This window comes from Flavobacterium sp. B330r (genome assembly GCF_056824325.1).
This window is the reverse complement of record NZ_CP124860.1, coordinates 4,498,373-4,556,043: the sequence shown is the minus strand read 5'-3', so window position 1 is coordinate 4,556,043 and position 57,671 is coordinate 4,498,373. Positions and strand designations below refer to the sequence as shown.

At 34.3% G+C, this 57,671-nt stretch carries 49 protein-coding genes; 21 read left to right on the top strand and 28 right to left on the bottom strand.

The window, feature by feature from the left end:
* Positions 1-113: 113 nt before the first annotated feature.
* On the top strand, positions 114-1,034 hold the full coding sequence (locus QLQ95_RS20220) for a hypothetical protein (protein WP_482501412.1): 921 nt from the start codon (positions 114-116) through the stop codon (positions 1,032-1,034).
* Between the two features lie 103 nt (positions 1,035-1,137).
* Here the strand turns inward: QLQ95_RS20220 and QLQ95_RS20215 are convergent, their stop codons facing one another.
* On the bottom strand, positions 1,138-1,698 hold the full coding sequence (locus QLQ95_RS20215) for a hypothetical protein (protein ID WP_482501410.1): 561 nt from the start codon (positions 1,696-1,698) through the stop codon (positions 1,138-1,140).
* A gap of 182 nt (positions 1,699-1,880) precedes the next feature.
* On the opposite strand from QLQ95_RS20215, the gene QLQ95_RS20210 reads away from it, so the two are divergent.
* A complete protein-coding gene (locus QLQ95_RS20210) occupies positions 1,881-2,300 on the top strand; it encodes a helix-turn-helix domain-containing protein (RefSeq protein WP_482501409.1) in 420 nt (139 codons plus the stop codon).
* Between the two features lie 42 nt (positions 2,301-2,342).
* Here QLQ95_RS20210 and QLQ95_RS20205 read toward each other — a convergent pair whose 3' ends face one another.
* The 5 genes from QLQ95_RS20205 to QLQ95_RS20185 all read right to left on the bottom strand — a co-directional run bounded on the left by QLQ95_RS20205 (position 2,343) and on the right by QLQ95_RS20185 (position 6,197).
* Positions 2,343-3,251, bottom strand: coding sequence for a hypothetical protein (locus QLQ95_RS20205; protein ID WP_482501407.1), 909 nt, complete (start codon positions 3,249-3,251; stop codon positions 2,343-2,345).
* A gap of 305 nt (positions 3,252-3,556) precedes the next feature.
* Complete coding sequence (locus QLQ95_RS20200; protein ID WP_482501406.1) at positions 3,557-3,943, bottom strand: hypothetical protein; 387 nt, start codon at positions 3,941-3,943, stop codon at positions 3,557-3,559.
* 333 nt (positions 3,944-4,276) lie between these two features.
* Entirely contained in the window at positions 4,277-5,077 is an 801-nt protein-coding gene (locus QLQ95_RS20195) for a DUF6602 domain-containing protein (RefSeq protein WP_482501405.1), read from the bottom strand.
* 51 nt (positions 5,078-5,128) lie between these two features.
* On the bottom strand, positions 5,129-5,584 hold the full coding sequence (locus QLQ95_RS20190) for a hypothetical protein (RefSeq protein WP_482501403.1): 456 nt from the start codon (positions 5,582-5,584) through the stop codon (positions 5,129-5,131).
* Between the two features lie 46 nt (positions 5,585-5,630).
* On the bottom strand, positions 5,631-6,197 hold the full coding sequence (locus QLQ95_RS20185; protein WP_482501401.1) for an SH3 domain-containing protein: 567 nt from the start codon (positions 6,195-6,197) through the stop codon (positions 5,631-5,633).
* A 319-nt stretch (positions 6,198-6,516) separates the two neighbouring features.
* Here QLQ95_RS20185 and QLQ95_RS20180 point away from each other — a divergent pair, with 319 nt between their 5' ends.
* From QLQ95_RS20180 to QLQ95_RS20160, 5 genes are all read left to right on the top strand, one after another.
* The gene (locus QLQ95_RS20180; RefSeq protein ID WP_482501399.1) at positions 6,517-7,674 is read left to right on the top strand and encodes a LysM peptidoglycan-binding domain-containing protein; all 1,158 of its coding nucleotides are present in this window, start codon (positions 6,517-6,519) and stop codon (positions 7,672-7,674) included.
* Between the two features lie 19 nt (positions 7,675-7,693).
* A complete protein-coding gene (locus QLQ95_RS20175) occupies positions 7,694-8,188 on the top strand; it encodes a DUF4280 domain-containing protein (RefSeq protein WP_482501397.1) in 495 nt (164 codons plus the stop codon).
* Between the two features lie 5 nt (positions 8,189-8,193).
* The gene (locus QLQ95_RS20170; RefSeq protein WP_482501396.1) at positions 8,194-10,287 is read left to right on the top strand and encodes a phospholipase effector Tle1 domain-containing protein; all 2,094 of its coding nucleotides are present in this window, start codon (positions 8,194-8,196) and stop codon (positions 10,285-10,287) included.
* Positions 10,288-10,594: 307 nt separating this feature from the next.
* On the top strand, positions 10,595-11,791 hold the full coding sequence (locus QLQ95_RS20165) for a DUF2931 family protein (protein ID WP_482501395.1): 1,197 nt from the start codon (positions 10,595-10,597) through the stop codon (positions 11,789-11,791).
* A 120-nt stretch (positions 11,792-11,911) separates the two neighbouring features.
* A complete protein-coding gene (locus QLQ95_RS20160) occupies positions 11,912-12,208 on the top strand; it encodes a hypothetical protein (RefSeq protein WP_482501393.1) in 297 nt (98 codons plus the stop codon).
* 219 nt (positions 12,209-12,427) lie between these two features.
* On the opposite strand, the gene QLQ95_RS20155 is transcribed toward QLQ95_RS20160, so the two are convergent.
* The 4 genes from QLQ95_RS20155 to QLQ95_RS20140 form a co-directional block, all read right to left on the bottom strand.
* The gene (locus QLQ95_RS20155; protein ID WP_482501391.1) at positions 12,428-13,450 is read right to left on the bottom strand and encodes an META domain-containing protein; all 1,023 of its coding nucleotides are present in this window, start codon (positions 13,448-13,450) and stop codon (positions 12,428-12,430) included.
* Between the two features lie 264 nt (positions 13,451-13,714).
* Positions 13,715-14,341 carry an MEDS domain-containing protein gene (locus QLQ95_RS20150; RefSeq protein WP_482501389.1) on the bottom strand — a complete coding sequence of 209 codons (627 nt, stop codon included), beginning with the start codon at positions 14,339-14,341 and terminating at the stop codon, positions 13,715-13,717.
* Between the two features lie 169 nt (positions 14,342-14,510).
* Entirely contained in the window at positions 14,511-15,935 is a 1,425-nt protein-coding gene (locus tag QLQ95_RS20145; protein ID WP_482501387.1) for an amino acid permease, read from the bottom strand.
* A gap of 136 nt (positions 15,936-16,071) precedes the next feature.
* A complete protein-coding gene (locus QLQ95_RS20140; protein ID WP_320493641.1) occupies positions 16,072-16,770 on the bottom strand; it encodes a DUF1826 domain-containing protein in 699 nt (232 codons plus the stop codon).
* Between the two features lie 199 nt (positions 16,771-16,969).
* On the opposite strand from QLQ95_RS20140, the gene QLQ95_RS20135 reads away from it, so the two are divergent.
* The gene (locus QLQ95_RS20135; RefSeq protein WP_482501385.1) at positions 16,970-17,572 is read left to right on the top strand and encodes a hypothetical protein; all 603 of its coding nucleotides are present in this window, start codon (positions 16,970-16,972) and stop codon (positions 17,570-17,572) included.
* A gap of 60 nt (positions 17,573-17,632) precedes the next feature.
* Here the strand turns inward: QLQ95_RS20135 and QLQ95_RS20130 are convergent, their stop codons facing one another.
* The 3 genes from QLQ95_RS20130 to QLQ95_RS20120 form a co-directional block, all read right to left on the bottom strand.
* Positions 17,633-18,991: an NAD-dependent succinate-semialdehyde dehydrogenase gene (locus QLQ95_RS20130; RefSeq protein WP_482501383.1), complete on the bottom strand. Its 1,359-nt coding sequence runs from the start codon at positions 18,989-18,991 to the stop codon at positions 17,633-17,635.
* A gap of 230 nt (positions 18,992-19,221) precedes the next feature.
* A complete protein-coding gene (locus QLQ95_RS20125; RefSeq protein WP_320493644.1) occupies positions 19,222-19,404 on the bottom strand; it encodes a hypothetical protein in 183 nt (60 codons plus the stop codon).
* Positions 19,405-19,507: 103 nt separating this feature from the next.
* Positions 19,508-21,058, bottom strand: a complete 1,551-nt coding sequence (locus tag QLQ95_RS20120) for a vitamin K epoxide reductase family protein (protein WP_482501381.1) — start codon at positions 21,056-21,058, stop codon at positions 19,508-19,510.
* Between the two features lie 653 nt (positions 21,059-21,711).
* Between QLQ95_RS20120 and QLQ95_RS20115 the strand changes: the two genes are divergently transcribed.
* Entirely contained in the window at positions 21,712-22,500 is a 789-nt protein-coding gene (locus tag QLQ95_RS20115) for a polysaccharide lyase (protein WP_320493646.1), read from the top strand.
* Positions 22,501-22,606: 106 nt separating this feature from the next.
* Here QLQ95_RS20115 and QLQ95_RS20110 read toward each other — a convergent pair whose 3' ends face one another.
* The 4 genes from QLQ95_RS20110 to QLQ95_RS20095 form a co-directional block, all read right to left on the bottom strand.
* Positions 22,607-23,581 carry a GNAT family N-acetyltransferase gene (locus tag QLQ95_RS20110; RefSeq protein ID WP_482501378.1) on the bottom strand — a complete coding sequence of 325 codons (975 nt, stop codon included), beginning with the start codon at positions 23,579-23,581 and terminating at the stop codon, positions 22,607-22,609.
* Between the two features lie 173 nt (positions 23,582-23,754).
* Positions 23,755-24,159: a putative quinol monooxygenase gene (locus tag QLQ95_RS20105; RefSeq protein WP_482501376.1), complete on the bottom strand. Its 405-nt coding sequence runs from the start codon at positions 24,157-24,159 to the stop codon at positions 23,755-23,757.
* Between the two features lie 132 nt (positions 24,160-24,291).
* Positions 24,292-24,987 (bottom strand): LytR/AlgR family response regulator transcription factor, encoded by a 696-nt coding sequence (locus QLQ95_RS20100; protein ID WP_320493649.1) that lies wholly within the window; start codon positions 24,985-24,987, stop codon positions 24,292-24,294.
* Position 24,988: 1 nt separating this feature from the next.
* Complete coding sequence (locus tag QLQ95_RS20095; RefSeq protein WP_482501374.1) at positions 24,989-26,590, bottom strand: histidine kinase; 1,602 nt, start codon at positions 26,588-26,590, stop codon at positions 24,989-24,991.
* Positions 26,591-26,753: 163 nt separating this feature from the next.
* Here QLQ95_RS20095 and QLQ95_RS20090 point away from each other — a divergent pair, with 163 nt between their 5' ends.
* Positions 26,754-29,132 carry a TonB-dependent receptor gene (locus tag QLQ95_RS20090; protein ID WP_482501372.1) on the top strand — a complete coding sequence of 793 codons (2,379 nt, stop codon included), beginning with the start codon at positions 26,754-26,756 and terminating at the stop codon, positions 29,130-29,132.
* Between the two features lie 59 nt (positions 29,133-29,191).
* A complete protein-coding gene (locus QLQ95_RS20085) occupies positions 29,192-29,659 on the top strand; it encodes a (R)-mandelonitrile lyase (protein ID WP_253251789.1) in 468 nt (155 codons plus the stop codon).
* 56 nt (positions 29,660-29,715) lie between these two features.
* Here QLQ95_RS20085 and QLQ95_RS20080 read toward each other — a convergent pair whose 3' ends face one another.
* Positions 29,716-30,738: an LLM class flavin-dependent oxidoreductase gene (locus tag QLQ95_RS20080; RefSeq protein WP_482501370.1), complete on the bottom strand. Its 1,023-nt coding sequence runs from the start codon at positions 30,736-30,738 to the stop codon at positions 29,716-29,718.
* A gap of 396 nt (positions 30,739-31,134) precedes the next feature.
* Between QLQ95_RS20080 and aspT the strand changes: the two genes are divergently transcribed.
* The 4 genes from aspT to QLQ95_RS20060 are packed head-to-tail and all read left to right on the top strand — an operon-like array spanning position 31,135 to position 36,802.
* Complete coding sequence (gene aspT, locus QLQ95_RS20075) at positions 31,135-32,829, top strand: aspartate-alanine antiporter (RefSeq protein ID WP_320493654.1); 1,695 nt, start codon at positions 31,135-31,137, stop codon at positions 32,827-32,829.
* 34 nt (positions 32,830-32,863) lie between these two features.
* Entirely contained in the window at positions 32,864-34,510 is a 1,647-nt protein-coding gene (aspD, locus tag QLQ95_RS20070) for an aspartate 4-decarboxylase (RefSeq protein WP_320493655.1), read from the top strand.
* A gap of 28 nt (positions 34,511-34,538) precedes the next feature.
* On the top strand, positions 34,539-35,588 hold the full coding sequence (locus QLQ95_RS20065; RefSeq protein WP_095929181.1) for a type II asparaginase: 1,050 nt from the start codon (positions 34,539-34,541) through the stop codon (positions 35,586-35,588).
* A 20-nt stretch (positions 35,589-35,608) separates the two neighbouring features.
* The gene (locus QLQ95_RS20060) at positions 35,609-36,802 is read left to right on the top strand and encodes a porin (protein WP_482501367.1); all 1,194 of its coding nucleotides are present in this window, start codon (positions 35,609-35,611) and stop codon (positions 36,800-36,802) included.
* Positions 36,803-37,017: 215 nt separating this feature from the next.
* Here QLQ95_RS20060 and QLQ95_RS20055 read toward each other — a convergent pair whose 3' ends face one another.
* Genes QLQ95_RS20055 through QLQ95_RS20040 form a run of 4 tightly spaced genes read right to left on the bottom strand, consistent with a single transcriptional unit; the run spans position 37,018 to position 41,772 of the window.
* Positions 37,018-38,175, bottom strand: a complete 1,158-nt coding sequence (locus QLQ95_RS20055; RefSeq protein ID WP_320493658.1) for an ABC transporter permease — start codon at positions 38,173-38,175, stop codon at positions 37,018-37,020.
* Positions 38,144-39,319 carry an ABC transporter permease gene (locus QLQ95_RS20050; RefSeq protein WP_428237401.1) on the bottom strand — a complete coding sequence of 392 codons (1,176 nt, stop codon included), beginning with the start codon at positions 39,317-39,319 and terminating at the stop codon, positions 38,144-38,146. The genes QLQ95_RS20055 and QLQ95_RS20050 overlap by 32 nt, the downstream gene beginning before the upstream one ends.
* Positions 39,320-39,324: 5 nt before the next feature.
* The gene (locus tag QLQ95_RS20045) at positions 39,325-40,317 is read right to left on the bottom strand and encodes an HlyD family secretion protein (RefSeq protein ID WP_320493660.1); all 993 of its coding nucleotides are present in this window, start codon (positions 40,315-40,317) and stop codon (positions 39,325-39,327) included.
* On the bottom strand, positions 40,318-41,772 hold the full coding sequence (locus QLQ95_RS20040; protein ID WP_482501364.1) for a TolC family protein: 1,455 nt from the start codon (positions 41,770-41,772) through the stop codon (positions 40,318-40,320).
* A 492-nt stretch (positions 41,773-42,264) separates the two neighbouring features.
* Between QLQ95_RS20040 and QLQ95_RS20035 the strand changes: the two genes are divergently transcribed.
* Positions 42,265-42,945, top strand: coding sequence for a metal-dependent hydrolase (locus tag QLQ95_RS20035; RefSeq protein WP_428237399.1), 681 nt, complete (start codon positions 42,265-42,267; stop codon positions 42,943-42,945).
* Positions 42,946-43,112: 167 nt separating this feature from the next.
* Here the strand turns inward: QLQ95_RS20035 and QLQ95_RS20030 are convergent, their stop codons facing one another.
* Complete coding sequence (locus QLQ95_RS20030; RefSeq protein ID WP_320493663.1) at positions 43,113-43,949, bottom strand: alpha/beta fold hydrolase; 837 nt, start codon at positions 43,947-43,949, stop codon at positions 43,113-43,115.
* A 316-nt stretch (positions 43,950-44,265) separates the two neighbouring features.
* Here QLQ95_RS20030 and QLQ95_RS20025 point away from each other — a divergent pair, with 316 nt between their 5' ends.
* The 5 genes from QLQ95_RS20025 to QLQ95_RS20005 all read left to right on the top strand — a co-directional run bounded on the left by QLQ95_RS20025 (position 44,266) and on the right by QLQ95_RS20005 (position 49,745).
* The gene (locus QLQ95_RS20025) at positions 44,266-46,167 is read left to right on the top strand and encodes a sensor histidine kinase (RefSeq protein ID WP_482501361.1); all 1,902 of its coding nucleotides are present in this window, start codon (positions 44,266-44,268) and stop codon (positions 46,165-46,167) included.
* A 349-nt stretch (positions 46,168-46,516) separates the two neighbouring features.
* Positions 46,517-47,260 (top strand): hypothetical protein, encoded by a 744-nt coding sequence (locus tag QLQ95_RS20020; RefSeq protein WP_427873626.1) that lies wholly within the window; start codon positions 46,517-46,519, stop codon positions 47,258-47,260.
* A gap of 49 nt (positions 47,261-47,309) precedes the next feature.
* The gene (locus tag QLQ95_RS20015) at positions 47,310-48,323 is read left to right on the top strand and encodes an alpha/beta hydrolase (RefSeq protein ID WP_482501359.1); all 1,014 of its coding nucleotides are present in this window, start codon (positions 47,310-47,312) and stop codon (positions 48,321-48,323) included.
* Positions 48,324-48,426: 103 nt separating this feature from the next.
* Positions 48,427-48,966, top strand: a complete 540-nt coding sequence (locus QLQ95_RS20010) for a hydrolase (RefSeq protein WP_482501357.1) — start codon at positions 48,427-48,429, stop codon at positions 48,964-48,966.
* Positions 48,967-48,974: 8 nt separating this feature from the next.
* A complete protein-coding gene (locus QLQ95_RS20005) occupies positions 48,975-49,745 on the top strand; it encodes an alpha/beta hydrolase (RefSeq protein ID WP_482501355.1) in 771 nt (256 codons plus the stop codon).
* Positions 49,746-49,835: 90 nt separating this feature from the next.
* Here QLQ95_RS20005 and QLQ95_RS20000 read toward each other — a convergent pair whose 3' ends face one another.
* The 5 genes from QLQ95_RS20000 to QLQ95_RS19980 form a co-directional block, all read right to left on the bottom strand.
* Positions 49,836-50,765 carry an NAD-dependent epimerase/dehydratase family protein gene (locus QLQ95_RS20000; protein WP_482501353.1) on the bottom strand — a complete coding sequence of 310 codons (930 nt, stop codon included), beginning with the start codon at positions 50,763-50,765 and terminating at the stop codon, positions 49,836-49,838.
* Positions 50,766-51,092: 327 nt separating this feature from the next.
* Positions 51,093-52,517 carry a SusD/RagB family nutrient-binding outer membrane lipoprotein gene (locus tag QLQ95_RS19995; protein ID WP_482501351.1) on the bottom strand — a complete coding sequence of 475 codons (1,425 nt, stop codon included), beginning with the start codon at positions 52,515-52,517 and terminating at the stop codon, positions 51,093-51,095.
* A 12-nt stretch (positions 52,518-52,529) separates the two neighbouring features.
* Positions 52,530-55,721 (bottom strand): SusC/RagA family TonB-linked outer membrane protein, encoded by a 3,192-nt coding sequence (locus QLQ95_RS19990; protein WP_482501349.1) that lies wholly within the window; start codon positions 55,719-55,721, stop codon positions 52,530-52,532.
* 658 nt (positions 55,722-56,379) lie between these two features.
* The gene (locus QLQ95_RS19985; RefSeq protein ID WP_095929165.1) at positions 56,380-56,823 is read right to left on the bottom strand and encodes a hypothetical protein; all 444 of its coding nucleotides are present in this window, start codon (positions 56,821-56,823) and stop codon (positions 56,380-56,382) included.
* Positions 56,824-56,985: 162 nt separating this feature from the next.
* Entirely contained in the window at positions 56,986-57,621 is a 636-nt protein-coding gene (locus tag QLQ95_RS19980) for a hypothetical protein (RefSeq protein WP_095929164.1), read from the bottom strand.
* Between the last annotated feature and the right edge of the window lie 50 nt (positions 57,622-57,671).

Sequence of the window (57,671 nt, the reverse complement as noted above, 5' to 3'; positions counted from 1 at the left end):
CGTTTTTTTATATTCGCTTTCTAAGTTAAGCCTTCACAAATTCTATTTCTAACGAAATGTTTTTTTTAACAGTAAAAAGTTAATTCGTATTTTTAATGTTAAACAAAATCAATATGAAGCAGCGTAAAATATTTATTTTATTCGTTATATCTATTTTTGTATCCTCGTGTTCAACCGTTTTGAATAGTCCAAAAATTGATTATCTCACCAGTAATTACTGCCAGCCTACCATTGAATATGATTATTCTAAACTCGAAGTTTTCCCGAATAAAACATCTAATAACGACAGTATTCTAAAAGCTAATTTATCGCAGCATGATATCCTGATAAGCAAGGCTATTGGTATTGAATCTTATCTAGCAGAATATCTTCAAACCAAAAAAGACACTTTAAAGAGACTAGTCTTAAAACAAAAAATTACCGATCGTTTAATTCTTACCAGCATAGAGATAAATGCACTGGCATCAGAATTAGATTGTAATGGCGAACGTATCGATAAACTAGCCAATTTTGTAAACGATATCAACAATAAAAAAACTAGAAATCTTACCGTCGCTTCTGTAACTATTGGCGCATTAACTACTGTAGCTACTGTTTTAATAAAAAACAATAATGCTAGTGATATTGTTGGTGTCAGCGGCGGATTAGTAAGTGCTGGATTAGGAGCGCTGACTATTGCTCCTAAAGGAAAAAAAGTCAACTTAAAACTGGAAAGAAATCTGCTGCGAAATATCTGGTTCAATGATAATTCTAACGGCGCATACCCCAACTCTATCTGGGCGATTCTAAACGAAAAACAATTTAGCAATTCGGGAAAAAATGATCTGCAGGAAAGTATTAAAAACAGATGGTTGCAATACAATTTTGATGGAAAAATAGATGCTCAAACCGAAAAACTCTTTTTTTATGATGGCGGAATTTACAGCGCAGATGATTTATCTTCAAGGGCTAATATGCTAAATGAATTGCAAGCTACTGTTCGGTCTCTAGAACAAGATTTAAAAAGTTTATCGGTAAGACTTAACAGTATTTAATATGCGCTAAAAATTAAAATTTGATTTTGTAAAATTCCTAAAAATCCATGAATAATTTTGGTTGTTAAATATACTAAATTATCGATATCAAATTGTTTTCGCTTTATTGGATTACAGCATCAATTGGAATCTTTTTCTTGATTTTCTCTACTCCCCTTTCTCTTATTAATTCTGCTGCATCGAGCATTTTGATTACATGAATATAAAGCGTCATCAAGTCAGGATCAGGATCTGCGGCATAAGGCGACAATGAAAACTCTAGAACTTGATATAGAAACAATTCAAACTCTTGGAGCGTTTTTTCATTAAATGCGTTCTGAAATACTATAAAAGGATTATTGTGCTCTTCTTTAGTTAGAGAAGAAAGATGAAAAGCTTTTTCTTGCGCCAAAGATTCTTTTACCTTCCATTTTTTACTTTTCTCTTTTAAACAAAAACAAACTCTGAGGAATGATTTGAGAACCGAGTACAAAATAAAAACATCTGAAGGATTGTCCTGTTTGTAGACTTTTGTTTTATAACAGTAAATAGTCGCTTCGCTTAAAGTCTGTTTATAATAATCGAGATCTGCATAGACAAAAAAGGCATTAATTACCTTAAATGGATTTCCTTCGATATTTCCTGCCCAAAAGCTGGTTTCGAACGGCATTTTATTCTTTTTCATAGTCAATAGATTTAATTTATGTAGCGAAATTCTCCTATTTCAAAAGAATAAACTATTCGAAAACTAGATATAATATTCTGACAAAAACAATTCTTCTTTAGGATATTTTTTTATCTTTGAAATGCATGATTTTTAGCCCAAATGGCTTTATCTTTGATCTTTTAGAAAAATTGATATTTAGTATGGAACAGAAAATACATCAGGGAAGAAACGTAAAACGTTTTAGAGAAATGCTTAACATAAAGCAGGAAGCTTTGGCTTATGATCTGGGCGAAGACTGGAACCAAAAGAAAATTTCTATGCTGGAGCAGAAAGATGTAATTGAAGAAAGTCTGCTGAAACAAATCTCAGCTGTATTAAAAATTCCTGTTGAGGCTTTTCAGAACTTTGATGAGGAGCAAGCGATAAATATTATTTCTAATACTTATTCATTCGAAGATTTTAAAGATAATGCCGTTGCTTCTGGATTTAACTACCAACCATCTTTCAATCCTGTTGACAAAATTGTTCAATTATATGATGAAAAAATTGCTTTGTATGAAAGGATGTTGAAGGAGAAAGATGAAATGATGACGAGGCTTGAGAAATTGATTGGGAAATAATCCGGTTTTTATTTGAAAAAGCTCCTCAATCATTTAAAATTTCTATTCTGTCACGAACTCTTCGAATCGATTTATATATTTTAATCGAAAATTATTATCCCAATATTCATCAGACAAATTGAGTTCATTTTTCCCTTTTTTAATAAGATAGTATTTATCATTACTTTTTACACCATAAATTCGATATGATTGCAAAAATTTATTCCCCTTACTTTTTCGAAAAACAGTAAATCTAATTACAGAAGATTTTTTTGCACCAATACTAATTGCTACATTAATATTTTTTATCGAGTATTCGTAAATCCCTTTAAGTTCAAATAAAGAATTCGGGTAAAGCATAACATGAGGATCATAACCAACTTGTGAACTTGTAAAACAATCCCTGCTACTAAAAACCGTATCGTTTTTGATTGTTGTTGCACAATCTATAAACTTATCATAATTACGATGTATGAAAGAACCATCAATGTAAGGGTATTTGCTTTTATTTTGAGCCATAATAACTGCATTTTTTCCATCAATTTTATACATTTCGAATTCTAATTCATTATAATCGGCTCCTTTTACATTATTTGATAGTTGATAAATAAGCCCAGTCAACTCATGCCTTAATTTATCATTTTCCCTTCTAAGAAGAGCATTTGACTCCTGAAGTTTCTCTGTATTATTATTTGCAGAATGAATTATAGAATCTTGTGTTCTCGTAAATTTACTATCCAATTTTGTATCAGATTCCGTTTGCAACTTGTTTGTAACAGCAAAATCTAATAATGTAGCTACTATAGAGATTATTACTAAACCTATAATTATCCATCCCATAGGCTTTAGTCCTCTTGAATCTTCTTTTTTAAAATCTGATATGGCATAAAATACAGCAATAAAAGCTGTAATTAAAAAGCATACTGATTTTATCAAATTCACAAGTCCGTGTTTAATTATAAAATCAACCATCTTTATACGTTTATCTGTTGCTTATGGATACAATTGTTTTACTTTTAATTTCTGTCTAAATATATTCATTTATATAACTCGATCTCGCAAATTTTCAATCCGTGCTCCCCGCTGGCGCGAGCGTCTCGCTCGTGAACACACAGAAGATCAATTAATGTGAATTTGTAAAAACATTTTCAGACAAGTACTAAAACTTTTTTAAGGACAGACAAAACTTTACGTTCACGAGCCAGACGCTCGCGGCTGCTGGGGGATCAAACCAATCTTTGAGGGCATGGATTGGAAATCCGCTCAATCGCATTTATTTATACATTAGTCCCATGTAAAGGAGTAGTTTGTAAAAATGCACGCCACAATATAAGTATTTCTTTAAAATCAATAAGTGGTACTTCTTGTAGTAAGATACCGTTTTGGGTTTTAAAAATCACTGTTTTATCATGATAAAAAACAAATAATCGATCTAAAAAAATATCTCTTTGATATTCATCATTATAATATCCATCGGTCAGGATAAAATCTATATCAGCTATTATATCATTAATACTTTCTACATCTTTAAAATAATGTAACAGATATCCAAAAAAATTATTTTTAATATTATGATTTGCATTTTTGTGATATACTTTTTGATTATCAGGGTAAATAAAAATATCATTACTAAAATTTAAATTATAGTTATCTAAAATAGCCATATTGTTATTTATTAAGGATTATATTTGGGTAACAACTAATTCCCTGCTAACGCGAGCACCTCGCTCGTGTACACACAGAAAAGTCAATTAATGTCAATTTGTAAAAACATTTTCAGACAAGTACTAAAACTTTTTCAAGGACAGACAAAACTTTACGTTCACAGCCAGACGCTCGCGGCGGCTGGGGGAGTTACTTTGCGGGCACGGATTACAAATCCGCGCTATCGTTGCGTAGCTAAATCTGCACGATCGGGTAGCTGTATAAGCATTTTTTTTCTAGTGGAAGCATCGCCCCCATTTAACGCACGACCAATACGATCGCAAGCGAGGGAGTTAGCGATTGCTTTTAAAATCTTTTTCAATAATGATATTTCCAAACTCCATGCTGGAGATTCCAGATTTTGAATAACCAATTCTCCCATGTTGCTCCATAGTATCTGCTCTTACGTGCCAAACATTATCAATTCCAACTTTTAAATCATTATTAATTCGGCTTTCGATTCTTGCATAAATGTTGTAAAAAAAATGTTCAAATAGAGCGCTTTGATTTTTTTCATTAAAATACTGTATACACGTAAAACCTACACCTTTTTTTTTCTTACTTACTATATTTTCTTTCGATAAACAATAATTATTAAATCCATAAACTTTATCTAGTACTTGAGTGTCTGAATAATCTAAGAATCTGAATTTATCTATATATTCTATTATTTTTTCCCATTTTGGTGGATAAAATATAAATACGCTTGTATCGGCATTTGGACAAATCGTTTTTATCGTTTTAAATTTAGGAAATTGTTCATGTAGCATTTTTTGGTTAATTTTTGTCTTTACTTCAATGACATGAATTACTGATTCTGGTGAAACTATTACCAAATCATTAACTCTGTATAAAGGCGCATAAAAATGAGAGTTATAAATTAAAATGTCACATTGCGTAGAAAAAGTCCCATCTTTCGAGAGAATGAAGCCTTGAGCTACTTCAACCCATTTTGGTAAATGGTCTTTTAAAAATTTACGTAAAATTTCTTCGTTAATTGCACCTAAACTTGGATTATGATTCTTAATGAACTCTTTTGCCTGTTTAATTCGAAGGTCAAATTCTTGACTTAATAAAAAGAAATAATTTTCCATTTTAATAACTAGGATTCGTTAAATAGCTAATATAGTTAATATTTTGGCTGATTATTTAAGATTAAGGTCTTTATACAAAATATCGATCACTTTCTTAATTTCAACTGCCATATCTATATAAGGGTTTATATTTTCAAAATCCTGCATTTGAGAACCGCAGAAGAAATTAATCTTTGTAACTAAATTCATTACTGCTTCTCTACTTTCTTTATTTAGATATATACTGTTACGCACAAGAGCATTATTTAATAAAGTAAGAGTTTCAACTGTGCCCTTTGCATCAGGGCTCCTTTCAAGAAATGGATTTTTGTAGATAATCTGCTCTAATTCAAATCTATACTCAATAAGTATTTTATGAAGCTCATTAAAGGCTCGAATTTTGTTTTGATATAGAATTTCTATACGCTTTGATCGATTTGAAAGTATATGAGTTACAACACCTACTATTATTCCACTAGCAATCGGCGAAAATATAGCAAGCCATTTAAAAATTTCTAAATTGTTCATTAGTTTGATTTTAACAAATCTAACAATAAAATTCTACACCGCTACTCTACATCTTATATACATATTTCACATTCACATATCCAAAATTACCTGATTGAATTACTTTCACCTGCAACCATTCCCCATCAATAGCAATAACCATTAAGATATCATACTTTTTAAGGTTTTCTATTACATCATATTCATTTCCTGGCCCTTCACGCAACTTAAGGGTTTCCACATTTACGGCCAGCATATCTTCAGGACTATAGATAATTACCGCTTTTTTTGTAATAGATTCTTTCTTTTCTTTGGATTTAACGGATGTCTCGGAAGTAAAAGAAGTTACCGCAGGTTTTGTAGACGGATTTGAAATCCTGCTCTTTGTAGTTTTAGGTGGTGCTGTGTACCTAACGGTTTGCGAACGAGAATTACATACCCCGCAACTCCCTCCGCTGGAACAATGTGCACATCTGCTGCAGTTCGAACAGGCACTGCAGTACGCGCTACCGGTACATCTGCCATCTTCTTTAGGTTTTGAATCACAACAACTGGCCACAAGTTTATCGTTCTGTGCACTCGAAGTTAGTACTGTAAAAAAGAAAAGCGTATAAGTAAATATTATTTTAATCATAATAAACCGTTTTATTTTAGACAAACCTAAAGAAAGCTTTTCACAAAAATATACGGTTTTCCGTAATTACGGATATTTCCCGATCGCTCCGATCGCACGGATTTGTAAAAGCATTTTTAAACCCGATCGCGCGGATTTGTAATCCGTGCCCACAAAGTATATCTCACCAGATTTAAAATAACAGTTTAACTATCTAATCTACGTCATACAAACAAAGAAAACCAAAATTTAACAAGAAATAATTTATTTTTAGTATATTTTTATTCTAAATGTAAGAAAAGTATGTATATTTAGCATCGAAATAAATCATACTATTTTCATGACTATTGGTAAAATTTTAGACAATTGGGGAGCAGTTAAACACTTTACTTACAAAATACAAGAAGGAGACACTCCTATTTTGGTAGCAGATAAACTTGAAATAACACTCGACGAACTTAGACATTATCATAACTTTAATTGCATAGAAGATCGCGATGTAATAAATGCTGATTTTCCAAGTCACTTAGAATTTCTTCTTTTAAAACCAACAAAACAGGAATCAGATAACGAGCAAGAGAATGTAAAGCCAACTAAAGTAATTTTCGATAATGGTTTCAAAATACCTTTCCATAACGTAAGAGGCAAAAATAGCTACATGGTGCTTCAGACAACTGAAAACGAAAAGCATTTGCAAACTATAAAATACAAAGTAAGTGTAGAGTATCTTAAAAAAGATAAAAATGGATATTCTTTATTTGAAATTGATAGAATATCTAAAATATATTTAAATAATGCTCAAGTTGACACCTTAACAGATGTTATAGCCGAAGAAGTTTCAAACGTTTTGTATCCGCTGCTAATTGTGATTGATCCAGAAGGTAAATGGATCGACCTCCATAATTTTAGTGCTATACGCGAACGATGGATAGCAAAAAGAAAAACGATCGTAGAAAAAAATGAAAGTGTCGCTATACACAAATATTTAACTACTATCGATTCTATATTAAATGAAGAAGAAAACTTGCTTCAAAATTTATCTGATGATTGGTTTTTAAAAGTTTTCTTTAACGGAATTCATACTACTTACACTTCCGATTTATCTTTTACAACAGCCGTAGATTTTGCCATTACTCTCAAAGATAATGCTCTAACATTTCAAGTAACTCAAAAAATTGATGAGTTCCTAAATGATAGCAATATGGTGGTAATTGAAAAAAAAGGCACATTGACCAATACATCACAAGAAAGTGCTTTTGAGAAGAATATTTTCTCTGGAAGTTATCATTCTATTTACCACTTAAATCCCAATACTTACTGCATAGAAAATGCAAGTTTAGAATGCGGTATTATTGGTGATATTACTAAAAAAGCGACAGTTAAAATCTACAACCTCAATGACAAAAAGATTACAGCATCTGAGCAAAATCATGACTTTTTTGTAGGTGAAACGATCAAAAAAGAAAGTTTTTTCAAGGATCTTTTTAAACTCCATTAATTAAGAATAAGATAAAATTATGAGCCAAAAACACATTGTTGTAAACGGTGCAACGCTAAAATGTAAGTTTAGTGTAGAGCCCAAACTTGATAAATTAAAAGTAAAAACGCAAAGTAAACATTATGCAAACGATAAAGATGGCAGTGCAAAACTTATAGCGACTGATAAAGAGATAGGTCAAACTCTAGAAAAGAATACTTTCGGCAAATGTAAAAAGCAACCTAACGGAAGCGGCGATTATTTACCATGCCAAGCTACAATTACCAAATGGAGTGGTTTTTATGAAAAAATAACCTTGTCTAATAATGGCAAAGCATTACTAGAAGACAGTAAAGCTACTTGTCCTGTTGGCGGACCTGATTGTATTGAAGTTACAAATCACGGGCAAATAGCGGAACCTAGTGAGCAAAATTTTATCAATGCAAATCCAGATGTTCATAATCTAATAAACCCGATGTTTAATATGGCGGAATTTCAGAACGACCTAAACGGAATACCTGAAGCTAAAAAATAATAGTGATGAAATTTTATATCAAAGGAGATTCAAGGCCTATAATTGGCAAAAATGTTTATTCGCTAATGTACACAAAAACGGCTAATGATCGAGAAAAAAAAGGAGTGCAATTTTATGTAAATGAAAAAGAGGATAGCAATAAAGAGGTAGATGGTTCTAAAATTATAAAACAGCATTGGACGCTTTTAAAAAACGGAAAACTGTTTTTAGATTTAGGCAACGATGGTAGAGTTACTTTTAATCAAGCAAGCTTAGGAATCAATTACACAATTGCCGTTACGTTTACCGATATTCATGGAGCAAAAGATACTGCCAAACTAAATGTTACGCCAGTTGCAGGAACACCAAGCATAGAAGAGCTTAAATGGCAAGACCAATATTATCGCGACCTAAACGGTAAAGCGATTGGTTATTCTGACAATGTCCGTTTGTTTATTCATACCCTAAATATTCCAGCTGGAGACAGGCTTCAAGTAACGATTTGGGAAGACGAAGGTGCAGATGGACACTCTAGCATTTCTAGAAATATGGGAACCTATACTACGTCTCCAGTTGATAAATATGGAAAAGCAGAGCTATACTTTAACAACATAAAAGTATATCAAAAAATACTAAACGATAAAGATTATAGAGACGAAAGCGAGCACGAATTTTATGCCCAAGTTAAGTATATAGGAAAAATTGATACCATACAAGACACCATACAGCTTAAGATTATAAATGATCTCAAAAAAACAATTGAACCTCCTAAAAATAATAGTGTTGCAAAAGTCGCTGTTCCTGATAAGCAAAAGAAACCTGATAATAAAGTAGGTGTCAAAGTAACAGTTAATGTGTTTTTTGATGGAACGAAAAATAATATGAAAAATACTGAAGCGAGATTAGCTTACGAAAAGAAGAAAAAGGGAATAAAAATAACTCCTGACGAAGAAATAGCAGCAAAAGCTTTTGAGGACAATGATGAGAATGAAAGCAGTTATGATAACTACTTTTCTAACATTGCTATTTTACACAACATAAACATTGCAGAAAACAGTGAAAATAAAGTAAAAGTTTACATTGAAGGAGAAGGTACAAGGGATAATGATAAAGATGATATAATGGGATATGCTTTTGGAAGCGGTGATAAATCAGGAATTCCCCTTAAAGTTAGTAAAGCTTTTATGGAGATAAAGAAAAAAATTGACAAACTCAAAGCTGATAAATTTATAAAAGAAAACCAATTTGTTAATGAAATAGATCTAACCGTTTTTGGTTTTAGCCGTGGTGCAGCGGCCGCAAGAAATTTTATATCGCAAAGACGAAAGCTACAGGATATGTATAATTTAGAATCTAACAAATTTGCCGTACAATTTGTTGGATTATTTGATACTGTTTCCTCATATGAAGTAGAAGGCAAATTTGGAAGATATGGCTCTGGTGTTTCACATAATTTTGATGATGTAGAAGAATTAAAATTAAAATTAGAAGGAAATATTAAAAAAGTGATACATATTACCGCATCTGATGAATATCGTGAAAACTTTTCTCTTACCAATATTAAAAGCTCTATTGATGCTGGTATTGGCTATGAGCTATCTATACCTGGTGTCCATAGTGACATTGGCGGAGGTTACGCCGAAATTGAAAAGGAAATAAGAAAACTGCATTTGGAAAAGGGTTTTGATAACATAAAAGAAACTTTAATAAAAGAAGGATGGTATTATAAAGAACAAATTGTAACCACAACAACTTCAAATGAAGGATTATCGTATACTACACATGTGGCTACTCGAACAATACCTCTATCCTATCAATTTATCCCACTTTCTATAATGGTTAAACTCGCGGAAAATTATAAAATGATGTTTGATAACTCGTTAATGCAAAAAGGTAAAAAGGAGACTTACAAAGTCCCAGATGACCTCGAAGAAGCAAAGAATTTGCTATTAAATTATGCCATTACAAATGATGGAGCACATAGTAAAGCCGTAACGTTTAAAAATGAAAAATTGCATTTTATACGCAACAAATACCTTCATCGATCAACTTGTGATAGTATGGGAAAAGAAGGCAGATATGAAGACGGAAAACCTTATAGAAAAAAGATTGATGGATAAATATAAACGAGATTTAAATAAAATGTCAGATCAAAATAAAAACAAAATACTATCATTATTTCTAATCTTGGTAATTTCTTTTTTATGCAGTTTTTTTTATTCAGATCATTCAAATGGAGAAAAATTAATAACAACAATTCCTGTTTTTACAATTTTGTTTTCTTTCTATGTATATGTGTATGGATTAAAAAAAATGCTTGCAAAAATTTTATTCATACTTCTTATAATATTAAGCATTATGCTATTATTATTAATCTGTTATACAAATGAATTTGTCAAAGGCATGGGGTCACATTAATCTAAAAACATGAAAATAAACAGTTTAAACAAAATTTACATTTTAATAGTTATAATTCTATTAGCAGTATTACTAAAAGCTGGATATGATATATGCAAGGAAAGAGGCATGCTAATATTTAATAAAGAAAAGAAAAAAGAAATGCTTACAAAAATAGAAAAATTTGAATGGTTGGCTGAAACAAGTGCCGATGAAACTTGTCCTGTAGAGGTTGTCTATGGTAGTTTTATTTTATCTGATAACACCACTGCATGGATACCAAGCGAACAATATCTAAACGATAGTTGGGGAGCTAGTAGCAGCGGTACTATGGTAGTTGGTGATGATAAAAAGAAAGTTCCAGAACGTATGCAAATCACTTGGTTTTCGTATGCTGAAAATAAGTTTTTTTCAGGTGATTTCGAATTGCCTCAAAAAAAAATGTACGATATCTTTAAAAAAGATTATGGAACTACAATGGGAATGGATGGTGTAGAATATAAAAATGAATATAATACACTAACCGTCGCCTTTGCTCCAGAAGGTTTGGTCACTTTATGGATTGGCGGGATTGGTAATAAAGAAATTGGAACATATCAAGGACATGAAACCTTTGACATTGAATGGGGTGATTTCAGTAAAAATTTAGATAGAAAGGAAGTCATAAAAAACTATCAAAAAGATATGCCTCTATTTGTTCAGGAAGAAATAGCCAATAATAAAATAAGCAATACATATTTCAAAAATCGTCTGAAACGATATCATTATAAAATTGGCACCAATAGAGCAGACTTTAAAATATACAATTACGATATCTTTTTTATGAATAACGAAGTTATTAGCAACACCAATACTGGCATTGAATTTCTTAACGATACTGTTGTTGGAAAAGCTGTACCTATAAGTTTTGTGATTTTTGTAAAAGATCAATTTTCAAGACAATTAGAAGTTCGCATTTGGGTTGATCTACTTGATGGTAAAACAACAAATGAAAATGACGCAATAAAAGATCCATTGGAGAAACGCAATTTCAACAATCAATTAATGGAGCGCTTTAAAACATTTTTCGATAAAAATGAAAATGTTGAGTTGCATATTAAATTCAATAAAGAAATTATAAAAAGTAGCATCAAAAAACCGGTCTATTCTGGTAAAGTCTATTTAAAATCCCCAACTTCAGAAGTTGAAATACCAAACTCAAAAGTGGAAGTTTATGATGCAGAATAAACAAAATTCTGTTCTGCTTCAACCTCTGTAGGCATGATGGAGAACCTGATGTAAAAATTATCGACGGGTAATCTTTTTAAAATAATTAATATTTACAACTATAATAAACCTATCTAAATAATGAAAAATAATATAGCTGGGCATTTAACAATAAGGTTAATTATTCCTTTTTTTATCTTATTTCTAATATGGGAAATAGGAGGCCTTGAAAATGGAACTTTTGAAGAATACCTTTTTTTTTCAATTTTTTCAAGTATTCTGATTTTTGCAATTATCATATTTCTACTAAAAGAAACCCTTACTTCTCATCAAGATAAAAATCGTATAATAAGAAACTTAAATATTGTTTTATTGTTACTCTTTATTCCTCTTTTTATATTTATGGTTATTGCAAGCGTTGCAATTATTAATTATTAATATTCGTGAATAATGAAGTATATAAATAATATAGAAGTTAAAAAAAACTCAAAGTCAGAGACATTTGCACAGCATTTTATGAACACTTTGGAAATATGAGTTCATAAAATTTCAGACTTTAAAACTAATACCCATAAAAAAACCAGTGAATTAACTTCACTGGTTTTACAATTATTTTTCATAAATCATCTTCTCTTTTAAGATGACTTCTAGAACGGTTTATTTTGTAATGCCAAACATCATGACCAATTTATCGTTAAGATAAAAATTAAGCGTTTGGTCTGCTACATCAAAACGAAGGTCTTTATTGTTTAAATACGACAGCACTTTTTGCTCTGTTTCATTTCCTTCACCAATACATGCCATTCTTGTAGACGCTACTTTATCAAAAGAAATACGATCACCGTTAGTTTCATAAGTTCCAGAGAAGTTGTTGCAGCCTGTGTTTCCGCTCACTTTCTTTTCTGCTACATTAAACTTAATAGATGCTCTGCCGTAATCCTGTCCAACATTTTCTAGAGCTATTAGTTTCCAGTTATTTTTTTCGATAAAACTCCACAATTGGTCTTGAGTTGGAATAGAAAATTCCATAACCACTTTGTTCTTCGCGTTTTTAAACTGTACAGTATTGTTTTTCTTTACAATTTTGAACTTTTTCTTTGTTATCGCAGTACTAAATTCTTGTTCTAATTTCATGCTTTCGTCGTCGCAAGCCATTAAAGTTCCCATTGGAGAATTGGTCTTAATTTGATTTTTTGAAGAAAGCTTCGTGTATTTTACGTTGAAATTATTACATCCGTTTTTACCGCTTATAGTACCCGTTTCATCGTTAATGGTAATAAATGCTTTTCCGCTATTTATCTTTTTTCCGTTTAACTGGGTTAAAATCATTTTGGTATTGTAAATGCCTTTTTCGGTATTTACAGGCGTTTTCGAAATAATACTTTTCAGTTTATACTGGTAGGAAGAAGCATCCGCCGGAATAGGTTCTGGTCTTTTGGTTTTGGTTACCATTATCTCATATCGATTTCCTTTTTCAAAATTAAAACCTTCAATATGATCATAAAAAAGTTGCCATTCTTTGTCCTTATCATACTTCACTTGCAGACATTCCATAGGACCAACACCTTGACATGGCACTTTACTTTCTTTTACAAACATTTTTAAACTTTCCTGACCGTATGTAAATGCTGATACTAATACTACCACAAAAACATACATACATTTAAATCTTTTCATCATTTTAATTTTTTAGAATACCGATTAAGCATTCAGATTATTTATGTTTTTTTTGCAGGCATGAATTGTGCCATTCTAAAATAAAGAATGCTTTTAACTTTTTTTTATCAGCCCTAAATTCGGCTTTTTCTTTAACAATCAAACTGCTAAATATTGATAATCAGCTTACTTGTTTTACTTAAGCAAAAGTCTTCTTTCTATTACATTTAAGGATGTTTTAGTAGGATTTTTAGCTTTTTTAAGCTTATGAGAAAAAAAGAAAATTACTTAAGACTTAAGCTTATCAGATCGATAATTCGAAAGATTAGAAATAAATTCTAAAGGCTCTACATAATGTGGATTTTTGCTGATTTTTCCATCTTTTATAACATAAGGATGTGTAAGCAATATATCGGTAAGTGTACTTGGGCTAAAACTGTTCACATCGTACATACAAATTAGTGAAACTGCATGTTGTGGGGTTAACAGATTTAATTTGGCTTCATATTCTAAAAGTTCATCAGTTCCTGGCAGGTTCTTAAGAGCCCAAATCATATCTCCACACGCCCTTACGCTATCATATCCTGATCTTGAAGCTGATAATAAAGTCTGTTCAAGCGTTTTGTACATTTTTTCGGCAGCAAACTCGCCGTCCTTGATATACGTATTTTCAGAAGCTAGCACTTCCAATTGGCCACTCGCGAGTTTTTGAGCAATAGATATTCCATTATCAGCCAGACAACGACAATGTTCTCCATGGCGGTTTCCTTCAAGAATATTAATTACTTTATCATTCGTTTCCAGTCCCTCCAAAATATAAGGAATAATGACTTCATATTGTTGTTCTCTCGAATCGAAAAAACCACAAATATGCATTGGAGACGCAAATGATTCTCCACATACCGAAAAAGACATTTGTTTGTTCATGATTCAAATATACGCAATAAGTTTTCGTACACATATACTACATCTTAAATTTTTCAGTCCATTCTATTTTGTTCCATTTTCTCCATATAAAAGGCATCGAAAATTAACCCCACGTCAATAATCAATGCCTTAATAATGATATTATACTAAATGATGGCTATTCTTTCGTTTTAAAAACTTTATAAAATACAAAAAGAATACCCAGCCAAATCGGAATTAATTCTACAGATATCTCCATATTCGTCATCCACATAATGGCTAAAATACCCAATAGAAAGGCGAAACAGATGTAATTGCTTACCGGATAAAATATAGAAGCAAACTTTGTTTTGGTATTTTCCTTGTCTTTGGCACGTCTAAATTGCAGATGCGTATACGAAATCATCACCCAGTTAATTACCAAGCAAGACACTACTAAAGACATTAAAATACTAAAAGCTTCTTCTGGAATTACTTTGTTTATTAAAATACAGATAGCCGCAAAACACGAAGAAACTAAAATAGCATTAACCGGAACCGATTGTTTGTTTAGCTTCTTTAAAAATTTAGGAGCACTATTCTGATCTGCTAAACCAAACAGCATTCGCGAGTTACTATAAACACTGCTGTTGTATACAGATAAAGCGGCAGTTAATACAATTAAGTTAAGCACATTGGCGATAAGGCTTGTAAAAAATATTTTGTTGCCAAAGAGCTCAAATTCCATTCCGTTTAAGTTTTGAAAAACCATTACAAACGGACTACTGTCAGTCGTAATTTGTCTCCAAGGCGACAAAGCAAATAATATGACCAATGCTCCAACGTAAAATATAAGGATTCTATAAATAACCTGATTGGTAGCTTTTGGAATGTTTTTCTCTGGATTTTCTGCTTCAGCAGCGGTAATTCCAATAAGTTCCAAACCACCAAAAGAGAACATAATCAAAGCCATTGCAGACAATAAACCTTGAAAACTGCCTGTTTCAGTTTTTTCAAAAATCCCTTTTGGAAAAAAGCCTCCGTCGTTATATAAATTATGAATTGTAGCGTGTTCCCCTCCTGTTCCGCTTATTAGCAGATAAGTACCAAAAAGAATCATGGCAATAATGGCTACCACTTTTATAATTGAAAACCAAAATTCGGTTTCTCCGTACACTTTTACCGAGGCAAAATTTAAGGCATTAATAACCAAAAAGAAAAACAAACTCGATGCCCAAAGCGGAATTTCGGGCCACCAAAACTGCACATAAACTCCAATGGCTGTAAGTTCGGCCATGCTCACTAAAATATACAAAATCCAATAATTCCAACCTGATGCAAAACCGGCAAAAGAACCGCAATATTTATAGGCAAAATAGCTAAAGCTTCCAGATACAGGTTCTTCGACCACCATTTCGCCCAGTTGTCTCATAATAAAGAAAGCGATAATTCCGGCAATAGCGTATCCTAGAATAACAGATGGCCCTGCTAATACGGCCGCTGGACCAATGCCAAGGAAAAGACCTGTTCCTATAGATCCGCCTAAGGCAATTAACTGAATGTGTCGGTTAGTTAGTCCACGTTTAAGCTGATTCTCTTCTACAGCATCATGATTATTTTTCACAGATTTTGTTTTAAGGTATTTAAATGTATTCAGAATGTATAAAAAGCGAAGATAAGTTAAAAAAGCAATCACACAAAGCATCGTTCTGTGACTTCTCTTATAATTAAATATAAATATTCTTTTTTTAGCCGTTGAACTAGCAAATCAACAACAAGCGATATTCTCCATCATTTTCTTTTGGCGCCCTATGAATACAAGGCTTTACTTGCTGTTTTGGATGATCGACGGCCAAACGCCAAAGGTGCATTTGTCCTAAATTAATAGGTTCTGCACCTTCATGCAATTGATAATGCAGGTCAAAGAAATTTTCTTTTAAAAACTCTTCGAATTCTTCCTCTGCTCCATCATGCAGTTCTTTTAGTTTTGCTCGAATTTCTGGAATTAAAATTTTCTGTTCTGCCTGCGAATTAGGAATTATATCACTTGCTGTTCCGTGATAAGTGCACAAAAATGTATCGGTTGCAATGGGCGAACGATCAACGTGAAACGAATATACATCGGTAGATATGAAATCAAATTCGTCATCGCGCTCGTAACACTTCAGTAAATTAAGAGAAGGCGAAGCGCCAAATTCAGTTAATAGTTGCAAATCGGTTAAGATTATTTCTCTGGCTCTATTTCCTTTTTCAGATAATTGAAGCGCGATTAAATCTTCTGGATAAATTTCTGTTATATTTTCTTTTAAACTTAATTGATTCACAATCTCTTTAAAATCCCCATCCAGATTTCTGTACCAACATAATGCATTCATTTCTTCCTTAAAATCGGTATGCACAAGCTCCGAAAAAGTAGAGACCACGCCAATTTGACTGTTGGAAGAAAATGTTTTATTCATAGTTTGGATATTTTAGATCGATTGCAAAAATAGGCAATAGCAGTTGCTTCTTACCTTTTTATGCATTTAATTTTATTTGATGCTGCGCTCTTTTCTTAAAGAAAAGCTACTGCTTTTTAATAGCAAATAACCATGAAATCAGGTATTGTTTACTGCATCTTGCATTGGTAAATTTGTTATGAACTAAAAAAAATATAGAATGATAGATACTAATGTTGATGGTTTTAAAGTAATGAAGTCATTTTCTTTAAAAAATAAAACTGCTCGTTTTGTAAAACAGCTTTTTTATGTTTCCATTTTAACCGTGCTTTTCTCGGCTTGTTCAAGCAGTGATAGTGAATCAAATAACAATGAATCTGATTATTATTTTAAAGCCACTCTAGATGGTCGTAAAATAAATTTTCATAATGCCAACTTTCAGGCCTCTGGCAACGATAATCGATTTGAGTATATTATACTCGGGGGATATGAAGCGCCTTATCCTAAAACTGCTGGTGAGCAACTTCCTCCATCATTAGATTTTGAAATTTGGAAAATTGGAGGAAACATCACCGCAGGCACTTATTCTACTCCAGCAGAATTAGAAATGGTGGCCCGATATGCTGTTCAAACCGCAAACGGAACTATTTTGTATAGTACTCGAGCTGCCGATGACGTTTTTATAGTAAAAATTGAATCTATAAGTAAAAACGGAATTAAAGGCACCTTTTCTGGAAAGGTTCGAAATCTAGAATCAGGAGTAGCAGTAGAAGTCACAGACGGATCTTTTAACCTTCCGGACTCAGACATAATTAATCCGTAAAGTAGGATTTTTAAAATTAAAAAAGGTGTTTGAAACTCTCAAACACCTTTTCTAATTCTGTTAATATTTATTAATGTAAACTGTTTTCTTGTTTATAAATTCCTGAATACCATCTTGCGAAAGTTCACGACCATATCCTGAGTTTTTAGTTCCGCCAAAAGGAAGCCTCTGATCGCTTTTTACCAGTTCATTTACAAATACTGCTCCTTCATTAAATTTGGGTACTAATCGGAATGCTTTTTCGAAATCCTCTGTAAAAATGGTAACACCAAGTCCGAATGGGCTATTGTTTGAAAGTGCAATAGCTTCTTTTTCATCCTTAAAAGTCGTGATTCCAATTAATGGACCAAAAACTTCTTCTTTAAAAATCGACATATTTGTTGTTACATTTCCAATAACAGTAGGTTCAAAATAAGCCTTGTTTCTTTTGCCCCCTAGTAAAACTTCTCCGCCTTTATCCAATGCATCTTGAAGCTGTTTTTCCAATTCTTCCGCAAGGTCCACTCTTGCCATTGTTCCTATTGTTGTTTCTTCACTCAAAGGATCACCCGAACGAAGTTTGCCAACTTCTTCTACAAAAGCTTTTGTAAACTCCTCTGCAATAGACGATTCTACTAGAAGACGTTTTCCCGCGATACAGCTTTGCCCCGCATTTTGAAAACGCGCTTGCACACAGGTTTTAACCGTTTTCTGCAAGTTGCAATCTGCAAAAACCACCAAAGCATTACTGCCTCCTAACTCTAGAACTGTTTTCTTAATTTCATTTCCAGCAACAGCGGCAACAGCTCTTCCTGCGGCTTCGCTTCCTGTTAGTGTAACTGCTTTGATTTTAGGATTTTTAATGATTTCTTCTACCATTTTACTTCCAATAGGCAAATTAGTAAAACATCCTGCAGGAAAGCCTGCTCGATCAAATATTTTTTCAATGCTCATGGCGCTTTTCATCACATTGCTGGCGTGTTTTAAAACGGCAACATTTCCCGCCATTAATGCTGGAACTGCAAAACGCATCACTTGCCAGAAAGGATAATTCCATGGCATAATGGCCAAAACAATTCCTATTGGTTCGTAACTTACATAACTCTTATGGGCTTCTGTTTCTATTATTTTATCGGCAAGCATCTTTGAAGCATTCTCAGCATAATAATCACATAAAGTGGCGCATTTTTCTACTTCTGCCAATGCCTGAGTAATCGGTTTTCCCATTTCTTGGGTAATAATTTCGGCATATTCGCGTGCATTTTTTCGTAGCTCTTGACCAGCGGCTTTCATTAACACGGAACGTTCAGAAAAGGGAATTTCTTTCCAAATCGAGTATTGAGTATCAGCTTTATCAATTGCATTTTCTACTTCTTTCCTATCAAACTCAGCAACTTCATAGACAATTTCTTGATTATAAGGATTTATAGACTTTATCATAACATTATTTTTTATCGTATTTATTTAAAAACGATATAAAAGGTACAATTTATTTTTAGTTTTTAAATTGTGTAAAGCTTGTTTTTTTGATGAAAGTCTCTTTTTAAAACAAAAAAAGAGACTGCCTAAACAGTCTCTTCTGATATTCTGATGTTAGAAATTCTTTTTTCTATAGTTATATTACATTATGTTAAAGCACCTAATCTGAAATATAACAGAATTTGAAATTCTTATCCTGGACAACTAGTACCAATTAGTCTACATAGCTGTTCTCCACTTGGATAAGGAGGACAACAATAATTACCAGGTTTTGGACATACTCCATCAACACACGCTAAACCTCCTTTTACACTTCTTTTTTCAATTTTAGTTAGCTCAGCAACACCGTCTAACTTTAAAATGTTTTTTAACATAGCATATAGTTTTTAATATTAGTTAATACTTCAATCAGTTTAAAGACACTTGAAGTTTATGTCTACTCTTGCGCAAGAATTTTTTATATATTTTTAAATACTATCAAACTACTTTTCTTAAACTTTTTGCTTCTGAGAAATCACCTAAAAAGTATCTTAAGTCACTTATTTCATACTCATGAGGAAAGATTTCATTATTTACAATTTTCACTGGCGTGTAATTAAATTGATTTTCACGACACCAATCGTATTGCAATTCCACCTGTTGATTTGTCTTCATGCTGATAGAACCTGAATTCCATTTCTCTAACCATTTATCCAATCCGACCTTTTTGATGTGCCAATCTGAAACTGCTTCTAAAACAGAGTCCTTATTTTTGCTATTAATTTCCAATAATTGATCTACCACAATTTTATATGGATTGTTCGTGTTATCAGGATTAATATTGAATAAAACTTTAAGAGATATTTTTTCTGGATATTTAGTTATTAATTCCATAGATTCCGCAAAAGCTTTATGGCAATACCCGCAACTTGGACTTAAAATAATTAGAAGTTCAACATCAGCATCAATTTTACCAAACTGAAGACCTTCTAGCTTATTAAAACCAGCCAAAACCGGAATCTCCTTTGTCAACGAATTGAAGACTCCAAAATTTCTTTTAAATTTTTTCAATTTGTTTACCTCTTCTTCTGCTTTCATTTTACCTGTTAAAATAGGTTTTATTGCTAACCAAGAGGTTCCAATTAATATTAACGAAAACAAATAAGGAAAAAGACTAGATGAATTGTAAACAAATGGCTGCAACATAAAAATCCAAACAGCACTTTGAAGAATTATAATAGCGGAAACTGTCAAACACAACAAACACCACTTTTTAAGTTGCCATTTTTGTATATAAATAGAATAAGCAATTACAGGAAGAGATAGTAAACTTAAAAGTCCAATTACAACACTTGATCCAAAAGGATTGGCTAGTACCGCAAGTAAATTGACACCGAAAAAAAGAACAGGTAAATCTGCAAAGTTGATCCATTTATTAATCTCTCCTTTATTGGAGCCAATTACTGAGTCACATGATGCGCTAGGACTCATACTACAAAATTTAGATACCATTTCGTTTTTTACACCTAGTTTTTCTTGAACTATAAAAACGCTGAAAACAAGGCCTGCAATTGAGGTTAAAAGCAACAGAATTTCGCTAATGCCGTAACTATTATAAACAAACGAAACAATTACCAAAGCAAGAATTGCTAAGGCATAGTTGTGCCAATTTGAAGTTGTTTTAAAGCCGGCTGATTTTGAAGTTTCATTGGGTTCAATAACTGCTACAATTCCATCCCACTCTTGGGTAAAATCATCAAATGGTAAAACCTTCTTTCCTTCCTCTTCTGACTCAATAGTTATGGTGTCTTCTTTTTGAGTTGCCAACACTATATTGTTTCTGTGTACGGCTATGAAAGAATCTGGCAATTCAGATAATTGTTCTTTTTGAATTCTTACGGCTACATTTTCTATAGATAATAAATCAAAAGTATCGGTAATGGCAAATAAGCTGGGAAAATCAGGATGAGATTGAAATAGGTCTTCGAATTCTTCTGTTTGATCTTTATAATTATTGATGCTTAAATACTTTTGAACTAATTGTACCATGTCTAAAGATTATGTTTGTTTTTTGTAAATGTAATTTAAATCTTTCAAAACAAGCAAGGTTTTTCAGTAAAAAAAATAGTACATTTTGGCATATTTTTTGATAATTTCGACAAAATCATACGATATAAACACTATATCGACATATATTTTAACATATTATCAATATAAACAATCCAAGTATTTATTGATATTTTTGGGGATTCTAAGCTCAAAATGGATTATTCAATTAGTCATAAAAATCATTCTAGTTTTCTTCTAATAGGTCATCTTTCTATTTAGACATTTGTTAAAATGTGCATCTCAAAAAAGTTAAAATTTGCGTAAAAATCTTTTAAAAAAATCTCTCGAGATTCTGAGTGAGAGAAAACTTTTTTATATCCTAAATAAAACTAATAGCATCATTTTTCCTTTACACTTCTTTTAAACTGATTTCTACTCTAGCGACATTTTTTGCTTGTGCCGAAAAGCTTCTCAATATCAGTCTTATCTATTTGAGTTTGCAACAAATAGACACGCTGGATTTCTGTGTACGTAAAAACGTACTTTATTACTCCTAGTGTAAATTATTAATAATCAACTTTACACTTTCGGTTTCAAATACTACTATCTATTTTACTAACTATTAATTGTTTACTAACCTTAAAATTTAAAAAATGAAGAAAATCATAAAATTATCTTGTATGCTAGCTACTGCAGCATTGGTGTTTTATTCCTGCGAAAAGGAACAAGATTTAGAGGTATCTCAAACTGCTAAAAAAGATGCTGCCTTAATCGCGAATAGAGATACTGTTTCAAATAATTCTGCCATACAAGCCGGTACAACAGCAAAAGGAACTGCTGGCGCAAGAACCATTACTTTGCAAACCAACACCTTATCTTGCCCAGGTGGATTGTGTACTTCTTATGGCGTTTGGTCTACAGGCGTTTATACAGTTTGGTTTCAGATGAAATTTAACAACGGATTTTATTGGAGCCGAGGCGGAAAATGCGGATATGGTATCTTAATTGGTGACCAAAATACGGGTGGCGATGCAGCTTGGGATGGAAATGGCGGTAGCGCAAGGTTTATGTGGTATTGTCCAAGCGGTTCTAATACTGCTAAAGGAAGCGGCGCTTATCTTCAACCTTATGTATATTATAGAGATCAGCCGGGACAATATGGTAATGATTTCGGAAAGAAGTATTACATACAAGAAGGTGTTACTTATAATTGCCAGATATCTGTGAAGTTAAATACAGGATCAAATACCGACGGATATGTAAAATATTACGTGAACGGTACAGAGATATTGAACGAAAAAATTCGCTGGGTAACCAACGATGCTAAGCGAAATGTAAATGCAGTGAGTCTTCACACTTTCCGTGGAGGAAGTCAAAGCTATTGGACAGCTCCTGTAACAAGCTCTATCTACTATCCTAGTGCATCTTGGGATGCTCTATAGTGTTTAACGCACTTTAAAAAACATTTGAACCGAAAAAATAAACCCAACAACTTCGATGCTATTTATTATCATAAAAGCATCGAAGTTGTTATTAGTTAAAAGCTTTCTACAATTCCTTTTTGAAGCAAATACTAGTTTCTATTCCAGCATATTGTCCATAATTTTCGATAACAGTATACCTTTTAGTGTACAATGCAACTGCTTCTGTTTGCACATTACTAGTTTCTAAAACGGTCGATGCATAACCTAATTCTTTAGCCCAGTTTTCCAGCTCATTTAAAACCTTTGATGCAATGCGTCTTCCTCTATATTCGTCAGAAACAAACATGCGTTTTACCTCAACAGAATCATTATCAAACTGTTTTATAGCTCCGCAGCCCACCGCAATTCCGTTGATATAAGCAATAATGACGTGTTTAATGGCATCAACCTTATTAAATTGGTTGAAGTATTCCTGCATATCGCCATTTCGGCTTGCTAAATTCTCATCTAGTTTTACAATTAAACTGGCGAAATCTGCATTTTGAGAAGTCGTTCTTACAAGTTCCAGATTTTCAGTATATGCGTATATTTTCATATCTGTCAAATCTTCTTCTCTTTTTCTATAATCTTTTTTTAGAAGTCCTTCATATACAAATCCAGAACGTTCGGCTACTTTAATGCTTGCAGCGTTTTCTTCTGCAATTTTCATAAAAAGTCTATTAAACTTTTTAGTTGCAAAACACCAGTTTTTAAACGCTATTAATGCTTCGGCAGCATAATTATTACCATTATGTTCTTTGAAAATAAAATAAGCCAGCTCGCCCTTTGGAATTCTCCAATCAATTTCTCGTACAGATATATGTCCTATAAACTCATGGTTTTCTTTTGAAAATATACCGCAAGCATAACTTTTATTTTCTTGCCAATCTCTTTCTTTCTGCTCCAGATATTTTTTTGTTGATTCTAAGCTATCATTCACTTTTATCATGTTTGCAAAGTAATCATACAAATATTCGCTGTTGTTGGTAATACTTTTAAAGAATCGTTCTGAATCTTCGACTTTATAAGGTTTTATTAAAAGATTTTTGGTTGTTATCATTTTTTGACTCTTTGGTAGTTGTGTTTTTCTAGGGATAAAACTAGACAAAAACCTAATGCGTAAAAATGCTATTTTTTAATTTGTTAATGCGTTTTTTGCATTACGCTTCTTTTTTAACCATTCGTTAAAGTGTATTAAAAAATAAATACCAAAAATTAAAAGCCGACTCGTTTCTATTTATATTTTTTAAACAACGCTGACATGGTCTCCACATCCAAAGCCTCCAGATCATTAAGCTTTAGCGACTTGACCATCTTAAGTGTAGATGTTTTGTAAAGTAAAAAATGAGGCGTTTTTAAATGAGACTGATATGCTTCATTATTAGCATAAATCTCTAATATTTTTATCTGATTTGGATGCTCTTTTTGAAACATTGGAAAAATAGCAATCACTCCAGACTCCAACCTTATAGATGCCTCTGCTTCTTCTTTAAGAATAGCTTTGTATTGCTCCAGATAATCGGGTATTATCTCAACTTCTGCAATGCGAACCATTTGATCTTTATTTTGTGCCATAATACCAAGTGAGAAAAAAGTAAATAAAAACGATACTTTTATTTTATTCCAAAATACATTCATAATTAATTCTTTTGTCTTGAATTTATAATTACTCTAGTTTACATTCATTACTAGTGCTTTTAAATATACTGAAAATATAAACATCTGTCTGTATAATTGTTTTGGCTAATAGTTTAAAAATGAAATATTTTACTAAATCAGCTTATTTTTAATCTCTTTATACTTCGAACGTCCAATGGGCAATAAATCACCGTTTTTTAGCTGCATGCTGTACTTTCCTCCTGCTTCTACTACGATTTTGTCTGCTTGTTCCCAACATAAAATATACGATTTATGTATTCTTTCGAATGTTTCAGGAAGTAGTTTTTCTAAAGCTTCAAGCGATTTATCGTGCAATTCTATTTTGTTATTTGCCAAATGCAATTCGGTATAAATCCCTGCTCCTTTAATGTATAGAATCTCATTAATGGGCACGAGTCTAAATGTCTTTGCTTTTCTTACTGCCAAAAAACGAATATCTCCGCCCGATTGTTTTCCCTGTGTCGTAAAACGCATAAAGGCTTGCTCCAATCTGTTTTGATCGAAAGGTTTGGGTACAAAATCCAAAACTCCATAATTGAAAGCTGTAATAGCTTTATCGGTATAAGCCGAAATAATAATGGTCTGAAACGGTCCCGCCACAAAAGTCTGCAAGATTTCAAATCCGTCTTCTCCATTCAAATTTAAATCTAACAGCAGAAGATCGATCGGATTATTCTCAATCGCTATCAATCCGCTTTCGAGAGAATCAGAAAGTAGAATTTGCACGTCTTTGTCAAAAAAATCACGAGTCATTCTTTCTACTCTTTTGGCAATACGAGCTTCGTCTTCAATTATGAGTATCTTCATCTCAATCAAAAATTTTAATGATGGTCTCCCACCCTTTTTCTACAGCATGAGAATCAAAAGACCACTTGTTGCCATAACTTTCTGTTAGTCTAGCTTGAATGTATTTAAATCCAGTTCCTACCCGCTTATCTTTTTTAGTTTGCCGATTTTCAGCAAAAGTCAATAAAGTGTATTCTTTGTATTGTTTTTCTCTGGTGAATTTTAAACAGAAAACAATGCAGCCTTCTTTTGGCGGAAGACTATGCGTAATTCCGTTTTCTATTATAGTATGAAAAATAGCTGGCGGAATCGTTTCATTTTCGTCTATTCTTTCTTCCTGCCATTCATAACAAATTTCTTTACGAAAAGACATTACCTCCAAATGTCTTCGGCACAAATCAATCTCTTGCCTGATTGGAATAAGTGTGTCTTCGGCAATATCATTCATTATATCAAATTCTTCCGCTAGAGCGCGAATAAAAACAACTCCTTCTTTAGGCGATTCCTCAATCCAATCAATCAGCGAGGTTAAAGTATTTCGAAGAAAATGCGGTTGAATATTTTTCTTAATCAGTTCCAATTGCAATCTGGAAGAAAGCAGCAATGATGCATTATGAGCTTCTTCCATTGCTTTTGCCCGTATCGTATGGAGATAAAGCATGCAAAGCACCAAAATGGTAAAAGCAATAAACAATCCGAAGTCATAAAACATAAAATAATTGACCACTACTCCTGCCAATAAACCCGCTGCAACTATAAGTCCGCCTTTTGCTTTTCTAATAGCGGCTTCAATAGCAATTACAATAGAAAAGAAACGAGCAGTTATAGTAAAATAGGCTGCCGAAACATCATAATGCCCATAATACCCAATATAAACTGCTAAAAGGACAATGAACAAAAAAAACAGCACTAGTTTCTTTCTTTTAAATTCAAACTGCAGCATAAAATACCACGGTATGAGCATTGAAACAGCAAAAGTGAGCCAACCGATAATCTTTAAACGAGTATAAAATTGATTATAAGGAATGTCTAGATAATACTTGACGTATTCGATAATGAGCAAACAGAAGAAAAGTAGGCAAATAATTCCGAAAAGCAAAACGGCTAGTTCTTTTCGGGTACTATTGAGATAGAGAAAAAAATAGTAGATGCCTGCAATAAGAAAGGCGCCTGCCATAATATTCATAAAAGAAACCACGATAAGCGGTGAACGTTGAAGTTGCAGATAATCTTTAAGTTTTACATCGATACCGCGCTGTGCTTCTCTATTGTAGGTTTGTGAACCCATTAAAACAACGGTGTGTTTCCCGAGTTTAGACAGATTGTTTGGTATTTGATAATACGATGTTTCTGTTCCTGGTACCTCAACATGGTCTGCTTTTGCCTTTTGACCATTTCTACCTACCAAAACTCCATCCCAATACACATCAAAAGCACCAAAGGCATTTATTTGAAGCCCTAACGATTGAGAAGTATTTTTTCGTTTTTGTATTTCAACGTCTGTTTCAAATCTAAAACTCGAACTATCCGGTTTACCCCAATCCATCTTCTGATGATTGTAATCAACATCATATGTTACATCGGTTGTAACGTACTCTTTGTAATAGTTACAAGAGGTACACATGAGAAGAAGTAAAACGATAAAAAAGTAAGATTTATACATAAGATAAAGATAGAACAAATATCGAATTGCCAAATGCTTTTGAGAAGCTTATAGAGCCGTTTGAATGTTTTCGAAAACGGTGCTTTCTTTTATGAATTAATCTTGTACAACAAAATCAATCAAAATGAAATCTCTAATAATCAAAACCTTAATTCTCTTTATTCCATTTTTAGGAATAGCACAGCAAACCGTTATTTCTGGTAAAGTTCAAGACGGCGCTACAAAAGAAACACTGCCTTATGTAACGGTAACCATACAAGACAATGCATCAAAAACATTGGTCACAGCCATAACAGACGATCTTGGTTTATTTACTATTGAAGCAGCTCCAACTGGTTCGACCACTATCTCGTTTAGTTACACGGGGTATCAAAACCATACCCAATCTTTAATCATTTCAGGAAAACAAAAAATTGATTTGGGAACAATTGATTTAATTACCAATATGGTACAATTAAAAGCAGTTGAAATTAGCGGTCAAAAATCGAATGTTAGTTTAAAACTAGACAAAAAGGTTTTTGAAGTGGGTAAAGATGTGCTTTCGCAAAATGGCTCTGCTCACGATGTATTAAATGGAGTTCCATCTGTCGCTGTTGATGCTGCGGGAACGGTAAGTCTTCGTGGAAATAGTAATGTTTTAATATTAATTAACGGAAGACAATCTGGACTTACCCAAAGCAATGCGCTTGACCAGATTGCAGCCGACCAGATTGAACGAATTGAGGTTATTACCAATCCTTCTTCAAGATATGATGCTGCGGGTTCTGCGGGGATTCTTAATATTATACTGAAAAAGAACAAAAAAAGCGGTTTTAGCGGTCAGGTTAGATTGGTTGCCGGTTCACCAAATGATAGTCGTCTTAATCCGAGCCTTAATTTTAAATCAAACAAAATCAACATTTTTTCCAATTTCAGTATTCGTTCTAGCGATTATGTGGGTTTGTACACCACCGATCAGGTAACCAATAGTACCACTTCTCCAAATTACATGCATCGCGTGCAGAATGAAGACCGTCACGACGATGGAAAATTGCTTTATATGGGTGCCGATTATTTTATTAATGAACATCAAACGATTACGGCTGCTTTTTTAAAGAATGCCACACATGATAATGATAAAACCGATTTGCGTTATCAGTACGATAGTGATCTCAGCCATACAACACCTGATAGTCTTTTGACGAGACATGGAAAATCATTGGAAAAACGGGATTACAGTCAAATTGAGTTTAATTATACACGAACATTCCAACAGAAAGCAAAAAAATGGACTATTGACGTTCAATACGATTGGTGGAACAGCGACAAAAAATGGGATCTTTCTACACAGCGTTTGCTTCCAGACACAATGGTTTATCCAGGCATTAGAACAAGTTCTATAGGAAACAGCAAAGATTTTCTGGCTAAGACTGATTTTACTCAGCCAATTGACAGTCTTTCTACTTTGGAATTTGGATTAAAAACTGAAATCAGAACGGTTACGAGCAATTATCTGGCAGAAGAACAACGGGACAATAATTGGATCGTTTATCAGAACATTGATAATGATTTAAATTACGACGAAACCATTACGGGCGCTTATACGCAATTTAGCAGTAAAATCAATAAGTTTAGTTATATGTTGGGCTTAAGAGCCGAGCTTACAGATATTGCCATTAAAGATGTAGAAAATGCCTATAGTGATAAAAAAAACTATAACAAACTCTTTCCTACTGTCAATCTAGCTTATAACTTTGATGCTTCGTCATTGCAGTTAAATTACAGCAAACGCATTAAACGTCCGTCATTATATGCTTTATATCCTTTCAATGAAGTCACCGATTTAAATGCACAATATATCGGAAATCCTGATTTAAATCCTTCCTACACAGATGCATTTGAAATGGCATTTCTTAAAAATTGGAAAACATTTACTTTGAATCCTTCGCTTTATTATCAATACGAAAAAGGCTTTATTCAAGATTATACGTATCGCCAAGATGATATCTTTCTGACAACTCCCATAAATATTGATTACGAAATAAGAAGTGGAATTGAATTATCGACCTTATACAATCCGTTAAAATGGCTTCAGGTTAATGCCGAAATGAATTATTATCACTTCAAACAAAAAGGAAATTATAGAGACGAAAACCTAGATTACAGCAGTCAAAACTTTACTGCTCGATTAAGCACACAGATTAAACTTCCTGCTAAATTTAGTTTTCAAGGCCGTTATAACTTTCGTGGAGAAAAACGCAATGCACAAATTACCAGCGAAGCATTACAATCAATTGATTTCGGGTTTAGCAAACTCCTCCTTAAAGATAAAGCTACTATTGTGTTTGATGTTACGAATGCTTTTAATCTTCGTCAATATAAAAGCGTTACCACTGGAACCGATTATGTCATTAAAGATAATAGCATTCCAAATGCAGCTAGATATCGCTTGAGTTTTGTTTATCGTTTTAATCTAACCGATGCAAAAGCAATTCGACAAGCAAATGATGCTAATAGAAATTGATGTTCGTACAATAGCTAAGAAAAACAAAAACAAGAAGTTGTAGTATAAAACAGAAATAAATGAAGAAAATAATCATTATATTCACAGTACTTTTAACTGCATGTAATTCTAAAAAAAACAGTATGACTTCAACAGAAATATTTCCAAAAGGAGAACCTCTTTCTAAAGATTGGTTTACAGGCAATGCATTTTTGAAGCCTTTGATTGCAAGAGACAAGAACAATGAGTTTTCAGCAGGCAGCGTAACTTTTGAACCTGGAGCGAGAACGAACTGGCATACACATCCAAAAGGTCAAGTTCTGTTGGTTATTGAAGGTCATGGACTTTATCAAGAAAAAGGCAAACCTGCTCAAATAATTCAAAAAGGAGATGTAGTCAATATTCCCGAAAATGTAGAACATTGGCATGGTGCTAGCGCAACAACTACAATGGTTCATGTGGCAATCACTAACTTTAAAGAAGATACTCAAGTTACTTGGCTCAATCCTGTTACTGATGAAGAGTATAAAACTGCGAATGAAAATTAAATCATAAAAAAAGCCCTCCATAAACAGAGGGCTTTTTTTATTCTTTCTATCAAAACTTATCGCCAGCCCAATGCAGGTGCAACGTGTTCTAAAATAGAAGACAAAATATGAATATTGTAATCTACACCTATGGTATTCGGAATAGTTAGCAATAAAGTATCTGCTTCTTGAATCGCTTCATCTTGAGTAAGTTCTTCAATTAATTTATCGGGTTCTGCTGCATAGCTTTTACCAAAGATGGCTCTTTTGTCTTGCTCGATATAACCAAAACTATCATTGCCTTTGGCTTGTCCGCCAAAATAATATCGATCCTGCTCATTGACCAATGCAAATATCGAACGACTTACCGAAACTCTCGCTTCACGCTGATGTCCTGCATTTTTCCAAGCTTCTTTATACAATCTTATCTGTTCGGCTTGCTGCACATGAAAAGGTTTTCCGTTTTCATCGTACTTAAGCGTAGAACTCTGAAGATGCATTCCGTTTTCGGCAGCCCAAACCGCCGTTGCATTTGACGCCGCTCCCCACCAGATTCTTTCTCTTAATCCTTCAGAATGCGGTTCAATACGCAATAATCCAGGCGGATTTGGAAACATTGGGTACGGATTTGGTTCTGCAAATCCTTCTCCTTTAAGTTTATCCAAAAACTCTAGTGCTTTTTTACGGCCCATATCGGCGTCCGTTTCTCCTTTTTCAGGTTCATAACCAAAGTAACTCCAACCGTCAATAACTTGTTCTGGTGATCCTCTACTAATTCCTAGTTGCAAACGACCTTCCGATATTAAATCGGCAGATCCAGCATCTTCTACCATGTACAATGGGTTTTCATAACGCATATCGATTACGCCAGTTCCGATCTCGATTTTACTTGTTTTCGCTCCTACTGCCGCAAGCAAAGGAAAAGGCGATGCCAGTTGCTGCGCAAAATGATGTACTCGAAAATAAGCACCATCTATACCTATTTCTTCAGCAGCCACTGCTAAATCAATGGATTGCAACAATGTATCTGCCGCAGTACGAGTTTTATATGACGGATGATTAGCCCAATGCCCAAATGATAAAAATCCTATTTTCTTCATAATGGCTTTATTTTTTTATTCTCTCAAATATACGCATCAGAACCGATTAATGCTATACTTTACTCCATAATTGCACTAATTCTAAAAAAATACATAATTGGAATTTGATGCATTTTTATAATGTGCTTTTTGACAACTGATAAGAAAAAGAAAACATTCTTTCAAATTTCAATTTCTTAGGGGCGGCTTCCAATTTGCAACGTTAAGTTTCAAGTTTTCTTGTTTCAAGTTATAACTTGAAACATATCCTCCTCAAAATCATGCAATTATTCTCACTTTATGACATATTTTTGAATGGCCTAAATAATTTCTTCTTAAACGCCTCTCCCATATCTTTTCGTACTCCTCGATTTTCATAATCAATTATTGATATATCTAAACTAAAAACAAATAATTATGGATTGGATTATTACTACATTAAAAGATTATCCCGAACTGGCAATTTTTCTCACGCTATCACTAGGTTATTTTATCGGAAAATTTAAAATCGGAAGCTTTTCTTTAGGAACGGTTACCAGTGTTTTGCTTGTGGGAGTCTTAGTCGGGCAATTAGACATTGTAATTTCTCCCAACGTTAAATCTGTCTTTTTCCTTATGTTTCTTTTCGCCGTTGGATACAGTGTCGGACCCCAATTTTTTGGAGGTTTAAAAAAAGACGGGCTGCCTCAAATGCTTTATGCCGCAGTAGTATGCGTTTTATGCTTGATCTGTCCGTATCTAATAGGAAAGATTATGGGCTACGACATGGGATTAACCTCTGGAATGCTTGCAGGCTCTCAAACCATATCTGCGGTAATTGGTGTTGCGTCTGACACTATCAATCAGCTTAGTATTCCTGCCGATCAAAAAACGGCTTTAATTAACAAAATTCCAGTTGCTTACGCTGTAACGTATATTTTCGGAACTGCTGGATCTGCTTGGCTATTGGCTTCTCTTGGTCCAAAACTATTAGGTGGAAATCTGGTGGAAAAAGCAAAAGAACTCGAGATTCAGCTTGGAGGAGATGCCATTGGCGATGATCCAAGTATTGCCTCTGCTTATGATCGTGTAATATACAATGCCTATCAGATTGCCGCACATTCTTATGCTAACAACAAAACAGTTGCAGATGTCGAAAATGAATTGGAAAGAAAAGGCAGACGTTTGTTTATACAGCGAATTCGAAGAGGAAAAGAGATCATAGATGCTAGTCCAGAATTTGTAATTCAAGAAAATGATGTTGTCGCACTCGGCGGAAGAAGAGAATACATGATGAACTATGTTGCTGTAAATGAAAAAGAAGTTCTAGATATCGAACTTCTTAATTTTCCTGTAGAAGTTTTAAGCATCTTAATTGTAAAAAAAGAAGTCATCAACAAAACCATTGCCGATTTGCGTCATTTAAAATACATGCACGGCGTGGTCGTGAGATCTTTAAAGCGAGCTGGAATCCAGATGCCCATATTACCCAATACTGTTCTTCAAAAAGGAGATATGATCGAACTAATTGGTATTAAACGAGACGTAGATCAAGTTGCGACACATATTGGATATCCGGACCGCCCTACAAATTCTACAGATATGGCCTTTGTTGGTTTAGGAATTGTATTAGGCGGACTACTTGGCGCATTAACCATTAAAGTTGGCGGAGTACCAATAAGCCTTAGTACCAGTGGAGGTGCCTTAATATCTGGACTATTCTTCGGATGGCTAAGAGGTCAGCATCCTACTTTTGGGCGAATTCCAGAGCCTGCCTTGTGGATTATGAATAATGTTGGTTTAAACATATTTATCGCTGTAGTGGGTATTACAGCGGGACCAAGTTTTATCGTAGGTTTTCAAGAAGCTGGATGGGGGCTTTTCATCGCGGGTGCTGCAGCAACAGCCATTCCGTTAATCCTCGGACTTCTTATAGGGAGATACATTTTCAAATTTCATCCTATTATTACTTTAGGATGTGCTGCTGGGGCAAGAACAACTACTGCCGCCTTGGGAGCTCTGCAAGATGCTGTAAAAAGCAAAACCCCTGCATTGGGTTATACCGTGACCTATGCAGTTGGTAATACGCTGCTCATTATATGGGGTGTCGTCATTATTTTAATCATGAGTTAGTCGAATTTTTATATAATCTCTAAATATTTTAGTTATGGCAATTGATATTTCAAAAATAAAAACATCAAGAGAGGTAGAAAAAACACTTCAGACCCTCAGCCCATTTGAAATTAAAAATGAATTAATTCATTTGGCAGATGAAAGTGCGCTTAAATCTACGGCGATAACACTTAATGCCGGAAGAGGAAATCCGAACTGGATTGCTACAGTTCCTAGAGAAGCTTTTTTCCTTTTCGGACAATTTGCATTAGAAGAATGCCGCAATGTTATGGAAGAACAAGGCATTCTAGCAGGAATTGTACAAAACAAAAGCGGAGTGGCTTCTCGTTTTGAAGCTTTTTTATTGAAACATAAAGATACTCCTGCTGCTGCACTTTTAGAAAAAACATATCATTATGGTGTAGACAAACATGATTTTGATGGCGATGCGTGGATCCGTGAATGGATAGAAGCTGTAATTGGATTTAACTATCCTGTCCCAGATCGTATGCTAAGTCAGATAGAAATTATTGTTCATGATTATTTGGTACAGGAAATGTGCGGTGCAGGAAACAATAAAGGCAAATATGATATTTTTGCTGTTGAGGGCGGAACAGCTGCAATGTGTTACATTTTTGATTCGCTTATGCAAAACCACCTTACCGAGCGTGGTGATAAAATAGCACTCCTTACCCCTACTTTTACACCTTATATTGAAATTCCAGAATTAGATCGATACAAATTTGATGTCGTATACGTAGAAGCAAGCGGAGTTGGCGAAAACGGATTCCATACTTGGCAATATCCAAATTCTGAATTAGATAAGCTTAAAGATCCTGCGGTTAAAGTGGCTTTTGTGGTAAATCCGAGCAATCCGCCATCTTCTGCAATGAGCACTGACACGCTCAATTATATCGCTGATATAGTAAAAAATCATAACCCTGGTTTGATGGTTATTACAGATGACGTTTATGGAACTTTCGTTAATAATTTTAGATCATTAATGGCTATTATTCCACAAAATACCATCACGGTATATTCATTCTCAAAATATTTTGGCTGTACAGGCTGGAGACTTGGAACGATTGCCATTCATCAAGACAATATTTTCGATAAAAAAATTGCCGATTTAAGTCCAGAACTTAAAAAAGAACTGCACGATCGTTATTCTTCTCTAACATTAGAACCAGAAAAGATCAAGTTTATTGACCGACTTGTAGCTGATAGCCGACAAGTAGCTCTAAACCACACGGCTGGACTATCTCTGCCTCAGCAATTTCAAATGATGCTTTTCTCTGCATTTTGTTTATTAGATACTCAGGATGTTTATAAAACGCTTACACAGTCTATTATTCACAAACGCCTGAGCTTGTTATGGGAAGGATTAGAAGTTCCGATTCTAGAAGATCCGATGCGTGCAGGATATTATTCTGAAATCGATATTATGGTAGCGGCAAAACACTTTCATGGTGATGATTTTGCCAATTGGCTGAAAACAAATTTTGAACCCGTTGATGTTTTATTCCGTTTAGCAGAAAAAACAGCAATCGTACTTTTAAATGGAGGCGGTTTTGCTGGCCCAGAATGGAGTATCAGGGTTTCTCTTGCTAATCTTCCAACTGATAGTTATCTGATTCTTGGAAAAAATATCCGCAAAATTTTAATGGAATATGTAACCAGTTGGGAAAACTCAACAAAATAATAGAAGCTTAAATTAAAATATTAAACCTATGAAAAATTTATTTACTTTATTATTGTCCGTTTTATTAGTAACAGGTATTTATGCTCAAAAATTACCTAGAATTAAGATACTTGCAACTGGAGGAACAATTGCCGGACAAGGCGCATCTGCAGATCGTTCTGCTTATACTGCGGGACAATTGCCTATAAAAGATTTAATCGCAGCGGTTCCAGGAATTGACAAAGTTGCCGAAATTTCTGGAGAACAGATTTCAAATGTAGGAAGTCAGGACATGACTGTGGAGATTTGGATTAAGCTGAATAAAAGAATCAACGAAATTTATAAAAATAATGAAGCCGATGGTATCGTAATCACACACGGAACCGATACGCAAGAAGAAACAGCTTATTTTTTATCACTAACGGTACGATCTGATAAACCCGTAATCGTTACGGGATCTATGCGTCCAGCAACAGCCATAAGCGCAGACGGTCCAAAGAATTTATATGATGCTGTAACTTTAGCAGCGTCTAAACAAGCAGCACATAGTGGTGTTTTACTAGTATTTAATGAATATATTTTTACGGGAAGAAATGCCGTAAAAACCAGTACAACGCACTTAAATGCTTTTACAGCTCCAAACAGTGGGCCAATTGGGCAGGTTTATGACGGAAAAGTGACACTTTATGAAAGTCCGATTAGAAAAACCAATAAAAATACTCCGTTTGATATTACAGGTTTAACCACTTTACCAGAAGTAGCTGTTGTCGAATTATATGCTGATGCGCCGGCAACTGCCATAAATGCGTATGTAGCTTCGGGAGTAAAAGGAATTGTAACTGGTGGTTTAGGTAACGGAAATCTAAATAAAGTAAACTCAGATGCTGCGGCAAGCGCTGTTAAAAAAGGAATTGCTGTGGCAAGAGCCTCTAGAGTACCTTCTGGAAGAGTTACTTTGTTTGACGAAACCGATGATCAAAAGCTTGGTACTATTGTCGCAGATGATCTAATTCCTCAAAAAGCGAGGATTCTATTAATGTTGGGACTTACCCAAACTAAAGACAGTAAAAAACTCCAAGAATACTTCTTTGAGTATTAATCCAATTGAAATTGTAAACTATGCGTATCTTACCTTCAATAATTTTGAGCGTTTTTCTGGCAGCTGGCGTCTATGCACAGCAAGAAAAACAGACTGATACCGTCCTAAATCATAAAACACCTTTGATCAAAGCAACCAAAGTTGATTTGCTTAATAATGTTGATTTAATTTTCAATACTCAATTAGGTTTTAACACTTATATAGAAGATGGAAAATATACTGAAAGTAAATTTGAAGTAAACCAGTTTAGACTGGAAGTAAAAGGGAGAGTCTATAAGGACAAAGTATTTTTTAGGTTTCGAGACCGATATACTAAAGAAACAGAACCACAATCTACAGATAACATCAGCAGTTCTACCGATTTAGCTTTTATTGGGTATAAAATATCCGACAGAACCAGTATTGCAATTGGAAAAATGACAGCAAACTGGGGTGGTTATGAATTTGACATGAATCCGATTGATATCTATCAATACAATGATATTGTAGAGAATTCGGATAACTTTTTAACTGGAGTTCAGGTCAACTGGAAACTAAATGAAAATCATACCTTTTCTGGACAGGTTTTAAATTCTAGAACCAAAACTTTTTCTGAACTTTATCAAAATGTACCCGATGTAGAAGAAGCAAAATTTCCTGCAGCGTATGTAGGAAACTGGAATGGAAGTTTTTTAGACGGAAAATTTAAAACCATTTATAGTTTCAGTATTTTTCAGGAAGCCACAAAAAATGGAAAACCTGTAAATATGTATTATACAGCATTAGGAAATCAGTTTAGATCTAAAAAATGGCTCTTCCAATATGATTTCAAATGGAGCAGCGAAGATCTTGACCGAACAGGAGTTGTGAGTTCTTTGCTTCCAGATACTGTTTTAGATCATGCGGCAGAAAATGTTTATTATATCGAGCATTGGCTTAGAGCGGTATACTCTCTAAATGAACAATGGAAAATTTCGGCTATCGGAATGGTCAGCAAAGCTTCATGGAAAGATATTCCAGATCCAAATGTGAGTTCAAACCGAATTCGTACGGCTTGGGGCGTTATTCCAACTGTAGAATTTTATCCGATTAAAAACTTTAACTTGAAGTTTTTTGCCACTTATGTAGCTCGATGGTACGATTACAGTGATTATGCCAAAACAGATTTGGGGCAATCTAACAACACAACAGGAAGAATTATGCTTGGTGTAATTTCTCCTTTGGTGGTATTATAATATTGTAAATTCACATAATACAAAATGCTGGAACACATCGTAAAACGCGATTTATTCCAGCATTTTGTATTATTTGTTCTCTCGCAGATGAGCAGTTTTTAAAGTTCTCTTTATTCTTTATTCTTTATTCTTTATTCTTTATTCTTTATTCTTTATTCTTTATTCTTTATTCTTTATTCTTTATTCTTTATTCTTTATTCTTCATTCTTCATTCTTCATTCTCTCCCCATCAAATATTTTAAACGAATAAAACAGATCGTACTATAAAAAGCAAAAAGCAGTATAAGATGCAATAAAACAGACGGATTATCCCATAAACTGGCACCCGATTGTACAATGGCGGTATATAAAACAATAAAAGGCGTTGTAGGCAAAAGATTAGACAGCCACTGCAATGCTAGCGGAAGCGATTCAAATGGCCAACTGTATCCTGTAATCAAGAAAATCGGATAAGTTGAAAAAGCCATCATCTGCAAACAAAGCAATTGCGATTTGAATAACGAACCTATAAACTGCGCCATCGGAATTAAAGTAACAATAAACAAGAGCAGTAATAAGCTTAACTCGAATCCGCTGCCTCTCATGGGTAAATTGAGCAGTTTGTAATTTACATTTAAAAAGAAAAAGCCATACGAAGCAAAAAGTATCAGATAGAATAATCCTTTGCCCCAAATTCCATTAGAAATACCCGAACCGAGCCATTCTCCTAAACGAGAACGCTGCCGCTCGCCTGCTACACTTTCGCATAAGCCAATTAATAAGGTTTGCTGCAGAATTAAAGCCAAAAGTCCTGGCAATAAAAATGCGCCATAACTCGATCTTTCGTTAAATAAAGGACGATAATCTAAGTTTACGGGCATCACATTTTCCATTGCAATTGTAGTACTCATTCCCTCTTTTTTCTGATAATATTGAAGACGTACTCCTGCTCCAACGGTCAAACATATCTGCTGCACATTTAATAACAAATCGCTCGATGGCAGAAATCTGGCCGCATTGATTGCCAATACTACATTGCTTTGTTTTAAACTCAGCAAATTCGCTTCTGTTCCTTCTGGAATATAAAAATATCCCTGACAATTGCCTTGATACATCTGCTCTTTTGCCTGTTCCAAATTCGAAAAATGAATCAGTTCTACAATTGGGGAATCATCTATATTTTGCTGCAGCAAACGTGATAATCTCGAACCATCATCATCTACCACAGCCAATTTTACATCGAATTCCTCTTTATTGACATAAATGCTTCCGTAAAAAAAAGCATACAGCAAAGGAGCAATAAGAAGCGTAAGCAGCAAACTATGATCCTTTACTACTTGCGAAGCTTCTCTCAAAAAGAGATTAATCAGCGATTGTTGCGGTTTCTTTTTCATCTTTAATCGAATTAAATTGACGTTTAAACAACAACATTGCTGTCGGGTACATGACCAAGCAAAACAACAAGAGTTTGGCAAATTCGCCTTGAGCATATTTTAAAGGCAAATTCATATAATACACCTTAAAAAAACCGTCTAAAAAAGCGGTATAAGGCATTATAAGCGCATAATACTGATCGTACCAAGGCATTGCCCACCTGGGAAAAGTAAATCCGCTAAACACAAAAGCAGGCGAAGTATAAAAAAGAGCCACATCCCCAGAAAGCATCACATCTTTGAACAAAGCAGATATAAACATACCAATCCCAATACAGGCTAACGAAAGCATAGTGTATAGTACACAAAACTTTCCAGTGGCTGCAGGAATGCCAATATCAAAAAAAGGAAAGATTATCCCTGTAATGATGATAAAATTAATCCAGCTGATGGCAAGATGCGCTATTGTTTTTCCTATAATTGCAACAACAACAGAACCTTTTGATGAATCGTATAGTTCGTGCATCGTTCCTGTAACCCATTCATAATTTAAAGCCAGCATAGAACTGATAATTAGAATCATCTGCATTCCGACTGTTATTAAACCCGGAACCAAATATTCCTGATAATTGTAAGTTGGATTATAAAGCTGATAGGTTCTCAAACTAATCGGATTAGCAATCGCCATCGCTTGATCAGATTTCATTCCCGTTTTTACCAGTTTCTGCAAAATTACACCTGTGCTTCCTGTAATTACAACTTCGGCGACAGCTTTATAAACTAACTTAGCAGGAACAAGCGCGGCGGCATTGGTGTACAAAGTCACATTACTCGGATGCCGGCTGTAGATATTCTTTTGCAGATTTGCAGGAAAATGCACGGCGCCCAGTATTTTACCTTCTTGAATCAGTTTTTTAACTTCGGCTTCGCTGCTTACTCTTCTCGTAATCTGCAACGTTTCTTTTTGTTCTAATAAAAAAATCAGCTCTCGGCTTATGGCGCTTTGATCTTCATCCCAAATAGCAAATGCTAAGTTCTTGGCATCTTGTTTTTGGTAAATAAAAGCGTAAAAGAAAAACAACGCGACAGGAACAACAAGCATTACCAAGTAAAAAACCTTTAAACTCAGAATGCGCTTCCACTCCCTAATGATTATGTTCGTCATCAAAATCATTGAGGAAGAATTAAAGAAGCAGTCATACCAGAACGAAGGCCTTTAATCTGTGCAAGGTTTTCGGGTTTCACTTCTATTGTAAAAGTTCTCAATTCAAATTCTCCTTTATCTTTGGACGGAACCCAATTGGCAAATTCTAAGGTAGGCGCAATAGAATGCACAACGGCATCAAACGTTTCGGGCTCGCAACCTGGAACTTTAACTGCTGTCTTGCTTCCCACTTTAAGCAAATTGGATTTATCCTGTCGGATATTAAACTTAATTATCGTTGAGTTCTTTTTCTCTATGGTCATAATCGGATACCCAATAGAAATAATTTCACCCTGATGTGTAACCAAGTTAGAAATTACTCCGTCTGCTGGAGCATAAACTCTAGTATTATCTCCAAGTGCTTTTGTTAGTTCGTAAGCTTGTTCTGCTTGTTTTACGATGGCATTTGCGGTTTTTAACAATTCGGGTCTTGTACCATTTTTGAGCATTTGCAGATTTAACTGAGCGGTTTCCATTTCCTTTTTTGCGGCTTGAAATTTAAAATAGAAAACATCTTTTTCCTGTCCCGAGATCACATCTTCATTATACAGACGTTCCATGCGGTCATAAGTCGTGCTAAACAATTTATATTGCTCTTGACTGATTTGATACAGTTTAGAAGTCGCTTCTATCAATTCTGGTCTTGCTCCTTGCGTAAGCAGCTCCTGCTGTCCTTTTGCAGCATCAATTGCCGATAATGCCTGTGCTTTTATGGCGTTTATTTCGTTAGATCGAAGTACAGCCAGCAATTGTCCTGTTTTTACGGTATCGCCCTGTTTTACAAGCAACGAATCCAATCTGCCTGGAAATTCGGCCGCCACATCTACACTGGTTGCATCGACCATTCCTATAAAATTGCCATCTTCTTTATTGTTGTCTTTTAAGAAAAAAATCAGTCCTGCTATTACTACAAAGATTGGAATAATCAGCGCCCAGTAGTTTTTAAATATATCTTTCATCTATTTAATAAATTGCGTTATTTGACTTGGATTTCCTAAACTATTAAAATATTCCGCTAATGCCAGATAGTATCCTAAAACAGCTGTATAATACCCTTTTTCTATTTCTGTTTCTATCAATAAAGCATCATTAACATCTTTTGGCGACGAGAGCTGATTGTTCATTCTCTTGGTTATTAAACTGCTTGTCGTATTGGCTTCCTTTCTCGCTGCATCCATAGCCATAACATCATTTTGCAATGATGTCATTTTGTTCTTTGCCACTCTCGACTGCACCTGAAGCATTAAACTGGAATTCTCTTCTCCTAGTTTCGCTTCTTCTATCAACTGTTTTGCGGCTAAAGTCCTTTTATTGGTCTGTCCGTTATACAAAGTCCATTGCAATTCCAGCCCTACAAACCAATCGGGAATAGAAACGGGTAAGTCTTTCTGATATAAATTGTAATTTCCAATGGCAAAAATGTTAGGCAAAGCCAATGATTTACTGATTTTTTCAGCAGTTTCTGCATAAGAGATTTTGTTGTTTGCAATTCTGTAAACCGGGTTTGTAAGCCAATACTCATTCATAGGTTTCTCTAGATTGATTTCGGCATATTTTAAAGTATCAGAAATCACTATTGCAGCGTCAAGATCAACTCCCATCAGTTTATTCAGCTCAAGATGGGCATTTTGTTTTTCCATCTTGATATTGTTATACTGAGTCTGCGCCTGAATTAAAACCACATTCGTCCAGTTCTTTTGGTATGGAGGCAGTATTTTATTCTTGACCAATTCTTCGGCGTAATTTTTATTTTTGTCTAAAGCACTTACAATCTGTTCTTGTTTCTTGATTAAAGAGTTGAGGTATAATATTCTAAGATATTGCACTGCAATTAAAAAATTAACTTCTTTAGCGGCAATCTCAACACCAATTCCTGCCGAATTAGCAACCGATTGAGCCAGATCTATACTCGAGTTTATTTTGTTTCCCAGAAAAATAGGCTGACGAACTCCCACTCCTGCAACAAAATAAGACTGTTTGCTTAAACTAGGATTATAGTCTGGATAAATACCGCCAATAACTGTTTTTGAAGTATTATAAATACGATCCTGCGCTGCCTGCGATAAGTTGTTTCCCGTAATTTCATGATAAATTTCGTTTGCCGTATTCACACTTTGCTGTGATGAACCTTCAACGATTCCGTCTTTAACGGTCTGTAGATTTATCGTAAGCGGACTGCTCAAATAAGAATAACTCGATAAAAGATCTACTTTAGGCAAATAGCCTTTCTTTTCTGCCTGAAGATTGTATTCGCCTGTCTTTAATGCAGATCTTGCCTGTTTGATGGTAATATTATTTTGCTGTGCTATAGAAAAACATTCTTCTAGAGAAGTGGTCTGCGCTTTTGTTTCCAAGCAGGATACAAAAAGACAAAACAAAATAAAAGGTTTGAGAAAACTTAGTCTTACGTACATCTATATAATATTCTTATGAATTGAAATTACTTTTAACTAGCGACTTCTTTGCTGTTTAATTAAAAACTGCAGGATAAAATAGAAATGAAATAAAAACTTATTATTCAGATAAATTCTGAAATGGTTTGAATGTATTTAGAATAGACTGTTTATGAAAATTTGGGGTCCTTAACTTAAACAGCGAAAAAAAGTATATCAGCAAAAATCATATATAAACCAATATACCAACTAGTTAAAGATAAAGATTTTATTTTATAAGTGCTATTTTAATTTACGGAAAATCAGCGTAATGCAATCTCCTTCTCTAAAACCATTTTTATGCCGCTCCTCTGGAGCTTTTTTGTAGATGCGAAATAGATTCTTCTATAAATATTTTGCTCCGCTAGAACGTTTAAATACAGTTCTTAATAATTTTGCTTTTATAACGTCATTCCCCACTGGCACATTTCTTGAAAACCAATATTATTATTAACTGATTTAAAACGTTTTACCATGAAAGTTACTTACTACGGACATTCGTGTTTTTCTGTTTATGCCGGCGGAAAACACCTTCTTTTCGATCCTTTTATTACACCAAACGAATTAGCCAAAGAGGTTGATGTAGATGCTATAAAAGCAGATTACATTTTTATCTCTCATGCGCATTATGACCATATTCTCGATGTAGAGCGAATTGCCAAAAATACGGGCGCAAAAGTGCTCGGAAATTTTGAAATCTATAATTGGCTACTGAAAAACGGAATCGAAAATGCACATCCCATCAATCCAGGCGGAAAATTCGATTTTGATTTCGGAACCATAAAATGTGTAATAGCCCAGCATCCTAGCAGTTTTATAGATGGCTCTTACGGCGGAATTGCGTGTGGTTTTGTACTTACAACAGCAGATGGAAATTTCTATTACAGCGGCGATACGGCTCTAACTTTAGACATGCAGCTCATTCCTAAATTTACCAAACTTGACTTCGCTGTTTTCCCTATTGGCGACGGACTTACTATGGGAATTGAAGAAGCTATTGAAGCCGCAAAACTCGTTGCGGTAAACAAAATATTAGGCGTTCATTACGATACTTTCGGATTTATTGTAATGGATCATCAGAAAGCTTTAGAAGAGTTTAACAAAGCTTCTTTTCAATTATTCCTGCCTAAAATAAACACAACCATCGAGATTTAAATTGGTTATTTTTCTTTGCTATATTTCGCTAAAATGTGGGTTTTAGCGAAATATCATTTTATAAAAAAGACTACAGAAAACAACACCATTTTTTTTCATAAAAAAAAGGAATAGCTGCTGACACTATTCCTTTTGCATATAATGAAGTTCTGCTGATGAACTTCAAATTATATGTATTCCACAAAATTAATGATGTATTGCGCGGTAAGTTCCGGATATTGATGCTGAGGTCCGTGCCCAGTTGCCGAATACACAATCATTTGCGCATTTGTCATTTGATTGATAATCGAATACCAATTGTCTACAGCAAAACTGATATCATGATCTCCAGAAATGATTAAAATAGGAGTTTTGGTCTTTTTCAATTGTTCTCTAAAGTTTAAAGCATCTTCTCTAAAAGTATCTCCTCCGCCAAAATACAATTGAAAAACATCCATTGTAGAAGGAATTTTATCTACGGCTATCTTTTTATGAATTCTATCGTGCGAAGCTTTTGCTGCCAAACGGCTTGATTCTGATTTTGGTTCAAAAAACAGCACAATTTCATCATCAAAATCATTTAAAGGTTTGAGTGCGGCATCAAAAAATGCTTGCTCAATAGGAATTTTGTTTTCTCCCGGCGGATTTGTTCCCACCAAAACGGCATGCGTTACCAAATTAGGATAAAGCAAAGTTGCCGTCTGTGCCACCAACCCACCATAAGACCATCCTAAAACAACAACCGAATCTAATTTTAAGGCATCTGCCAAATCCTTTACGTCTTTGGCTACAACGGTAATGTCTGGAGCAAGACTTCCTGTAGAAGAGCCAATTCCAGAATAATCAAATACGATAACGTTGAACTTTTCTGCCATCGATGCAACAAACAACGGATCCCAAGTATCTAGTGTTCCTCTAAAACGGTTCACAAAAATTACTGCTTTTCCTTTGCCGTACGAACGATAAGCAATTTTACGATCGCCTAAATCGGCAAAACGTGTCTCTGCGTCATAAATTTTTTCCATAATTATAAGTTAAAGATTGAAATCAATATTCGTTTTCATCAAGTAGACAAAGATTAAACCAAAACGCAGAACACTAACAATAAAGCATTTAACGATTATTCGTATGCTAAAGAATTATGATATTTCAAGAATCCAATCTTCTTTTTAACGATATATAATAATTCCTAAATCTGTTTTTACAAACAATTCTTTTAGAATCAATACTTTATAAAAAAGGCATTCCTTTTGTTTTTTGTAAATGAAATAGTACTCTTTTCTAAACATTAATCTAACAGCTTCGATATGATGTATTTATCTACTAAAAAAACGATTATGTTTGCAAGTCGTAAACGAATGCCGAAAACAAAACGATAAAGCGGCGCTGGCACATGCATTATTCAATCAGGCGAGCTATCAATACGACTTAGATCCCGAAAAAGAGAAAATTCTAAAAGAAGCCGAAGCTTTGTTTAAAACATTGGGCTTTGAAGAAAAAAGATTGGAAACCAAAGCCAACTTGTGCACCATTTATTTCTGGCACGGAAAAATAAACGATGCAAAAAAAATACTCTATCAAAATATTGCCGATATGCGAAAAATCGGCTTCAGACAGCAGCAATTTGGAGAAACTACAATTGCCCATATAGAAGCCGTTCAGTTTAACATGAAAAGTGCTTTGTATTATGCTCTAAAGAGTGTGCAAACAATGGAATCTACCAAAGATTACACTTTTGCAGATATTTTTTATATGCGTCTAGGTTTAATGTATTTGCAGATGGGACATACCGATGATGCCATGAAAATGGCTGAAAAAAGCATAAAATACGGGCAAAATGTTTTTAGCAGTGGCAGCTGGTACAAAAGTTTCATCACGGCTACAGCCTCTTTGTCTGCCAAAGGAAAAAACAAAGAAGCCATAGAATATATGAATTCTATTACCAGCCATTATCCGCCTCCAAATAAATTTGATAACATGATTATGAATTTTGCCTACGCAAATTGTTATTGGCGAATTAAAAATTATGGCACAGCCGAAAAGTATTTTATAAAAGCCGGAGAAGCTGCAGATGCTTTAGATTCGCCACAGACTTATCGAGATCTCTGCAATACTTATTCGTCTATTGCTCTATTTTATGCAAATCGACAAAATCTGCCCAAAACAAAATTTTATATTGATAAAGTCGAAGCGCTTTCTAAAAAATATGGCAAGAACTACAACTCAGAAGCGTTGGAAATGTCTTTGTATAAATTGGATTCGCTAAATGGGGATTTTAAATCGGCTTTGGTACATCATAAATTGTATAAAAAATTCAGTGATTCACTTTTAGATTATTCTAAAAACAAACAAATTGAAGAGCTTAGAATTCAATATGAAACAGAAAATAAAGAACAAAAAATCAAACAATTAGACAAAGAAACCGATTTACAGCAAACGGCTTTAAAAAAATCAAAATTATTAAATACGCTTTCCATCTGGAGTTTGGTTTTATTGGCTCTTTTTCTTGGTTTATTATACAATCGATACCGCCTTAAACAGAGAACGAATGCTGAATTGGAATTTAAAGAAAAAGAAATCAATCAAAAGAACATTAATCTTAGACATTTGCTAGATGAAAAAGAATGGCTTTTGAAAGAAATCCATCACCGCGTAAAAAACAATCTTCAAACCGTCATAAGTCTTCTTAATTCGCAATCGGCTTATTTGGAGAACGATATGGCGTTGTCGGCCATTAAAAACAGTCAGCATCGCATTCATTCTATGTCGTTGATTCATCAAAAACTATATAGTTCCGAGAATATTTCGACGATCAATATGCCCAATTACATCAAAGAATTGGTCGAATATCTGAGAGAATCTTTCTCGCTTGGGCAACGCATTCGGTTTGAACTTAAAATTGATCCGCTCGAATTAGATGTTGCACAGGCCGTTCCGCTTGGGCTTATTTTAAACGAAGCGATTACCAATTCAATAAAATACGCTTTTCCAGACAACAGAACAGGAATGATCTATGTTACGCTCCAAGCGACAACCGAAGACAAATACCTGCTGACTATTGCCGATAACGGAGTGGGCTTTGATGCAAACATTAGCAACAAAAAAATCAATTCGTTTGGCTTAAGTCTAATAAGAGGTCTCAGCGATGATTTGGATGCGGCTTTTTCGATGGAAAACAATAACGGAACAATTCTTAAAATAGAATTCTCTAAAGAGTTTCCAATCAATGAAAAAAGAAGATAGTTTTCTATTGGATACAATTAATTTCAACACATAGAAACATAGTTTTGTTTGTATCTGAAAGAAGGCAAAAGAAACAAGTTTCTAAACATAGATAACTATGTGTTTTTAAATTAGTAAAATGCCTTTTCTAGTTCAAGGTCAACACTTTAAACTATGTCTCTATGTGTTTAGTATCACACTACAATGCTTATTTCTTTTGTAGCGAAATCTCACGAATCGAAATGGGTTTAGCGAAATATAGCGCTTTTAATCTTCATAAAAAGCGCTAAAACCTTATTATTAAAGCTTTTATTGCCATGGCATATAAATTGGTTTTCTAGGAAAGTTAACCCTTAAAAACCAATTTATTATGAAAAAATCAATATTGCTAATCATCATTTTATTTCTAAATTTTAGCGCTGCAAAAGCCTGCGATAAATGCAGTTCCTACAATAACAGTGATTTTAAAATAAAATCGGCTACAATAACTCATAAAGCAGATTTAGGGCTTACGGTTTGGGACATTAAAGTAGAAGGAACTGCTGGAAAAACAATGCCTAAACCAGTGGGTCAGTTAAATGGTGCGCCAGTTTTGGCCTATGTTTTTCCGACTACTTTAAAATCTTCTGATATTGGTTTCGGTCAAGCCGAAGGAATAGTAGCACTTGCGCTTACTTCTCATCCCGATTTTGAAGACACTCCGCTTTGGGATGAAAATCTTGACGGAAATTATCTAAATGACGGTTTAATCTGGCATGCCCACTGGGTTTTGCTAGTGGAAGACAAACGTGTTGCCGGCGGACTTTCGGTTAGAGAGTTTACAAAAGGAGATCCAAATGTGGTTCTTCCTCCAACAAATCCTGGAATGGCAATGTATATGGATAGTCCTGGTTTTAATATCGTGGCTAAAGGAAATTCTATAAAAGTAATCGTACCCGATTTTAGAATCAACAACAAAACCAATTTTAAGTTTGATGCTGTCAGCTGCTATATGGAAGTTAGCACAGGCGCTGGGGGTTCACATGATTCTGAAGGTTCTAAGCCAATGCTCGGGGTATACAAAGTTTACACTGTTGCCAGCGGAAATCTTTCATTGCCTTATTCTGTAAAATAAAACATAATTCTAAAGCTTAAACACAATAAAAAAATCAATTCTCTTAAAAATGATCTTTATTCCTTATATAATTTTAAACACTTTAACAACAAAAGGTTATGCGCAAGGCGATTATGCTACAGATCCGCATTTGACTCCAGCTGTAAAAGCCTTTTTAAAACCTCTAAATTCTGGAGGAGCTCCATTAGAATCGCTTCCGGTTGCAGATGCCCGAAATGTATTGGTTGGCGCACAAAATGCTTTTAAAGTTGATTTGTCTGGAATTGAAGAATCTGAAAAAGAAATTACAGCTGACGGTTATAAAATCAAGCTGAATATTGTTCGTCCCGCTGGCGCGAAAGGAAAACTGCCTGTTTTTATGTTCATTCATGGCGGTGGTTGGGTGCTGGGCGATTATCCTACGCACAAAAGAATGGTTAGAGATTTAAGCGTTTTAACGGGTTATGTGGGCGTTTTTGTCAATTATTCTCTGGCTCCAGAACACAAATATCCTCAGCCTATAAACGAGGTTTATGCAGCTGCAAAATGGATTTCGGCGCATGGAAGCGAAATCAATGTGGATGGAAGCAAATTAGGAATCGTGGGCAATAGTGCAGGTGGAAATCTGGCTACAGCGAGTGCTTTGATGGCTAAAGAAAAAGGAACGCCACTCTATAAAGTGCAGATTCTTTTCTGGCCTGTAACCGATGCTAATTTTAAAACAGAATCGTATAAACTCTATGGCAAACAGCGCTTTCTGACCGATTCTTTAATGAAATGGATGTGGGATCAATACGTAGATCCTTCCAAAAGAAAAGAAATATACGCTTCGCCACTGCAAGCCAATTTATCTCAGCTGAAAGGCTTGCCTCCTACTTTGATTCAAGTTGCCGAAAATGATATTTTGAGAGATGAAGGAGAAGCTTACGGACGTAAATTGAGTGATGCTGGAGTTGTCGTTACAACTGTTCGCTACAACGACGTCATTCACGATTTCGGGTTATTGAATGGTTTGGCTGAAATCCCGCAGACAAAAGCACTCTTTATTCAAGCCGCAGCAGAACTTAAGAAATATCTGAAGTAAGATTAATCCTTGAACAAAACAAACATAACAACCTGTAATTAAATGTTTTACAAGAAAATAAATTTGTAAATTTAATTCTCAAAAACAATAAAAAGAAGTCGTTATGCTTGTACAAGAAAAAACTGGATTGATTGTAATTGATGTTCAAGGAAAACTGGCTCGAATGGTGCACAACAGCGAAAAGCTAACCGCTAATTTGGAAAAACTTATTCGAGGCTGTCAATTACTTTCAATTCCGATAATTTGGGCCGAACAAAACCCAAAAGGACTTGGCGCAACGATACCTGAATTAGAAAAGCTATTTCAGGATCAGAAACCAATTGAGAAGTTTTCTTTCAATGCATTGGATAACGAAACTTTTAAACAGGCGATTATAGATTCTGGTAGAAAGCAGTGGTTAATCTGCGGTATAGAAGCTCATATCTGTGTGTATCAAACGGCAATAGGATTATTGGCCTATAATTTTGAAGTCGAAGTTGTAGCCAATTGTATTTCTTCCCGATCAGAAGAAAGTATTGCAATTGCTTTGCAAAAACTGCAGCACAAAGGAGCTTCATTAACCAATGTCGAAATGTGCCTTTATGAACTTGTAAAAGATTCGAGACGGGAAATTTTTAAAGAAATTCTAACATTAATCAAATAAAAAGAATCATGTCAAAATCGAAAACTATTGTACTCATTCATGGAAATTTTGTGAACGACAAAACGTGGACAGAATGGAAAAAGTACTATGAACAAAAAGGATATACGGTTTATACTCCCGCAAATCCAGGACACGAAGGTGTTCCTGCCGAATTGAGAGCAAGAGTGCATCCTGATCTTACCAAAACTGGATTTATAGATATTGTTACGGCCATCAGCAAATTAATAGACACTTTACCCGAAAAGCCTTTGGTAATTGGACATTCTATGGCTGGTATGGCTACCTTAAAACTGGTTGAATTAGGTAAAGTAACAGCTGGAGTAAGCATTGATGGAGCGCCTCCAAAAAATGTGTTTCCGCCATTTCAAACCTTAAAAACAGTAATACCGGCTTTTGGTTTTTTCTCTACAAGCAAATATTTTATGGGAAGTAGAAAATGGTATGATTATGCTTTTTTTAATACCATTCCAGAATCGCAAAAAAGCATTGCTTTTGAGAAATTCGCAGTGCCTGAAAGCTATAAAGTCAGCAGAGAATTGGTTTTGAATTCTTTCTCTAATATCAATTTCAAAAAACCGCACGAACCTATTTTGTTTATTGGCGGCGGAAACGACCATATCTTCCCTCCTAATTTAACAGAGACAATTGCCAGCCGATACAAAGAAAATGCAGGTCGTGTCGATCTAAAAATATTTGATGGCAAAAGCCATTTTATTTGCGGAGAACCGGGCTGGGAAAGTGTTGCCGATTATATTTTAGATTGGTATGAATCGTTATAGAAATTATATATTTCGACTTTAAAAAATATATAAAAATGCTAGATCTTTTGGATTTAGCATTTTTAATTTTCTTTCAAACCATCATTCTGATTAAAATTGCTGCTCCTTTTTTATTTCTTCAATTCCGTTTCTATAGCTTGTTACAGCAAAATCTGGAAAACGCTTTCTAAATTTTGAATCATCAAAAACATTGGCATGCTCATATCTTGGAAGCAATTCTTGGAGTTCTTTTGCTTGTTTACTGAAAAATGCACCAATGGTAAAAACAAACTTTGGAATAACTTTATATTTTAGTTCTCTCCCATATATTTCAGAAGCTAAGGCAATGAATTCTTTATAATTAAGATGGCTTTCATCGACTGGCAAATGCCAAGTCTGCACAAAAGCATCTGGTGTATTGCCTATTAAAGCTGTGGCACGGCTTGCGTCTGGTGTCCAAATTAGACTTCTTTTTTTAGAGTCTTTCAAAGGAACTTTTAGTTTTTTATTTTTTTTAATAGCATTAAAGATTAAAGTATTGGTAATGCTCTGCGTTTTGGCAGGTCCATAAAATTCAGGTGCACGACAGATTACGCCTTCCAATTGTCCCGCTTTTATTTCGCTTAGCACCATTTCTGCCATTTCTTTTCTAATTTCTCCCTTTCTGCCGACAGGTTCAAAGGCCGTTTCTTCGGTAAGCACTCTGCTGTCTTGTGGATACATATAGGTATTATCAAAAAAGACCAATTTCGTTTTATTGATTTTACAGGCTTCAATAACATTTCTTAAAATCAGCACAAACTGTTTTTCCCATAAGTCAGTATCCATCGGAAGTCCTAATGTAAAATAAGCTATTTCACTACCTTTGACGGCTTCTATTGCTTTTTCTTTAATGGTTAAATCTGCCGAAAAAACGGAATCTGTATCATTTACTTTTTGTGCTTTACGGCTTACAATTCGTATATCTGAGGTATAATTTCTTTTTAATTCTCTTGCCAATTCTTCTCCAATCTGTCCGTTGGCTCCTAATATAGTTTGCATACTGCTTAACTTTTTAAATTGCTTTGTTTTTTCTGACACTTGTATTTACTGTAGAAATTGTAGCAAGTCTCATAAACTCTAACTCATTTATATTCTACTTTATTGCTATTCTAGAACCTATAAATCAGTTAATTTATTTCTAAATTACAACAAAAAAACATACCATTTTTTCTGTGTTTATTATTAGTAAAATTAGAGAAAGTTTTGTTACTGGATTCTATGACTTTTTTTACTTTTTTAAATTTAAATAAGAAAATGCGAAAACAAAAGCCCTGTATCAATCAAGATACAGGGCTTTTTTTAACTCAAAAAAACAACAACATTTTTTTATTTTACATCAAACCATAATTTGGTTGTCAATAAATCTTTTCCTTGTTCGGCTACAGCTGCTTGATAACTAGCACCGTTTAATGACTGTTCTGTACCAGGATAGAAAAGACGCGAAGGAATTTTTCCGTCCAAAACAGTAGCAGGACCAGCTGCAAGAACTGGATAATCCAATCTTCTCCATTCTGTAAAAGCATCTAAACCTTGTCCGAAAAAAGAAATCCATTTTTGTGTACCAATAGATTTAGCATAATTTGATGCATCATATTTCACACTTGCTTGATCTAAATAAGTTGAAATCGTAGTCGCATTCGTAATTCCGAACTGGTTCAAAGATGCTGTAATAGCATTTTTATAATACTGTTCTGCATCTCCCGAAATATATCCGCGGGCTGCTGCTTCTGCAAGATTAAATAATGTTTCTGAATAAGAAGCAATTACCGCTGGAGAAGCCGATGTTAAGAAATAAGTTCCTGGTTTTGATGTTTTAGCAAAACCTTGGCTATTGGCATCACTATTTGATAATCCGTTTGCACCTCCAACATATTTTCCTACACTTGCATCTGAAGGCAATTGTGCAAAAACAGGCAAACGAGGATCAGACAATGCATATAATTGATCGACCATAGTTTTTGAAATACGGAAATCATCTCTAGTTTCAAACCAAGCCGAAGCTGGATTTTGCTGTGGCGAACTGGTATATACAAATTGAAAGGTTTCGGAATTACTACCAATTAATCCTCCTGCATCGCTTGTAGCGTCTATAGCTGCTAGTTTTGCCAAACCTGGTTCTTTGTCTGAAATTCTCAGCGCAATACGCAAACGAAGTGAGTTTACCAGTTTTTTCCATTTCAAGATATCACCTTTGTAAGCCAAATCACCCGTAACAGAACCATTTGCTGGATTTAACAAAGATTGCGCTTGTTTTAAATCGTCAAGCAATCCTGTGTATACTTCTTTTTGTGTGTTATATGCAGGCGTTACATTTTGACCCGCTTCTTTGTACGGAATACTTCCGTAAGCATCTGTCAGCAATAAAAAGGTCCATGAACGTAGCGTTAAGGCGATACCTTTATAGTTAGAATTTGCCTGAGCATCTGGAAATTTTATAATCGTATTCAAATCTGTAATTAGAGTCGAATATCCCTTATCCCACAATGACGTGAAAGAAGCATTAGAAACATCGTAACGATCTGGTTCTGTATATTGAATTTTAGCCCAATGCTGCACAAACAGCAAAGTCGAGTTAAAGTTATTTGCATCTCCCCAGTACAAATCGGCACTTTGCTTTAAGGTACCTGTTAAAAGATATGGTGCAAGCGGGGTTTCAGTTGCATTTGGATTTTTATTAATATCGTCCAAAGTATCACTGCAAGAGCTCAGTGTCAATGCAAACAGTATTGTATATGATAGTTTTTTTAGCATGATTCCGAGTTTTTAAAATTTAACGTTAAGGTTTAAACTGAAATTTCTAGTTGTTGGTAAAGCCAAACTTTCCAATCCTTGCGCATTTCCAGTATTGAAAGCCGTTTCTGGGTCAATATTTGGAGCATCTTTGTAGATAAAGAATAAGTTACGGCCAGCAGCAGTAACGCTTGCTCCTTCTAATCCTAGTTTTTTAATCAGCTTTTTATTAAAATTATAAGTAAGTTTTATCTCTCTCATTTTTACGAAAGTTGAACTATAGATGTAAGCTTCACTAATATTGTATGATGCTTTATAATATTCTTGTGCGCTAATCACTTTATTATTAGGAGTTCCGTCTGCAAACACACCTCCGAAAATCATTCCATCATCATAAATCGTTGCACCACCTGGAGCTGCTCCGCCTGTTACCAAAGTTTTCGGATTAGCGGTATTGTTTCCCGGATAATAGTAGCTTAAACCGCCATTTTCAGCACCACGACCTGGAAGCGTCTGTGCTAAAACACCTGTATAGTTACCTGTTCTGTTTGTTCCTGAGAAAAGTTCTCCACCAACACTAGCATCAACAAGGAAAGAAAGCTCAAGATTTTTGTAAGTCAAAGTATTTGTAAGACCAGCTAAATAATCTGGAGTATAATGTCCTAATACTTTTTTTGTCGGATCTGCTTTTGGAAGACCATTTGCTCCTACTACAATATTTCCGCTTGCATCACGCTCGTAAGCTGTTCCGTAAAGCGCGCCATAAGCTTGCCCTACAGATGCCAATACATCTACACCTCCAGAAGAACCAATCGTATAGTTTTTAATATCTCCTGCGTAATCTAGAATTTCTACTTTACTTTTATTTTTAGAATAATTCACCGCAACATTCCACTTAAAGTTTTCTGTTTGCACAGGATTTCCGTCTAACTGTATTTCAATACCTTGGTTATTAATTTTACCTGCATTGATTAACTGCGAAGTATAACCGCTTGCTGCTGTAGTTTTGATTTCTAATATCTGGTCAAAACTATTGGTATTGTAATACGCGATATCAAAATGAAGTCTGTTTTTCCAGAAAGAAGCTTCACCACCTACTTCAGTAGAACGTGTCGTTTCTGGCTTCAAATTTTCATTCAGTTTTCTTTGAGAAGAAGTCTGGATCGGATTTCCGTCAAAAGCAGTTTGGAAATTATAAACTGTAGCCAATTGGTACGGATCTGCATCGTTACCTACTTCAGACCATCCTCCACGAAGCTTTAAGAAATCTAATGTACTGCTCTTAATATTTAATGCATCTGTTAAAACCACACTACCGTTAATAGATGGGTAGAAATAAGAACGATTGCTGCTTGGTAATGTAGAAGACCAGTCATTACGGGCCGTAACGTTCAAGAAAGCATAATTTCTAAAACCAAACTGAGCAGAAGCGTAAGCACTGTAAACTCTCAATCTAGATAATGAGTTTGATGATGTTAACGGATCTCTAGAGTTTGTTAAAGTATACAAATCTGGAACCGCTAAACGTGGCGCTTTCTGATAGTTGTTGGCATCGCTATGGTTACGAATGTTGAATCCCGCAAGTGCATCTACAGTAAAATCATCATTAAGCTGTTTTGTATATTGAAATATACCCTCAGTATTTTGCTCATTTACAGTGTAAGCATCTTCTGCGTACGATCCGAAAGGAGTTCCATTTGTACCATATTTAATAGTATATTTTCTTCTATCGTTATAATAATCAACTCCTGTACGGAATCTGAAGTTTAATCCTTCAGCCAATTTCGCGTCTAAATGGATATCTCCAATTAAACGGTTACGCTGTTGGCTTGTTGTATTGTAATAGGCATTCCAATATGGGTTGCTATAATAGCTGTTATTCCAGTTGGTATTTCTATCTTTTTCCAATTCATTAATATCAACCTGACGTCCGAACCAAAGAAACTGAAGCATTACACCAGCCGCACGACCACCAGATGGACCACCTGGCAATTGAGGGGCATTTGTAGCGATATAATTGGCATTAACCCCAACTTTTACACTTTCAGAAATCTGATAATTAGTATTAATAGAAAAGTTTGTTTTGTTGATTTCACTGTTTGGTACAGTTCCAAGCTGTTTTTGATTGTTTACACCTAAACGGAAATCTGATTTATCGTTAGCTTTTGCAATAGAAACACTATTATCATAAGTAAGTCCTGTATTGAAGAAATCTTTCACATTATTTGGGTGCGCAACAAAAGGAACAGCTTCTCCTTTAGAGTAAAATTGCGGAATAAGGCGTCCGTCCATTCTTGGTCCCCAGCTTTCATCAACACCATCATTAACTCCTCCACCTTTTCCGTCTACGTAGCTGAATCTTCCGTTAGAACCTTGCCCAAAAGTGTTTTGGAAAGAAGGCAAAGTAGCCACTTGAGAAACAGTTAGACCAGTATTAAAAGTAACACCAAATCCTCCTTTTTGCCCTTTTCCTGATTTTGTCGTAATAAGTACAACACCATGAGCAGCACGCGATCCGTAAAGAGCAGCGGCATTTGGTCCTTTTAAAACAGTCAAAGTTTCAATATCCTGTGGATTCAAATCGGCAATTGCATTTCTGAAATCACGAGTAGCCCCACCAAAATTCAATTGTGAGTTGTCTACAGGAACACCGTCTACCACAAAAAGCGGTTGGTTGTTTCCTGCAATAGAGGTTTCTCCACGAATAATAATACGAGAAGATCCCATATCTCCTTGTGAATTGGTAATACGCACACCCGCTACTTTACCAGAAAGAGCATTCAAGAAGTTGGTTTCTTTGGTAGTTGCCAATTCTTTTCCTTTTACTGATTGAGTTGTATATCCTAAAGATTTCTTTTCTTTTGAAATCCCAAGTGCTGTAACCACCACTTCAGATAAAGCGTTTTGTTCTTCAGTAAGATCGATCGTAATATCGTTTTTGTTTACTACAACTTCTTGTTTTTTATATCCTAAATAACTAACTAAAAGTACATAAGGGAATTTTTGTCCTGTTTGGAAATAAAATTTTCCATCTGTATCTGTAATAACACCATGTGTAGTTCCTTGAATCGTTACCGAAGCCCCAATAATAGGCTCTTTTGTAACGGCATCGACAACTGTTCCTTCCAGTTTAGACTGAATTAGCGGCTTTGTTTCTTGAGCTTTAACTCCTATGGAAATCAAGAAAATACATAGCCAAGCATATCTTTTTAGTTTTATTTTCATTACTTTGTTTTAGTTTAATAAATAAGGCGAGTCTAGACAGCTTTATGCTATTCTAGCTTTCCTTTTAGAGATGACAATTTCTTTTAAGCTTCTACCATTTCTGCTGCAACAGAAATGGTTTTTTCTTTTTATCTGCAGCACATTCGTTTTTTCATTTTTACTTTTTTTTGGATTACTATTCTTTTAAATTGGCCTATAAAATTTTAACCCCTATTCGGGATTGTTGTACTTCTTAAAATTTATAATGAATTAAAAAAGAGGACTTTTAACCGTAGAATGCATAAGGACGAAAACTGCCGAATGCTTTTTGCTTATTTTGGAATGAAATATCGTGGTTCTAATCTCTGGCTTTTAACTTATATTTTAAACTCTACTAATTTGATAGAACAAAAGTAAATTAAAAATAGTATTCCCCAAATTTTAATTAAACTTTTTGCAAAAAAAATGTTAACCTTTTTAAACAGACGAGCATAAATAACTAAAAACAAATAAGTTATAAAAAATAGCCGCTTTTATGGTTTTATAAGAATTGTACTAAAATCTTAAAATTAGAGAACCTTTTTGGCTATTTTAAATTCCAATTCCGGAAAGTTTAAACCAAAAAAAAACTCCAAGATCATAAGACCTTGGAGTTTCTATTTTTTGTATTTCTAACTTATTATAGCTCGTTGAATTCGTGTAGCGATTTCAATGTAGTTTCATAAAATAAAATGGCTGCAATAAGATTTCCTTTATCTGAGTAAGGCATCATTTTTCTCTGAAATTCTACTGTAGTATCTAAGAAACTAGTTGTACCTAACGCCTGACCATCTAATATTTTTTTATTGTCAGCTGTATCAGGAATACCTAGATCTGCCATTGTAACACCTGGCTTAGTAACCAAAGCAATGTAAGGAAGTGTTTTTACTAAAACTTTAATACGTTCAATGTACAATTCTAAAAGCTCTCCTTTTTGCATACCGCTTAATTCTTTTTGATCGTGGTATTTACGGATTAAAGCTGTTGTACTAATGATACTTCTTGGTGCGTTTTTTGCCTGTGCAGAAACAGCGGCAGTCGTCAAGAAGAAAAGTGCACATAATAAAATAATTTTACTCTTCATTTTCTTAATAGATTTGGTTCTTGAATAAAAACAAAAATATATAAATTAACTTAAAATGCAATTTTTAGAAGTCCTTTTTACTAAAATTATAATAATCTTTTAATATTATTAGCAAAATAGAAATAAAACGCCTACAAATTACGATATTCCAATCGTTCTTTTTTAAGACTTAATGATTCTAAAACGCCCTGGATATTTGATCCAAATGCTTTTTTTGTTTCCGTAGTAATCCATAAAATCTTCGCAGACAAAAACAGCATGAGCTTTTGACCAAGCTACAACTCCGCAATATTCGCTTCCAGATTCTCTTTTTAATTTCTGAATTTGTTTGCCTAATTTAAATCCTAAATATTTGTAGATGGTTGGAGTGTATACAGTGCCTTCTTCCAATTCTTCTAAGGCTTTCTCAAAAGTGGGTTCTTTATCGATAATCTGCATGTATTTTGCCATAACAGCATACGTTAAAACAGCATAATCGCGTATTTTTTCGCTGTCACAATTATCTTTAATATAAACAAAACCCGCAGATTTTCTAGCTTTAGTAACTTCGCTGCTATCCAAATTAAAGGTTGCATTGTTTTTTAGCGTAATCCTATAAGAATTATTGTGTAGTTTTTCGCTTTCAAATAGATTATCCAATCCGTACACATTTAAAGAAGCTTTAATAAATGCTATCGATGAACAATTTGTACGTTCACCTTGCTTAAAACTTTCAAATATTTTGTCTGAACTCAATTGCGAATACGAACTTGAACAAACAAACATTAGAAGTAAAAAAAATGAAGTAACCGATTTCATGCCTTATTATATATTATTTCTCAATTATTTTTTGAAAAACTGTATTAGAT

Bases quoted from the DNA above. Each gene is read 5' to 3' on its own strand.
- QLQ95_RS20220 (WP_482501412.1), top strand. From the start codon at position 114: ATGAAGCAGCGTAAAATATTTATTTTATTCGTTATATCTATTTTTGTA.
- QLQ95_RS20215 (WP_482501410.1), bottom strand. From the start codon at position 1,698: ATGAAAAAGAATAAAATGCCGTTCGAAACCAGCTTTTGGGCAGGAAAT.
- QLQ95_RS20210 (WP_482501409.1), top strand. From the start codon at position 1,881: ATGGAACAGAAAATACATCAGGGAAGAAACGTAAAACGTTTTAGAGAA.
- QLQ95_RS20205 (WP_482501407.1), bottom strand. From the start codon at position 3,251: ATGGTTGATTTTATAATTAAACACGGACTTGTGAATTTGATAAAATCA.
- QLQ95_RS20200 (WP_482501406.1), bottom strand. From the start codon at position 3,943: ATGGCTATTTTAGATAACTATAATTTAAATTTTAGTAATGATATTTTT.
- QLQ95_RS20195 (WP_482501405.1), bottom strand. From the start codon at position 5,077: ATGGAAAATTATTTCTTTTTATTAAGTCAAGAATTTGACCTTCGAATT.
- QLQ95_RS20190 (WP_482501403.1), bottom strand. From the start codon at position 5,584: ATGAACAATTTAGAAATTTTTAAATGGCTTGCTATATTTTCGCCGATT.
- QLQ95_RS20185 (WP_482501401.1), bottom strand. From the start codon at position 6,197: ATGATTAAAATAATATTTACTTATACGCTTTTCTTTTTTACAGTACTA.
- QLQ95_RS20180 (WP_482501399.1), top strand. From the start codon at position 6,517: ATGACTATTGGTAAAATTTTAGACAATTGGGGAGCAGTTAAACACTTT.
- QLQ95_RS20175 (WP_482501397.1), top strand. From the start codon at position 7,694: ATGAGCCAAAAACACATTGTTGTAAACGGTGCAACGCTAAAATGTAAG.
- QLQ95_RS20170 (WP_482501396.1), top strand. From the start codon at position 8,194: ATGAAATTTTATATCAAAGGAGATTCAAGGCCTATAATTGGCAAAAAT.
- QLQ95_RS20165 (WP_482501395.1), top strand. From the start codon at position 10,595: ATGAAAATAAACAGTTTAAACAAAATTTACATTTTAATAGTTATAATT.
- QLQ95_RS20160 (WP_482501393.1), top strand. From the start codon at position 11,912: ATGAAAAATAATATAGCTGGGCATTTAACAATAAGGTTAATTATTCCT.
- QLQ95_RS20155 (WP_482501391.1), bottom strand. From the start codon at position 13,450: ATGATGAAAAGATTTAAATGTATGTATGTTTTTGTGGTAGTATTAGTA.
- QLQ95_RS20150 (WP_482501389.1), bottom strand. From the start codon at position 14,341: ATGTCTTTTTCGGTATGTGGAGAATCATTTGCGTCTCCAATGCATATT.
- QLQ95_RS20140 (WP_320493641.1), bottom strand. From the start codon at position 16,770: ATGAATAAAACATTTTCTTCCAACAGTCAAATTGGCGTGGTCTCTACT.
- QLQ95_RS20135 (WP_482501385.1), top strand. From the start codon at position 16,970: ATGATAGATACTAATGTTGATGGTTTTAAAGTAATGAAGTCATTTTCT.
- QLQ95_RS20130 (WP_482501383.1), bottom strand. From the start codon at position 18,991: ATGATAAAGTCTATAAATCCTTATAATCAAGAAATTGTCTATGAAGTT.
- QLQ95_RS20125 (WP_320493644.1), bottom strand. From the start codon at position 19,404: ATGTTAAAAAACATTTTAAAGTTAGACGGTGTTGCTGAGCTAACTAAA.
- QLQ95_RS20120 (WP_482501381.1), bottom strand. From the start codon at position 21,058: ATGGTACAATTAGTTCAAAAGTATTTAAGCATCAATAATTATAAAGAT.
- QLQ95_RS20115 (WP_320493646.1), top strand. From the start codon at position 21,712: ATGAAGAAAATCATAAAATTATCTTGTATGCTAGCTACTGCAGCATTG.
- QLQ95_RS20110 (WP_482501378.1), bottom strand. From the start codon at position 23,581: ATGATAACAACCAAAAATCTTTTAATAAAACCTTATAAAGTCGAAGAT.
- QLQ95_RS20105 (WP_482501376.1), bottom strand. From the start codon at position 24,159: ATGAATGTATTTTGGAATAAAATAAAAGTATCGTTTTTATTTACTTTT.
- QLQ95_RS20100 (WP_320493649.1), bottom strand. From the start codon at position 24,987: ATGAAGATACTCATAATTGAAGACGAAGCTCGTATTGCCAAAAGAGTA.
- QLQ95_RS20095 (WP_482501374.1), bottom strand. From the start codon at position 26,590: ATGTGTACCTCTTGTAACTATTACAAAGAGTACGTTACAACCGATGTA.
- QLQ95_RS20090 (WP_482501372.1), top strand. From the start codon at position 26,754: ATGAAATCTCTAATAATCAAAACCTTAATTCTCTTTATTCCATTTTTA.
- QLQ95_RS20085 (WP_253251789.1), top strand. From the start codon at position 29,192: ATGAAGAAAATAATCATTATATTCACAGTACTTTTAACTGCATGTAAT.
- QLQ95_RS20080 (WP_482501370.1), bottom strand. From the start codon at position 30,738: ATGAAGAAAATAGGATTTTTATCATTTGGGCATTGGGCTAATCATCCG.
- aspT (WP_320493654.1), top strand. From the start codon at position 31,135: ATGGATTGGATTATTACTACATTAAAAGATTATCCCGAACTGGCAATT.
- aspD (WP_320493655.1), top strand. From the start codon at position 32,864: ATGGCAATTGATATTTCAAAAATAAAAACATCAAGAGAGGTAGAAAAA.
- QLQ95_RS20065 (WP_095929181.1), top strand. From the start codon at position 34,539: ATGAAAAATTTATTTACTTTATTATTGTCCGTTTTATTAGTAACAGGT.
- QLQ95_RS20060 (WP_482501367.1), top strand. From the start codon at position 35,609: ATGCGTATCTTACCTTCAATAATTTTGAGCGTTTTTCTGGCAGCTGGC.
- QLQ95_RS20055 (WP_320493658.1), bottom strand. From the start codon at position 38,175: ATGAAAAAGAAACCGCAACAATCGCTGATTAATCTCTTTTTGAGAGAA.
- QLQ95_RS20050 (WP_428237401.1), bottom strand. From the start codon at position 39,319: ATGACGAACATAATCATTAGGGAGTGGAAGCGCATTCTGAGTTTAAAG.
- QLQ95_RS20045 (WP_320493660.1), bottom strand. From the start codon at position 40,317: ATGAAAGATATATTTAAAAACTACTGGGCGCTGATTATTCCAATCTTT.
- QLQ95_RS20040 (WP_482501364.1), bottom strand. From the start codon at position 41,772: ATGTACGTAAGACTAAGTTTTCTCAAACCTTTTATTTTGTTTTGTCTT.
- QLQ95_RS20035 (WP_428237399.1), top strand. From the start codon at position 42,265: ATGAAAGTTACTTACTACGGACATTCGTGTTTTTCTGTTTATGCCGGC.
- QLQ95_RS20030 (WP_320493663.1), bottom strand. From the start codon at position 43,949: ATGGAAAAAATTTATGACGCAGAGACACGTTTTGCCGATTTAGGCGAT.
- QLQ95_RS20020 (WP_427873626.1), top strand. From the start codon at position 46,517: ATGAAAAAATCAATATTGCTAATCATCATTTTATTTCTAAATTTTAGC.
- QLQ95_RS20015 (WP_482501359.1), top strand. From the start codon at position 47,310: ATGATCTTTATTCCTTATATAATTTTAAACACTTTAACAACAAAAGGT.
- QLQ95_RS20010 (WP_482501357.1), top strand. From the start codon at position 48,427: ATGCTTGTACAAGAAAAAACTGGATTGATTGTAATTGATGTTCAAGGA.
- QLQ95_RS20005 (WP_482501355.1), top strand. From the start codon at position 48,975: ATGTCAAAATCGAAAACTATTGTACTCATTCATGGAAATTTTGTGAAC.
- QLQ95_RS20000 (WP_482501353.1), bottom strand. From the start codon at position 50,765: ATGCAAACTATATTAGGAGCCAACGGACAGATTGGAGAAGAATTGGCA.
- QLQ95_RS19995 (WP_482501351.1), bottom strand. From the start codon at position 52,517: ATGCTAAAAAAACTATCATATACAATACTGTTTGCATTGACACTGAGC.
- QLQ95_RS19990 (WP_482501349.1), bottom strand. From the start codon at position 55,721: ATGAAAATAAAACTAAAAAGATATGCTTGGCTATGTATTTTCTTGATT.
- QLQ95_RS19985 (WP_095929165.1), bottom strand. From the start codon at position 56,823: ATGAAGAGTAAAATTATTTTATTATGTGCACTTTTCTTCTTGACGACT.
- QLQ95_RS19980 (WP_095929164.1), bottom strand. From the start codon at position 57,621: ATGAAATCGGTTACTTCATTTTTTTTACTTCTAATGTTTGTTTGTTCA.